Source organism: Bradyrhizobium sp. AS23.2, assembly GCF_001908185.1.
In the GTDB taxonomy this organism is placed as follows: domain Bacteria; phylum Pseudomonadota; class Alphaproteobacteria; order Rhizobiales; family Xanthobacteraceae; genus Bradyrhizobium.
The window spans coordinates 1-57,671 of record NZ_LGHM01000033.1; the positions used below are offsets into that span (position 1 = coordinate 1).

Below are 57,671 nucleotides of genomic sequence, written 5' to 3' on the forward strand. Positions count from 1 at the left end.
CAGTCAACGACGCGTTGTTTGGGATGCTGACGCGGGAGGAATTCAAAGTGTTGTCCCAGCTGCTGTCTCGACTTGCTTCGAATGCCGACAGCGCATTGAAGCTCGCCGAACATGTCAAGGCGACGCTCAAGCCTCAGCCGGATCAGCGGGTTTCCCCAACCAATTTGCCGGAATCCCGCAAAAGGCGACGTACGACGCTTCGCAATACTCGGGAACGCCAGGGACGCGGAAGCTGAGGAGCGCGCCAGTTTCGCACCAGAAACGACCACACGCGAATTCAGCGCATCGCTCTCCAGAAGGGGCGTGCGGACCACATGGTCCTTTATGCGGCGATACGCCTTCTCAATATCGGCGAGCGAAAGGGCTAGCTGGTCTTGGCCTGCAACGATCACGTTGGTACCTCGCAGAAAAATTGGTCCGGCGTACGCGAGCAACGCCGGACCAAGTCTGAGGGAGGAGCCCTTCGTGAGGGGCTCTCGCCGAGCTACCGCTCGGGAGCTTTGAACGATGAGCCTTACCGCCGGTCGGCAGCACCTCGCTCGATCCACGTCGATCGATTGCGACGCTCTCGTATTCCAGGAAGTGTCAGCTGATGTTGGTCAGCTTCTTCGACCAAGAACCTTCTTCCGCCAGGGGCGAACGGACTGGATATGCGCTTGCACGCGCTCGTAGCCGATATGCTCGTTGAACGCTGCCTGATCTTTGTAGATTTCGAAGAAGAAGAACTCGAACGGATCGTCGTTGGTCTGAGCAACGTTGAAAAGAATACGTGTGGTGGGACGAATCCAGCGGACTGAGCCGGATAACGGCTATTGCCGACAGCCGGGCTGCGTTCGAGAAAAAGAAGCACGAATGGGTGCCGTTTACCGAGCTGACGGTGAAGCTTTTCGCGATTCCTCTGCGGTGCCGTGAACTTGAAAAGAGCCGCGATACTCAACGCGGTGGGGTTTGGACCAACCCCTATCACGTCACTCAAATCGGCATTGCTTTCGCCGGCTATTGTTTCGAGGCGTTGACCATCATAGCCCTTGTCGAGAAGTGCATGGGCAGCTTGGCCACGATGGGGTCCGCCACCCTTCCCGAACCAGAGATGACCGCCAATTTCGTCGAGGCGATGGCCGATCGGCACCCGAAAACGCACACAAGGACGGATACCCAGTCCTTCCAGTTCCTGATTTTTGGCTTCTGGCCCGAGACCAAGTCGCCATGGCTGGCCGAGCTGTCTTACTGGAAGGGGGACCAAGACGAAAAAGGCATTTCACGCCTCCTTCGGAGGTGAAGGCGAGCTGTTCGCGATCGGGGATGGCGACATCTGCCATGAAATCGAGGGCAACCGCATCTTGCGTCGTATCCGCCGTCGTGCCGCCGCTCTGACAGAGGGCGTCGGCTCGGACGCCAAATTCGAACACGACCGGGAGCAAGGGCGAATGAAGGTCGCCGAAAAGAAGGCGATCGAAGACATGGTACTCGAGAAGATCAATTCTGTGCACGCCAAGACTGTCGGCGGATCCATCCAAAAACTCGAACTTCACATGGATGGCGATTCTGCCGTTTCGTCATACACAGACGATCGCAATCTCGATTTCGCCGGCAGCCTTCCGCAGCTCAACCGTAGCGGCTTGGGATACATGCCCATAGGCGAACAAATGGGTCGAGGTCAATCAGATCGGTGACGTGAACACCATGGTCGGAAACCAGTCGAATTATACAGGTCACCCATAAGTCCGCTGATGTAGCGGATCCCACTTTCGACGTGGTCGGGGCGGAGTGCTCGAAATCCTGAATTCGCTATGCGAGAGAAGGCCGCAGCCAGCGGCCATGCCTAGATCAGTGACTGAGACATGCAGGTGCTTGTCACTCCGGTAGCCCCGCTTGACGCAAGCCGTTTTCGAACAGGGCGATATGCTCCGGTCGCTGGATCGGGATCCAGCCTTGGAGGCTGGAGATACGAAACGTGGAATCCAGCTTGCGGATATGGTCGACCGCTTTCCCCGCCCGCTCCGTTCGACCAGCGAGCGCATGACTGGCGGCGAAGATGGCCACCAGAAGCAAAAAAACCGGCAATTGTCTGAAAGATTGCTCGGCCCATAATGTGGCGATGTCGAAGCGCTCAGCAAACAAATGCGACAGCGCCATGCCCGCGTGGATCCGGAACATCTCCGGGTCCAAAGGACTGAGTCGCATCGCGCGCAGCAAAAATTCGATCCCGGCGTCGGGGTCGCCGCTCTCCGTTTTGAGAAAGCCGCCCAAGAACCAGGCCGCCGCCAGGTTCGGGTTGAGAACGAGCGCTTTGTCGATGAGCGCGATGCCGCCGTCCAAGTCGCCGGCGAGATGGGCAAGCGCAGTTGCACTTCTTGTCAGCGCAACGGCGTCGTCCTTACCCAATTCCACCGCAAGGCGCGCCAATCGAACGCCTTCCGCGAATTCCTGCTCCCGATCGGTCATCCAGCCGTTTATCTTCCGCCAGACATGGCACCAGGCGCCCATCGCATGCGCAGAGGCAAACTCAGGGTCGAGCTGCATGGCCTTGTAGAACAGCGGCAGAGCTAGGTCGATCGCTTCGCGCGTTCCCCGATGCAAATGCGGCATCGCGCGCAGGTAGTTATCGTAGGCACTGAGGCTACCAGTCGGCTTCCGCTTTGCGCGCTCGATCTCGGCCCGCTCGAGCTGAGAGGCGATCGCCCCGACGATGCTGTTCGCGATCTGATCCTGAAGCTCGAAGATATCGTCTAACCTTCCTTCGAATCTATCGGCCCAAAGGTGGGTGCCGGCCAACGCATCGACGAGCTGTCCCGTGATCCGGATCCGGCTCTCGGACTGGCGAACACTGCCCTCGCCGACATACCGTACCCCGAGCTCGCGTCCCACCTGCTTCTCGTCCACCGACTTGCCCTTGTAGGTGAAACTGGAGTTGCGGGCGATCACGAACAGCCAGCGAATATGCGATAACGCGGTGATGATGTCCTCGACGACACCGTCGGCAAAATAATCCTGTTCGACGTTGCCACTCAGATTCCGGAAGGGCAGCACCGCGATCGACGGTGAATCCGGTAAGGTCAGAACGAGTTTTCCGATCGCGGTACTTTCGTTCGTGACCGAGCCGTCCGCGGTCGATTCTGCCTCAACGATCTTGCCGACGAACCGGATGCCTTTGCTGAAGACCGTCCGGATCAGGCGCTGCTCCCTCCCAGTGTCGCCAATCGCGTTTCGAGCCGCGTTGATGTGGCTCGTCAGCGTGGATTCGGACACGATCCGCCCCTCCCACACGGCCTGCAGGAGATCATCTCTTGTCACAACCTGTTCGCGGTTCCGAACCAGGAAAAGCAACAAATCGAACACCTTAGGTCCGACAGGGATCAGTGCGGAGCCGCGCCTCAGTTCGCGCCGGTCAGCGTCGAGGCAATAATCTTCGAACAGAAATGACACTTCCATCCCCCGTTGGACAAGAAGCCAAGGAAGATTCAACCGCAATTCAAGCCGGCTGCAAGGCTTTTCCGCTCAAAACATCGCACTCTCCACCCGCAGCGGCCAAGACAAGGCCGTTGAAGGCCTCGAAAACGAGAGAGAATTATGAAGATTGTCGTAATTGGCGGCACCGGCCTCATCGGGACCAAGCTTGTAGGAAAGCTCAGTCAGAGGGGCCACGAGGTGGTCCCAGCGGCTCCCCGTACGGGCGTCAACACGGTGACGGGCGAGGGCCTCGCCAAGGCCCTTTCGGGCGCCGATATTGTCATCGACGTCTCGAACTCGCCCTCCTTCGAGGACCGGGCGGTATTATCATTCTTCGAAACGTCGAGCCTCAATCTTCTTTCTGACGAGGCGGACGCCAAAGTGCGGCACCACATCGCATTATCCGTTGTCGGCGCGGACCGGCTTCCGGAAAACGGGTACTTCCGCGCCAAGATGGCGCAGGAAAACTTGATCAGGGCCTCGAAGATTCCCTACACAATCGTGCGGGCCACCCAGTTCTTCGAGTTTGTCGGCGGGATCGTCGACGGCTCTTCCGATGGACAAATCGTCCGGCTGTCGCCCGCCCTATTTCAACCGGTGGCTTCGGACGATGTCGCCACAGTGCTCGCCGATGTTGCGATCGGCGCTCCTTTCAATGGCGTCATCGAATTGGCCGGGCCGGAAAAGTTCAGCCTTGACGAATTCGCTCGAAGATACCTCGTCGCGATGGAGGATCATCGCAAGGTCGTCGCCGACGTCCACGCTCGTTATTTCGGTGCAGAGCTCGATGATAGATCTCTTACGCCGGGAAGCGGCCCTCGGCTCGGCGCCATGCACTTCGAGGACTGGCTGACCCGGCTCTGCGAGTAAGGAGCTTTGCTGGTACCGGTCGACATCACGTACGGCGGTTTGGTTTCGTACAGCGTCATGCTTCACCAATGCGAGGACAAATCCATGAGCAAGCTCATCTCGCACGATCGTCCGCAAGAAGATTCTCCGTCTGCGGTTGACGGCCACAAGAATACTTCATCCGTTGCCGAGCGGCCTCACGCCGATGTGGAAATGATGCGCGTGCTCAAGACGGCGCCGCTGCACATGGCTTCAGATCCATCGAACGGTGTGATCACCTTCTGGAAGCATGACCCCTTGCACGACGTGGTCAGGCCCATGGCCGACCACGTCGTCATGACTTTCCCCGGCGAGCCCGTTCGGTTCGAGCGCCGCGACGGCAAGGCCCACGCAAATGGAATGACGCGGCCCGGGACCGTGACGGTCATTCCGGCGGGCTCGACTTCACGGTGGGACATCTACCAGCCTTTGAGTGTCCTTCAGCTCTATATTCCGCAGACAACGCTCAATCGCGTCGCCGAGGAAGCCGGCACATCCCTTCCCGGCGATCTTGTGGAGCGAACTGCGCATCCCGACGCCATTACATCCCGATTGCTGATGAGCGCGGCCGACGTCCTGGAAGGCTGCGCGGCCCTGGATGGGCTGTTCAGGCACCAACTGACGGATCTTCTGGCGACGCGCCTGCTGGCGGCGCATTCCGGATCACCCGCAACGTTCCGGCCCATCATGGGTGGCTGCCGCCGAAGGTGCTGGGGCGCGCCATCGAACGTCTGCGTTCGGACAGTGATGCGGACGTATCGCTCGCTGCGCTAGCCGCCGATGCGGGCCTGTCGCGCTTCCACTTCTGCCGGGCCTTCAAGGAAAGCACAGGGCTCTCGCCTCACGCCTGGTTACGCCAGCACCAGCTCGAACAGGCCATGAAGATGCTGCGCGAGACGGATGACTCGATCGCGTTGATCGCAGCAGCGCTTGGGTATTCCTCGCAGACAGCCTTCGCTGCCGCGTTCAGAAAGATGACCGGCGAAAGTCCGAGCGATTGGCGGCGACGCATGCGGTGGACGTCTTAGTCGGCGACTCCGACTCTGTGAATGGCAGGTGCGAGGTTCGTCAAAATTGCCGCAAATGACACGACCATCGGCTCGCAGTGACGAGAAACGAGAATGATGCGACCGAAGTCCCGCTACCGATCCTCAAGGCATCCAACTCGAAAGGAAACGTGAGATGAAAACATTTCTCAGCATCGGAGCGGGCCCGGGAATCGGGTTCGCGACCGCAGAACGCTTTGCCAGAGAGGGTTTCCAAGTGATCTTGTCCGCTCGGACCGCCCCTAGGACTCGATATCTGGCTGAAAGGCTGTCGAAGAACGGGTACAACGCCGATGTACGCGAGGTGGACTCGGGTGATCCGAACAGTATCGCTGAACTCGTCGCGGATGTTCAGAAGCAGCACGGCGCAATCGACGTCCTGCACTACAATGCCGCGTCGATGCGGAAGGCGACCATCTCCGAGCAGCCGCGCGACAGTTTCAACGCCGATCTCGCCGTCAACATCGGCGGCGCGCTAGTCGCCGCCCAAGCGGTCGCTCCGACGATGGAAAGGCAAAACTCCGGTGCGGTCTTGTTGACCGGCGGCGGTTTCGCACTTGCTCCGAGCGCGGACTATCTCTCGGTCAGCATCGGCAAGGCCGGCATCCGCGCTCTGGCTCACGGACTGTTCGAGCCGTTTCGGGACAAGGGGATTCACGTCGCGACAGTGACCGTCTGCACCTTCGTTGTCCCGGACTCGAAGGAGGCCACATCGGTCGCCGACCAATTCTGGCATCTCTACAACCAGCCGAGGGACGCTTGGACTGTCGAGGTGAACTTTCCCTGAACGGGAAAAATGCGATTCCGCGCGATATGGCGGCTGCATCGGCAGCAATCGCTCGATAGGTACGGCAATCACTCTGGCGCAGTAGCAAGCGAGATCGAGTAGATCATCTCAGTGCCCACGATCATCGACGGGGACCGACAATGATCCGGAAAACCTTCGTCAGCCGCCTCGCAATCGCTACACGACGACGCGGTCTTGCCACAGCTACCATCTACGGCCTCTCGCTGGCTGTCCGCTTCACCTCGGCGGCGGGTGAGGAGGTGGAAATCCCGCCGCAGTTCGTTCAGAGGCCCCATCCCCTGGTTTCCATCATGACCGGGGATAACGCTTCGCTTCCCTACCAAGACTGGGCCCGGAGCCCGTCTCTACCGCACCTGCTTCGTCAGGGCTGGCGGGTGAACTCGTCACCACCAGGATGCATCGCGCCGTAGCTCCTCCGCACGATCCGGGCACGTGACCGAGACGACCAGCCTCCTCTGAGGACTTTTCACGCGGATCGGGCCGCGCTTCCTTCGGAAAAGCGCGGCCCGATCGTTTCCGTCGCCTCCAACGGCAAGGACCGGACTCACGTCCGAGAGCCCTCGCCGCACGAAGTTATTGTGCCGGCAGAACCGCGGGGGCGCCCTTGTCCTTGATCAAGACCACCAGGAATTTCGCCGGCTGGGTGGCGCTGGCGTTGCGGTCGACGACATGAACATCGGCAGGGCCTTCATAAAAGCTCTGTCCCGGCGTCAGCGTCACCTCCGGCCCGCCCTTCAACTGCATCACGACCGAGCCCTCCAGCACATAGACAAACGCATGAGCGTTGTGCCGGTGACTGGCGCTCGACCCGCCGGGCGCATGTTCTACCGTGATCATCACGGCTTCCTTGCCGGGGCTCTCCGGAAGATCCTTGGCCGTCAGCAATGTGACCTTGGGCCCCTCGGCCGTTGCCGTGCCGGACATGAGGCACAGAAAGGTCAACGCAGCGAGTGCAGTTTTCATGGTCGAGTCCTCCTCGTTACCGGGATCCGCCGATGCAGATTCACGCGGCCGCCCTCGAGCGGCGGAGCCATTCGTCGAGGCCGATGCGACCGAGGCGCGCCTCGCCTAGCGGCACCAGCGAGTGCTGTTCGACCCGCCCGCCCCAATAGCGGGCCTCGGGATCGCTCACGACCTCGCGCGGGTCGCCGATTGCCTTCAGATAGCGGGCGACGATGTCGGTCAACGGCGCGCGTTCGGGGCCGGCGATCTCGACGATGCCGTTCCGCGGCGCTGCCATCGCCGCATCGGCGACCATGGCGGCGACGTCGTCCGACGCGATCGGCTGGAACAAGATCGGCGCGAGTCTGACCTTGTTTCCGTCCTGGCTTGAATCGGCGATGCCGCCAAGGAATTCCATGAACTGGGTCGCGCGGACGATGGTGTACGGAACGCGGGAGGCCTGGATCAGTTTCTCCTGCGCGACCTTGGCGCGGAAGTAGCCGTTGTCGGTACGATCGATGGCGACGATCGACAATGCGACATGGTACCGAACACCCGCTGCGGCCTCCGCTGCGAGAAGGTTGCGGCCCGAGGTCTGGAAGAAGTCCAGCACCGCCTTGTCTTCGAACGAGGGCGAATTGGCGAGATCGATGACCATCTGCGTGCCCGCCATGACCTCCTTCAGCCCCTCGCCCGTCATCGTATTGACCCCGCTTTTGGGCGAGGCGGCAACCACCTCGTGGCCGGCCTGGCGAAGAATGGCGACTGTCTTGGAGCCGATCAGGCCGGTGCCCCCGATGACTACGATTCTCATGGTGATCCTCCGTTGTCCTTGCGCGTTGAACTTTTGGAATGCGTTGTAGCTCCTCATAGTCGCGCGATCAGCGCTGTTCGATTGATGCTGCGCCATGGAGCGTGACAAGGTCGCCTCTGTGCGCAATTGACGATACCATGCGCCCAGGCGGCATCAGAGCTCCGTGGATTGGTCAGCCAGACTGATCGATTTGTAAGCGGGGCTCAGCTTCCGAGTTGGTTCGGTAGTTTGAATTGGCTGATATCACCGCATCACGCCGATGATCGCGACCACGAAGAACACCAGCACGATGCCTTGGACAATGGCAAACGGCAGTTCGGCCGGCGGCACGCTTGGCGCCAGCGCATGCAATGTCGGTACCTTCAGGAAGGACTGGACCACCAGCACGAACACGTTGAGATAGAGCGAGACCAACGCGGTCAGCACGTAAATCCAGCGCCAGGCGCCGCCGAGATTCATGCCGTAACGCGCAAAGCAGGCGATCGCCAGCAGCACCAAAGACAGAATGCCGATCAGGATCCCCGGCGTGATTCCGTTGAACGGAAACATGAACCCGGTCACGCTGGTCAGCAGGGTGAGCGTCAGGAAGCTCGCGGTCAGGCCCGGCATCCGCCTGGAGCCGAACATGCCGAACATCACGATCAGGCCCGCCACGATTGCAGTCAGGCTGATGATCACATGGACCATCGTGAACGCGGCCAAGCTCATACCCAGCATCATGATCGCCTCCAGGGAAAGCTAATTCTTGGATGCCAGACTGCTACCAGATCCGAAGTGCAGCAGCCCCAGAGCGATTGTCACGATTGTAGAGCGATTGCTCTTAACGTGCGCGCCGTCGCCAATTGCACGGGGTTTCGTTCGTCAACCGCCTGAACGCCGCGGCGAAGGCTGACTGCGAGGCATAACCCAGCGCTGCTGCAATCGACACAACCGATTCGTCCGTTTCACGCAACATCTTCATTGCCCGCTCGAGCTGGTGTTGGCGGAGCCAGGCATGAGGTGAAAGCCCGGTGCTTTCCTTGAAGGCGCGGCAGAAGTGGAAGCGCGACAGGCCGGCATCGGAAGCCAGGGCGGCCAGGGAGACGTCTGCTTCGTTGGCTGAGCGCAAGCGTTGGATGGCGCGCCGTAAGCCCGTCGGTGACAGCCCACCCGCGGCCGGCTGAAAGATGGCTGACGAACTCACGTGTGCAGCCAGCAGACGTGTCGCCAGGAGATCGATGAGCTGCTGCCTGAACAAGGCATCCAGAGGCTCGCGACCGTCCAGGAAATCCGCCGCACTCATTAGCAGGCGGGATGTCATGGAGTCGGGATGTGCGGTCCGCTCAAGCAGATCGCCCGGTGCGACTTTGTCGGCATCTCCTGAAACGCGCAGCAGTGTTGCCCTCGGAAGATAGAGTTGAATCACCTTCATGGGCTCATGAATGTCCCACCGGGAGGTTGAGCCGGCAGGAATGACCGTCACCACACCGGGTCGCGCCGTTCCGACCGCAACTGATTTTCCAGTGCGCCGCTCCAGCCGCTGAAAGCCGGCCGGGTAAACCATGACGACGTGCTCGGCCATCGGCTCGATCACATCGTGGAGAGCTCCATGCTCCCAGTAGGTGATGGCACCACTCGGCGGGTCAGCGGCCATGCGCAGCGGTGTAGCCTTGAGAACGCGTGCCATCTCCACATCGGCAGGGCGCCGGTCAGCGATCGGAAACTCGTCTCGGCGAACCGGGACCGGCAGAGCCTCCGCGCGTTCACGCAACATCAGGTTACTCATAGGCGTGAGCCCGGCTGCGACCGCGCCGCTGAGGCTTTCGTGAATGCGAGCGTGTGTGACCCCGAGACAGGTTCGGCCCAGCAAATCTCTTTGTAGTTGAAGCCGCCCGCGAGCATTGGCTTCACCACCATGAAGTAGGGCGACATATCGAAGTCGCCGGGCACGTAAAGGGATGGGTGACGGATCTCGGCGATCTCACCTGGCACCGTCCGGTTGCGCGTGATCATCGGCAGAATCGGGTAACGCACGGCGTTAAATGCTTGCGCGATCAGCGACGAACAGATGATACGGCTGGCATCACCGGAGCCGAGCGCTTCCGTTCGGCGGTATCCGGGCCTCGTCACAGGCCAAGGTAATAGATAGCGCATCAGGTCGATGACGTTCTTGAAATCGTAGCCGAGTCCTATGCGATCCGAGGCGTAGCGGCAGACCTCTCGGCAGTCCGCTTCGCTCAGGTTCACCGGGCGGCAGATGCGCGTTTGACAATGCAGGTATTTAGACAGCGGCGCTGATACGACACCTTCGTCGATATTGGCTTCAATCAGGACGTGGGGCTCGTTGCCGGTTGTGTCGCCCGCCATCGGCCCGACGTACAACGCTGAATGCGACCAGGTCGAATGAGTGAGGCATTTGATGATGCCGGAGATGCGACCTTTGCCCTCGACCAGCAAAACGTCGCCCGGTTGAAGGGTGTCGCGTAAGGCGGCCAAATAGTCAGAAGCGAGCGGCTCACAGTCGCTGTCCGGCTTCTGCAGCCGGGCAACCAAACGTCCGACATGATCGAACATCCGGCCCATGACGCGTTCCTTCTTTTTTGGCGTTTTCCGCAGACAGGGGTACGCTGCTACGCCGCGTCATTCCTTTGAGCAGTGCTGAGAAATTCTGAGAATGCCTATGGGTCGAGGTGCGACGTGCCTGAGCAGCAGCGTCTGAAGCCGGTGTATGTCTGCCAGGGTTGGGAGATTGATCTCGCGCGACGGGAACTACGGTTGCGTGGCGCTCCGGTCTCCATAGGCAGCCGCGCCTTTGAGATCATTGCAGTTTTGGTTGAAGCCGCAGGCGACACAATCGACAAATACGACCTGATGGGCCGTGTCTGGCCGGGGGCCGTTGTCGAGGAAAATACCCTGCAGTTCCACATATCTGCGATCCGGAAGGCCTTCGGGCCGGACCGGGAGATGCTGAAGACTGCGTTTGGACACGGTTATCGTCTCCTTGGTAAATGGACGATCGAGGAAGAGAGCGCGCCGGCCCTTTCGAGTGCACTCGAACAGCATCGTACAGCCGGTCAACCGCTTCTCAGCGCGGCCGGCGAAGCCTTTTTGGCGCTGCCCGACAAGCCGTCCATCGCGGTATTGCCGTTCCAGAATATGAGCGGCGATCCAGACCAGGAATATTTCGCCGACGGCATCGTAGAGGACATCATCACCGCGCTGACACGCTTCAAGTCGCTGTTTGTCATCGCCCGCAACTCATCCTTCACTTACAAGGGCAAGCCGGTCGACATCAAGCAAGTCGGCCGCCAACTTGGCGTGCGCTACGTTCTGGAAGGGAGCGTGCGAAAGGCCGGCAACCGGGTTCGAATAACCGGGCAACTCATCGACGCGGCGACCAGTAACCATCTTTGGGCTGAAAAATTCGACGGGGGGATCGAAGATATATTTAGCTTGCAGGACCAGGTAACGGCGGCTGTCGTTGCATTCATTGCTCCCGCTGTCGAGCGGGCCGAGATCGAGCGAACTAAGCGAAAACCCACAGATCGACTGGACAGCTATGATCTATATCTGCGTGGAGTGGCGCTTCAGCGAAGGGGCTCTTTCGAAGAAGCTCGCGCGTGGCTCAGAAAAGCTATCGAAAAGGATCCTGAGAACGCCCGGGCCTATGCCAATCTGGCGCTGACGTACAACACCCAGCAGGCGGTCAGCGGAATGGCACTTTCTGCAGAGGAGCGCGATGAAGCAATCAGGCTTGCCAACTCTGCAGCAAATCTCGCGGCCGACGACGCTGTTCCGTTGGCACAAGCGGGACACGTCCTCACCTATATCGGGCGCAACTATGATCGCGGATCATCAATAACAACAGAGGCCGTGGCTCTCAACGCCAACCACGCCTTTGTCTGGCTTTCGCGCGGCTGGGTAGCGTTCATGAGCGACGACCCCGAAAGGGCGATAGAGAGCTTTGATCGGCTATCTAGACTGGATCCCCTCGATCCAAACCGCAGATGGGCATGGATCGGAAGAGCATTCGCGCTGTTTTGCCTGGAGCGCTATTTGGAAGGGTATGAGTGGGCAGCGAAGGCGGTTCAGCTCCACGCTGAAGCGCAGTCGCTCGGAGCTCTGATCATCAACAGCATTGGCGCGGGCCGGACCGATGACGCGCGTGACGCGGTGGCGCAGCTTTTGAAGCTCCATCCCGACTTTCGTGTATCTCACTCCGTTGAAGCATTCCGTACGCGTTCAGCCGCGACGCAGGATCGGATATTGAAAGCGCTTCAGGACGCCGGTCTACCGCCCTAGACGCCCGAGCGGTATCAAGGACGACTTCATCCTGTACACCTGTCGGACTCGAGAATCGACTGATGGCGTGGCGCAACCTGCGCAGGGCCCAGCGCGACAGGCCGACGCCGAAAGTTAACAGCAATCGCTCTACAAGTACGGCAATCGTTCTGGCGCAGCCGCCGCGCGGATCGGTTAGATCATCACAGTGCTCCACATCCAACCGGACGGAGGAAGAAGATGATCTCGAAGAGCATCGTCAGGCCCCGTGCAGCCGCAACGACTTATGCGGGGTGGTCCGCATTTGCCCGCAACACGGTCGAGACAGTCTCCGAATTTGCGGGCCTCGTTCAAAACCTGACTCTCGACATCCGCGACAGCTATCGGCCGGAGCTGCACTACATGCGCGGTCCCGGCCCGAAATGGCGCGCGAAACACCGGTCGATACTCCAAATGGCTGGGGCCGAGCCGAAATCGGATCGGCGGTGCAACGACAACAATCATGCTGGGACTTCGCCGTAACACGCCAAGCACCAGCCACGTGGATTTTGAAGACCACTGAAGACGAACAAGCTGGAGCTTGCACCTCTTCACTGGATTAAGCCCCCACTGACCAACCACGCGAGGAAAACGCCATGTCCAAGCTCGAAATGCTCACGCCCGACAACAGCGCCATCGCCCTCATCGACTATCAGCCCGCCATGTATCAAGGCGTGCAGTCGCACGACCGACTTGTCGTGTTCAACAATATCCAGGTCCTCGCCAGGGCCGCCAAGTTGTTCAAGATTCCGACTGTGCTAACGACGGTCGCCAAGGATTCGTTCTCCGGTCCCTTCATGCCTGAAGTGACCGAGCTTTTTCCGAAGCACAACATCATCGACCGCACCTCGATGAATTCCTGGCTCGACCCGAATTTCCGCAGGCAGTCGCCGCTACCGGCCGGAAGAAGTTCGTCATCGCGGGGCTGTGGACCGAGGCCTGCGTGATGTTTCCGACGCTGGACATGATGCGCGAAGGCTTCGAGATCTATATTGCGGCCGACGCCTGCGGCGATCTCTCGATCGAAGCGCACGATCGCGCGATGGACCGCGCCGTGCAGGCGGGCGCTATTCCGATCACGTCACTGCAATACGTCTTCGAGTTGCAGCAGGACTGGGCGCGCTCCGAGACCTATGAGGGCGTCATGGACATCCTGCGCGCGCATTCGCCCTACGGGATTCAGGTCCGCTTCTCGAAATGGGCGCTCGGCGAGCACGCGTCGGAGGCAGGCACGAAGGCCGCCTGACACGCGGGCGGTGCGGGCGGACTGAGCCCAGTTGAAACGGCATCGTGCGTCAAGCTGCGGGGTCGTGATCCTGCAGCCCACGGATGGAGAAGATCATGAAGGTCTATGTCATTTCGCTGGGAGCGGGCCTGCTGGTCGGGGTCATCTACAGCCTTCTCAGCGTGCGCTCGCCCGCGCCGCCCCTGGTTGCGCTGCTGGGCTTGCTTGGAATGCTGGCAGGCGAACAGATCGTGCCGGTCGCGAGGCAGCTCGCCTCCGGCGAAGGCGTTGCCGCCGCGTGGCGGCAGGCGAAATGCGCACCTCACATGTTCGGGCTGCTGCCCGGGCGGCATACCGAAGCGGCCAAGATCACCCCTGATGTCACGGAGAGGGCATCATGAACGCTCCCGACACGATCCTCCATCACGGTCTCTTCACCACGCTCGACCGCGCAACCCCGACAGCAAGCGCGGTCGCCATCAAGGACGGCGTTTTCACGGCCGTCGGTCACGATGCCGACATCATGAAACTGGCCGGATCCCCGACCAGAGTGATCGACCTGAAGGGACGGCGTGTGCTGCCGGGCCTGATCGACAACCACCTCCACATCATTCTTCAACATGGAGCTGCGATGGGACGGCGTGCGGTCACTTGCCGACGCGATGGCGATGCTGAAGAAACAGGTCGCCATCACACCTCCCCCGCAATGGGTTCGCGTCATCGGTGGCTTCACCGAACACCAGTTCGCCGAGAAGCGTTTGCCGACCATCGACGAGCTCAATGCGGCCGCGCCCGACACGCCGGTGTTCATCCTGCATCTTTACGATCGCGCCATTCTCAACGCCGCCGCACTCCGTGCAGTCGGCTACACCAAGGACACGCCGCAGCCGCCGGGCGGTGAGATCATGCGAGACGCGGGTGGCAATCCGACCGGGCTCCTGCTCGCGAAGCCGAATGCCAACATCCTCTATGCGACGCTCGCCAAGGGCCCGAAGCTTCCGTTCGACTATCAGGTAAATTCCACCCGCCACTTCATGCGCGAGTTGAACCGTCTGGGCGTGACCGGCGCGATCGACGCGGGCGGCGGTTTCCAGAACTATCCGGAGGACTATGCCGTCATCCAGAAGCTCTCCGACGAAGGGCTGCTGACGGTCCGGCTCGCCTACAACCTTTTCACCCAGAAGCCGGAGGGCGAGAAGGACGATTTCCTGAATTGGGCCGCGACCTCGAAATACATGCAGGGCACGGATTATTTTCGCCACAACGGCGCCGGCGAGATGCTGGTGTTCTCCGCGGCCGACTTCGAGGATTTTCGCGTGGCGCGGCCCGACATGCCGCCGGAGATGGAGGGTGAGCTCGAAGAGGTCGTCCGCGTTCTCGTTCAGAACAAGTGGCCGTGGCGGCTGCACGCGACCTATGACGAAACGATCTCGAGAGCGCTCGATGTTTTCGAGAAGGTCGATCGGGACATCCCGCTCGAAGGACTGCACTGGTTCTTCGACCATGCCGAAACCATCTCCGACCGATCGATCGACCGTATCGCCGCACTCGGCGGCGGAATCGCCGTGCAGCACCGCATGGCCTATCAGGGCGAATATTTTGTCGAGCGGTACGGGTATGGCGCGGCCGAAGCGACGCCTCCGGTGAAGAAGATCATCGACAAGGGCGTCAAGGTCTCGGCCGGCACCGATGCGACGCGCGTCGCCTCCTACAATCCCTGGGTTTCGCTGGCGTGGCTGGTGACGGGCCGAACCGTCGGCGGGCTTCGCATCACGCCGCAGCGCAATTGCCTCGATCGGGAGACGGCGCTGCGGATGTGGACGGAGAACGTCACCTGGTTCTCCAATGAGGAAGGCAGGAAGGGCCGCATCGCGGTCGGCAAGTTCGCCGATCTGATCGTGCCGGACCGCGATTACTTTTCCTGCGCCGAGGCCGAGATCGCCGATATCGCCAGCGAACTTACCGTCGTCGGCGGCAAGGTCGTCTACGGCTCCGGCAATTTCGCTGCGCTCGACAAATCGGCGCCGCCGCCGGCGATGCCGGACTGGTCGCCGGTGCGCAGCTTCGGCGGCTACCGCGCCTGGGCGGAAAAGGGCCCCGCGCGGGCGGCGCGGGTACAGGCCGCACAATTCTGCGGCTGTGCCACTAGCTGCGGCGTTCATGGCCATGACCACGCACGCGCCTGGTCGAGCCGGCTTCCGGTTGCCGATCTCAAGAGTTTCTGGGGCGCCCTCGGCTGTGCCTGCTGGGCGGTGCGAGATGCGCGCCAACGCCGATGCGCCGCGCTGGGTCGGAAGCATTTTGGCCTTGCCGTCGCTGTGGCCTCTCGCCCGGCTGGCGCTGGTGTCCGCCTACCTGGTCGGCGGTTTCACCAAGCTGTTCGACTTTGCCGGCGCGATCGGCGAGCAGGAGCACTTCGGACTGTACCCGGGCTGGCTTTGGGCGAGCCTTGCCATCCTTGTCGAACTCGGCGGATCGGCGCTGGTCGTAGCTGGCCGCCAGGTCTGGCTCGGCGCAGGCGGTCTTGGCGTCTTGACCGCCATCGCCATGCTGACCGCCAACAATTTCTGGGCGCTCGCGGGCCATGACCGCTTCATGGCGCTGAACGCCTTCTTCGAGCATCTCGGCCTGATCGCGGGACTCATCGTCGTCGCGCAGCGGAGTGACCATCGACCTGCATTACGCCTGCATTTGCAGCAATCGCTCTATAGCGACGGCAATCGCTCTGGCGCAACAGTCAGTGAAAGCCGGCAGCATCACGGCGACACTCAGCAATGAGCCTGTCGTCAAGGATCGAACATCTCGTCGGATTGTCCGCGCTTTCTCACGCAGAAAGCGTCACTCAGAACGAAGTCGAACGCAGGAGTTTTGAAGATGAATCAGGTGCCCCGCAACACTCAGACGAAGACAAAGGGCCTGGATGAGGCCTCGCACACCGGCACACCCAGGCTCGATGAGTTGGTTCCGTCGCGCTACGCGCTCAAGGTCGGCGACATCGACGTGCTGGTGTTCAGCGATGGGGTGCTGACGCCCCCCGGCCGAGTCGATGGCCACCAACGCCGACCCGGCAGCACGGGCGGCCTGGCTGGACACCATGTTCCTCTCACGGGACGCGTTCGATTGGGCTCTGAACGAAGTGGTGGTGCGCAGCGGCTGCCAGACCATACTCATCGACAGTGGGCTGGGGGCGGAGTACCCGGACTTCCCCCGCGCCGGGCAGTTGGGCCACCGACTGGCTGCCGCCGGCATCGATCTTGGGTCAGTGACAGACGTGGTGCTGACCCACATGCACTTCGATCATGTCGGCGGCCTTCTCGTCGATGGCGTGCAAGAGCAACTGCGCCCAGACCTGCGGATTCACGTAGCCGCTGCAGAAGTCAAATTCTGGGCGGCGCCTGATTTCTCGCGCACCGCCATGCCTCCGGAGCTCGCCGACCTGGCTAACCGGGCAGCCACTCGATTCCTGGACGAATACCGGAGCCATCTGCGACCGTTCGAAGAGGAGCACATGGTGGCGCCGGGAGTGGTCGTCAGTCGCACCGGTGGCCACACGCCCGGGCACAGCGTGGTCCGCCTCAAGTCCGGCGGTGACCAGTTGATGTTCGCCGCCGACGCCGTGTTTCCGGTCTCATTCGATCACCCCGACTGGCACAACGGCTTTGAACACGACCCCGAGGAGGCAGCCCGCGTCCGGGTCCGTCTCTTGCGCGAACTGGCGGCGACCGGCGCGCTGCTGGTGGCCACTCACATGCCATTCCCATCCATCGGCCGGGTCGCGGTTGCCGGCGACGCATTTCGTTGGGTACCGACGTGGTGGGACTACTGACCCCATGTCGGCTTAGGGCCGAGCATTGATCGACTTGCAACCTTTGCAAGCGCGGTCCGTGCCGGATTGAGCAGCAAGATCGAACGTCAGCATCGACCACAGGAGTTTTCGAAATGATCCAGATGATCCGCGATACTCAGCAGACAAACACGAGCCTGCACTACGACGCTCATCCCGCTCGAGACGAACTTGTCCCCTCGCGCTATGCGCTTAAGGTCGGCGAGATCGAGGTGCTGGTGGTCAGCGATGGCGTACTGACGCTGCCAGGCGCGATGTTGGCCCACAACGCCGAACCGGCCGTCCGGGCGGCCTGGCTGGAGGAGAATTTCCTGCCGCCGGACGCGTTCGATTGGGCTCTGAACGCGGTCGTGGTGAAGAGTGGCGGCCGCACCATCCTGGTCGACGCCGGGATGGGTGAGGAATTCCCGTTGCCCCGGGCCGGGCAGTTGCCCCACCGGCTGGAGGCCGCCGGCATAGATCTTTCGACCGTTACCGACGTGGTGCTGACTCATATGCACATGGACCACATCGGCGGGCTGCTCATTGACTGCGTGAAGGAGGTGCTGCGTCCGGACCTGAGGATCCACGTCGCGGCCGCCGAGGTCGAGTTCTGGAAGGCTCCGGATTTCTCCCGCGTCTCCATGCCGGAGGGATTTCCGGACGCGCTCCGGCAATCTGCCAAGCGGTTCTTGAAGGAGTACCGCAGCAAGTTTCGGACGTTCGAGGACGAGTGCGAGGTGGCGCCGGGGGTCAAGGTCTGTCGTACCGGCGGCCACACTCCAGGGCACAGCGTGGTCCGCGTCGCCTCCGGCGGCGAGCGGCTGACATTCGCCGGCGACCTCGTCTTCACGGTCGGCTTCGAACACCCCGAATGGCATAACGGCTTCGAGCACGACCCCGAGGAGGCTGCTCGCGCCCGCGTGCGTCTGTTGCGGGAGCTGGCGGCGAACCGGGAGCTGCTGGTGGCCACGCACATGCCGTTCCCCTCCGTCGGCCACGTGGCCGTCGACGGCGACGCCTTCCGCTTTGTCCCGGCCTTCTGGGATTACTGATGCCGTCGGGCCGCGTTTCGCAAAGTAGAGCGCGGCCCGCTCGCCCATGACATCCGCCGTTACGATTGGGCCATCGCCGACGGCGTGCCGAGAATACCATGTCGACACCTACCGGTGCTCTCGAGCAGCAAGCCAAGACCGGCCTGCGACCATCGAGTCAGCCTGACCGGCACGGCAATTTTGAAGAGGGTTGGACGGCACGATAGCCAAGAGTGAACGGACCTATCAGGAGGACACCATGGCGCATCTCAACAGGAAAAAGATGATCGGTCTCGTTCTGTGCCTCGGCGCCGTCGCGGTCGTGGCCGCTGGATGGGGCTATGCTTATTCGGGCGAGACGTCGACCGACAATGCTTACATTCGCGGCGACGTGACCTCGCTCGCTCCGAAGGTTTTGGGCTACGTCACCGCGGTGGAGGTACAGGACAATCAACCTGTCCAGGCGGGTGACGTGCTGTTCCGCATCGACGATCGCGACCATCGCGCGCGGCTCGCGCAGGCAGTCGCCAATATCGAGGCAGCGCAAGCCCGCCTCACGAATGTCGATGCGGAGACCCACCTTCAGCATGCCATGATCCGGCAAGCCGAAGCTCAAAGACTTGCGGGCGTTGCCGAGATGAATCTGGCCCGCAAGGCCTCCGACCGGCGCCGCGAACTGATCCGCACCAATGCAGTCAGCCAGGCCCAGGTCGATGAGAGCGACGCGGCGCTGTCAAAAGCCGAGGCGACCGTTGCCGCGGCGGCAGCGACAATCGAGGCTCAGAAGCAGCGCATCGCCGTCCTCGCCAGTCAGCGCGAAGCTGCCGTCGCGGCGGTGGCGCAGGCAGAGGCCGCACGCGACCTCGCCCAGATCGATCTCGACAACACGGTAGTGCATGCACCGGTCGAAGGCGTCATAGGCAATCGACAGGTTCGCGTCGGACGTCTTGTTGCACCCGGCACCGCCCTCCTCGATATCGTCCCGGTCAGGGATGTGTGGGTGGTGGCGAATTTCAAGGAAACTCAGGTCGAGCATATCCTGCCTGGCCAGCGCGCCCGCATTATCGTCGACGGTTACAGGCACACATCGCTTGACGGCGTGGTGGACAGCTTTGCGCCCGGCAGCGGCTCCGCCTTCAGCATGCTACCCACCGACAACGCGACAGGAAACTTCGTTCGCGTCGTGCAGCGCGTACCGGTAAAGATCCGCTTCGCCAACAATCCTTTGCCTGGCCGCCTCGTTCCGGGTCTGTCGGCGCGCGTCGACATCGATCGCCGGAGCGGCCCATGACCGCGCTGATCACCCTCAGCCCAACCCGCGATCGATCCGCGGCAGGAGCCTTGCTCGTCGCGGGCATCGTGCTGGCGACGCTCACGGACGCGCTGGCGAGCACGGTGCTGTCGCTCGGGCGCGGCTACATCATCGGCGACACCCATGCAACGCCTGATGAATTTGCCTGGCTCGACATCGGATATACCGCCATGAAGCTGATCGGCTTCCTGGCCGCATCCACGCTGATCCAGCGCGTCGATTCCCGTCTCCTGATCATCGCATCGACCCTGGCGATGGGCGCGGCGTGCGGCATGACACTCGTCACCACCCGGCTCGACCTGCTCATTGCGCTGCGCATCATGCAGGGCTCTTCCGGTGCCATCCTGCTCGTCGCCGGCCAGACCATGATTTTCCACGCCTATCCGCGACCCCAGCAGCCGATTCTGCAAGCCCTTTTTGCGATGGGATCCGTTGTCGCCCCCGCGACGATCGCGCCGGCCTTGCAAGGCTGGTTGATCGACAGCCGCTCCTGGACGTGGATCTTCTTCAGCGTCATTCCGCTGGCTCTCGCGGCGGCCGGGCTGCTGATGGTCGCTGATAGCCCGAAGGCCTCTCGGCCCGTCCGCCGCCCGGTCGACTGGATCGGCTTGTCGCTGATCTCGGTCTCTGCTTTCTGCTTCACCTACGTCCTCAACCAGGGCAGCCGATGGGACTGGTTCGGCGAACCCGGCATCCTGTGGTCGACCGTGATCGGCACCGCCGCGCTGCTGGTATTTCTCGGCCAGCAATTGCTGGCCGGGGGCGAGGGCCTGCTCGACTTCACCCTCTTCAAGTGTCAAGATTTCTGCTTCGCCTTCGTCGTCAGTTATGTCGCCGGCGCCGCACTGTTCGGCAGCGCGTTCCTGATCCCGTCCTTTGCGGTGTCCGTGCTCGCCTTCAGACCGACCGACGCCGGGCTGCTATTGCTGCCGAGCGGTGCGTCCTTCGTTGCCACGCTGCTGGCCGCAGCCTTCCTGATGCAGGTTCGTCGCGTTCCTCCGGCAGCCACGGTACCGCTCGGCATCCTGATGATCATGGTGGCGATGTGGATGCTGTCCGGCTCGACCCGGGAAAGCGGCGCGCATGACATGATGTCCGCCATCCTGCTGCGCGGCCTCGGTCTTGGCTTCCTGTTCCTGTCGATCAACCTGATCGCCTTTGGCGACCTTAACAGAAACAACCGCGCCGCCGGCATCGGTCTGTTCAATACCGGCCGGCTGCTTGGCGGCCTGATCGGCGTGGCCGGCCTCGAGACGCTGATCGAGCACAACATCGTCGGCAATTTGACGGTGCTCGGCGCCAACGTGACATCGAGTGCTCCTGCTGTCGGCGAGCGCCTGACCACGACGGCAGCGATGCTCGCGGCAAGAGGATTGGACACGATGGCCGGCCCGGCCGCGATCACCCTCCTCGACCGGGCCGTGATCGGTCAGTCCACCGTGATCGCCTTCGACACAGCGTTTAACGCGATCGCCCTGCTCTTTGTATTTGCTGCGCCCATGCTGGTCAGCGTCAAGATCGTGCTGCACCGCTATATGCATGCTGCGCAGCTTTCACATGCCCAGGACCCGCAGCTCGCCGCCATCGCAAACTCTGACGACGGCGACAGGACAGCGCACAATCTCGACACCTATCGGATACCCTTCCGGCATGAAGACGCCTTCGCCCTCGCTGATCGCAGCGTTGCTTGATCGCCCTGACATCGAGCACGCACGCACGATCGCGATCCCAGCTACATGGTTAACTAACTTTCCAGCAAGTTTTACCGCGCCCCCGATCTGACTGCCGGGATATCGTAGATCAGGCCGACCACGATGCGGCAGCTTCATACGCCGGCATCCATGTGAAGCCTCGATCATCACCTTGGGGTAGACGCCGGCGCCCGGCTTCCTCGCGCGGCTTGCGCCTGCGCTGATCCGCTTCGGATCGGAAACCATCGGGTCCCCCAACTGGCCCGGCGGACCCAAGCTATCCGCACGAAGGAATTCGAAACCGGCGCAGCCCCGTGAAAATTCAATAATAGTGCCTTTTCGGCAGGCGTTTTTATTGGTTCGCCACATCGGGTCTTAGGGGACGTACTATGCGCGTCGACATCGTCTAAAGCCACTCTAACCCGCTTCTTGTCGCGATCTATTCCAGTCACTTGCAGAAGCGTTAGGGGACGTACTATGCCCGGCGCCGCATACAGGAAGCGAAAGCCCACCAACTCGGTGGGCTTTCGTTCTCAAAGTCTGTGTCCATGCCAGGTACGTGAGGCGGACGGCTTATCCTAAGAGCCGAGCCAAAAAGCTCTACAAGCGGACAATACAAGTCGATCAGGACAGGGAAGCTGACGAAGACGCCGTTAAATTCGAGGCTTTCGTTGGAATGGCCCCAACCCGCTTTCTTGACCTTTTTGAAATGGTTCCGCGGAATACGGTTTTATCTTTCCTTTTTTGTTCTGACAGCTCTATTTGTCAAGGCGGAGCGAAGGACGGACCCGTAAAGATGGACGCACCGGCCGAAGGCCGACCCGAAACCGGCCTTTCCCACCGCAAGATCATCCACATCGACATGGACGCCTTTTACGCGTCGGTCGAGCAGCGGGACGATCCGGACTTGCGAGGCAAGCCCGTCGCGGTCGGCGGCTCGGCGGAACGCGGCGTGGTGGCAGCGGCGAGCTACGAGGCCCGCAAGTTCGGAGTCCGCTCGGCGATGGCGTCCGTCACCGCCAAGAGGCAGTGTCCGGACCTGATCTTCGTAAAACCGCGATTCGAAGTCTACAAAGCGATCAGCCGGCAAATCCGCGACATCTTCGCGGAGCACACGCCGATCATCGAACCGCTGTCGCTGGACGAGGCCTATCTCGACGTCACCGAAAACCTTCAGGGCATCCCCCTTGCCCGCGACGTCGCGCTGCGGATCCGCGAGAAGATCAAGGCCGAGACGGGCCTCACCGCTTCGGCCGGCATCAGCTACAACAAGTTTCTGGCGAAGCTCGCCTCGGATCACCGGAAGCCGAACGGTCAGTACGTCATCTCTCCGGAGATGGGCGCTGCGTTCGTGGAGTCGCTGCCGGTCGGCAAATTCCACGGCATCGGTCCGGCGACGAGCACGAAAATGAATGGCCTAGGCATCTTCACCGGAATGGACATCCGCAACCAGACGCTCGAGTTCATGAACGCCAACTTCGGCAAGTCCGGCACCTATTATTACTGGATCTCGCGCGGCGTCGACGATCGTCCCGTCCGCGCCAACCGCATCCGCAAGTCCATCGGCGCCGAGAACACGTTCTCGATGGACCTCACAACATTCGACGCGATGGCGGCCGAGCTCCGGCCGCTCGTCGACAAGGTCTGGCGTCACTGCGAGGGCACGGGGAATCGGGGGCGGACGGTGACGCTGAAGGTCAAGTTCTTCGACTTCGAGATCATCACCCGCAGCAGGTCCGTCGTGGCGCCGGTTCCGAGCCGGGACGATCTCGAAAGCCTCGCCGTCGGCCTGCTGCAGGCCGAGATGCCGATGCCTAAGTCCGTGCGGCTACTGGGGGTCTCGCTGTCATCGCTGCAGGCTAGTGATCTAGCCGAGCCTCAGCTGGATCTGCCGATCTGAGGCCATTATCCCTTGAAAAATGCTATCAAATATTTGACTTTGATAGCATCGCCGGCCGTCTCTGGAGGACGCCATCATGGCCGATGTTGTAACCTCTCCGAGGAGGCGCAACGCGCTCTGAAAGTCCGCGCGGCGCAGCACAATCGCAGCGCGGAAGCGGAAATGCGCCATTCTGGAGGCCGCCGTGCGTCCCGAGGGCCGGCGGCGGCTCGGCACCGCCCTTTCGGAGATGAGCCGGAAGATCGGCCTCAACAATGCCGATGTCGAGGCACTTGAACATGGCCGCGACACGCGTCCCGCTGAGCCGATGCGCTTCGAATGATCTTGCTCGATACCAATGTGGTCTCCGAGGCGATAAAGCCCGAACCGCATCCATCGGTCCGTGACTGGCTCGACGCCCAGGCGGCCTAAACGGCACCCGAAAGTTTCTCCTGACTGGACGTGCGGCGGCGCGGCCTATCCGACTTCAAGATCGTGGATGATCGGTTTCAGTCCGTCGAGCGTGACTTCGAGGCTCGCAACCGTGATCGGCAGCTTGAAGCATCGGCGCCCGGCACTGCCGGGATTCACGTAGAGCAAGCCGTCGACGTTAGCGATCTTCGGAACGTGGGAGTGGCCGGAAACAATGACGTCGATGCCCTCAGCTACGGCATCGACCTGCAGGGTGTTGAGGTCGTGCAGAACGTAGAACAGTCGTCCAGCGAGCCGCACGAACTCGGTTTCGGCAAATTCGGTGGCCCACTCGCCCGTATTCACGTTTCCTCTGATCGCCGTGACGGGGGCAATCCTCCGCAGCGCGGTGATGATCTCGGGATCGCTGATGTCGCCGCCGTGAATGATTTGGTCGACATAGGCCAGCACGCGCAGCACCTCCGGCCGAAGCAGGCCGTGCGTATCCGAGATGATGCCGATCGTGAAGGTCATCGAAGCGTCCGGTCGAAGCACCCTATCGCGCGTTGAGCCGCAGCGGTCGATCGAGGAGATTCGCACCGCCGGTGCCCCCGGACGTCAACCGCCTATGCCGACTTCCGCCGTTGACCCGTCGCGGGCTTCTTCGCCGCCGCTTCCTTCGCCGGCTTCTTGCCTTGGATCGGCATCAACATCTCTTTCTGGCCCGCCGCAGCCTTGCGCGGCTTCTTGGCGGGCTTGCCCGCCTTCGCCGGCGCGACCTCCCGACCGACGCTCTGCCGCAGCGCCTCCATCAGATCGACCACGTTTTCGCCTTTGGGCCGCTCCTTCGGACGGATGGTCTTGCCGGCACGCTTCTGGTTGATCAGGTCGACCAGCGCGCTCTCATAGTGGTCCTCGAACGGCAAGCATCCCGATTGTGTCCGGAGCATCTGTGCAATGCAAATCTCGGCAAATCCTGGCGAAGGCTTATCCCTGTGCATTGACCACATTCCCTGAGAGCCGCCTAAGAAAAAGCTATCTCGCTGATGTCGATCGTCAGTCTCCTTGGCGACACCCTGATGGAAGAGATTGCTGCCGGCGCCCCAGGCCTCCAGCGCCGCGAGCTGGCGCACGTCGAGACCAACGTGCCGACATCGCTATCGCATCAGTTCGCGGTTTCCGTCACACTGACGAGCCTCGTGTTTTGGTTCATGCTGGGCGGGGTGACGAATGTCGCGTTTGCGCATTTCGACCGGGGTACCTTGGGAGCGTCGCCGCATTCAATCCCGTGTCGTCGCAAGGCGAGAATCTAAAAGGCGGTCTGACACCTCCCAAGAGTCAGCTTGTGGCCTGAACAACCGAAGCTCGACGTCCGCTGCTATATCCGGTCCAGATTGCAAAAGTCCCCTCCGGCGTCGGGACCAATTTTATCTAAGAGCCGCTGGCGCGCTTGGCGCAGGTCGGCGGCTCCAACGCGCGAGGTCAGACCATGACCCAAAAGATCCCGTGAACTCGATGATGGTGTGAAGGTGGCGTCCTGCAAGCGCAGGTAGTGCCCTGAGCGAGTATACGCTATTGCTGAGTTTGGTTCTCGGCGGCATACTAGCTGGCGGTTAACATTAGCTCTCTGTGGCCGAAGCCGCTGGGGAGACGCCATGGACAGGCTCGTCGCCCAAATTCGTAGCCATGGGATCGCTTGCGACCGACCGCTGCGTGCAACGCAAGACGCCAAGCGATCAAGCCCTGATCATCAGATTTGGGTTCTGAAATGCGAGAACGCGACCTACAGGATCGCTAGATATCCCGACCTGGCAGCCAAATAGAGCAATTGCGGTAGCGCCGTCTGCCAAGCGCCGCGCGACCGGCTAGCCAATCATCAAGTGCGGCGGCACTTGAATCGACCGAAACCGTCTATCGAGCTTGGAGCGATAGAACAGCCAAGAGCAAAGTCATCAGCTATCCGATCATGATCCAAGCGGAGGTGGACATGGACGTGGCCCCTGATAAGGAAGCTCTACCTAGGTCCGAGGCGTCAATTGCCGGACAGGCGCCGCATAAGCGTCCCGTAACACGCGCTCCTTCCATTGTCGTCGGTATCGTTGCCGCAGTCGTGGTCGCGCTTTCCCTCTTCTATCTCCTGCGGCCGGAACCACTGCTCGTGCAGGGTGAGGCCGACGCGACGCGGTTCGACATCGCCGCGCGCGTCGACGGACGGGTCAAGGAAATACCCGTTCAACGTGGCCAGAACGTTGCCGCGGGCGCCGTGCTCGTACGGATCGACAATCCCGAGACAGTGGCCAAACTGGAGCAAACTAAGGCGGCGAAGGCCGTTGCGGACACCCAACTCGCCAACATCCTCGTCGGGACGCGGGTCGAGACCGTCGCAGCGCGAAAGGCTGAGATGGAGCGCGCAGAGGCCGCGCTGGTGCTGGCGCAGAAGACCTTCGACCGCACGCGCACGCTGACCGAGCAGGGCAATGCGCCGCAAGCCCGCCTCGACCAGGTGACCGACGCGCTGCACGAAGGCGAACGCGCGCTCGATCAGGCCAAATCGGCTTATGAACAGGCGGTCAACGGCTACACGAAGGAAGAGCGGGCAGTCGCCAAGGCAAACGTCGAGAAGGCCAATGCCGACATCCAGGGCGTTCAGTCGATCATCGATCAGCTCGTCGTCTACGCCCCCGTCGCTTCGCAGATCTATCAGCGCAATGCGGAGCCGGGCGAATACGTCTCGCCAGGCGTCCCGCTCGTGACGCTGATCGATCTTAACGACGTCTGGATCCACTTCGATCTTCGCGAGGACCTGGTCAAGAACCTGAAGGTCGGCGACCGCTTCGACGTCCACATTCCCGCTCTCAATGACCACCTCGTGCCGGTCGAGGTCAAGCTGATCGCGACCAAGGGCGAATATGCGAGCTGGCGGGCCACGCGCGCTTCGGGCGATTTCGACCTGCGCACGTTCTCGATCCGCGCCTATCCCGTGCAGCCGGTGCCTGAGCTGCGGCCGGGGATGAGCGCCTATCTCGACTGGCGGTCGCGGCCATGAGGCCGGCCCCGAAGCCCGGATTTTGGCTGGTCGTGCGGCGCGAGTGCCGCTGGCTGGTTCACGATCGCGTAGCGCTGCTCCTGATCTTCGGCGTGCCTCTGTTCGCGTTTGTCGTGCTCACGACGGTATTCAGTCAGCCGGTCATCCGCGGGCTCGGCGTGACGGTCGTCGACGAGGACAAGTCCGACGCCTCGCGCACCCTGATGGAATATGTCGCGGCCTCTCCAAGCCTGAAAATTGTCGACCGCTCCGGCACCCTGTCCACGGCCGTGCAGGACATACGCTCCGGCAAGTCGATCTCAGCCATCTATATCCCGCCGGATTTCGAGCGCGACCTGAAGGCGCAGCGCCGCCCGCAGATCGTCGGATTCTATAACCAGCAGTTTTTGACCCCCTCCGGCATCGCATCCTCGGGTCTGAGCGATGCGCTGTCCGCCGCGGCGACTGTCGCCGCTCCCGCCAGTCGCGCTGCGCCCGCGCCTGCATCCTTGGGAATGCTCAAGGCTGAGACCATGGCGCTCGTCAATCCGCAGAAGAATTATGCGCAGTTTCTGCTGCGCGCGCTGTTGCCGACCATCATCCATGTGGTGATCACGCTTGCCGCCGGCTATTCCGTCGGCTCCGAGTTCCGCCGCCGCGACGCCCGCGTCTGGCTCGCAAGTGCCGGCGGCGATCCGGTGATCGCGCTGGCCGGCAAGCTCGCACCACTGTTCTGCATCTTCTTTCTGATCATGCTGGCGGAGCCGCTGTTCCTTGAGGGCGTGCTGCAGATTTCCTTCAAGGGTGACTTGCCGTTGATGATTGCAGCGGGATCCCTGCTGATCATTGCATATCTGTCGCTCGGCGCCCTGCTGCAGCTCCTGGTCGGCGATCTTGCAACGGGACTAGGACTTGCGGGCCTCATCGCCTCTCCTGCGTTCGGCTACGCCGGCGTCGGCTTCCCCACCATCGGGATGAATGCCTTTGCGCAGACCTGGAGCGCGATCCTGCCGCTGCGCTGGTACATGGCCGTCTTGCTGGGACAGGCCGCGCGGGGATTGCCGGTCTCGGATTCCGCCGTTCCCTTCGCGGTGCTCGCGGGCCTGACGATGCTCTTTGCCGGCCTCGCATTGCTGCGCATGTCGAGCGTCACACACAAGGGCTGGTTTGCGTCGGCGCGACCTGCCGAGCCACCCGAAATGGAGGAAGTACCGCGCGGCATCGGCGGCGCCTTCAAGGCGGAGTGGCGGCGCGTGCTCGGAACGCGGAGCGCGTTCGCTCTTCTGTTCCTGGCTCCCCTGGTCTACGGCATTTACTATCCGCAACCCTATCTGAATCAGATCCTTCGCAAGCTTCCCATCGCGGTGGTCGACAATGATCTCAGCGATCTCAGCCGGCAGATCGTCGAGACGCTGGATGCGAGTGGCGCCTTGAGCGTGGTGGTTCGCGCCCGGACGCTTGCCGAGGCGCGCACCGCAATCGACCGCGGGCAGGCTTTTGCCGCCGTCGAAATCCCGCCCGGCACCGAGCGCGATGTGCTCAAAGGCATCACCGCGCACATCCCGATCTATGCGGATGCAACCTACCTGTTCATATTCCGATCGAGCGCGAGTGGGGTCGCCACCGCCATCGGAGCGTTGACTTCCGAGCTGATGTCACGAGGCGCGCGTTCGGATGGGAGCCTGGTGAAGGCGAAGCTGGCGAGTTCGAGCCCGGCCGACGTTCTGCTGCAGCCGATCTACAACCCGGTGGGCGGCTATGCGAGCTACGTCGTTCCGGCGGCGTTCGTCCTGATCCTGCAGCAAACCCTGCTGATCGGCGCGGCAATGTTGACCGGCACCGCGCTGGCGGCGGGAGGCGGCGCGTTTGCCGGCGTGCTCGGCCGCGGCGTCGCTCATCTGACCATCTATTTTCCGGCGCTCGCGCTCTATGTGATCGTGCTGCCGCGCATCTATGGCTTTTCGACGCTCGGCTATCTTCCGCAAACCCTCGCGCTCGCGAGCGTCTTCCTGCTGGCGACGAGCTTCATGGGACAGGCTGTCGGGGCCTGGTTCACGCGGCCGGAGAACGCAACTATCCTGCTGCTGGCAACGAGCCTGCCGCAGTTCTTCATGGCCGGCTTTGCGTGGCCGCGCGAAGCGATCCCCGACGTCGCCCTCGCGTTCGGCCGACTGTTCCCCGCCGACTCCGCGATCGACGGTCTCGTGCGCATCAACCAGCTCGGCGCCGGCATCTGGGAGGTCGCGCATGACTGGCTCGCACTGTGGTGTCTGGCCTTCGGCTATTTCGCGCTTGCCGTGATCTCGGCATTTGCCGTCAAAAGAGGAAAGCGACATGAGTAAAGCCAGGCGGGCTGCGTTGGTTGCGATCCCGCTCCTGCTCATCGCTGGCGCGCTGATCTACTCCGCGCGCCAGAGTCGATCGCCGGGTGCGATCGTTGGTGTGGTGCGGGCGACCGAAGTCAGGGTCGAGCCTGAGGTGAACGGCCAACTCATGTCGATTGCGGTCGACAAAGGCGCGCACGTACACGCGGGCGACGTCTTGGCGCAGCTGTCCGCGATGGAATTGACGGCACAGGTAGACCAGGCGCGCGCCGCACTCGCCTCGGCGATAGCGAACCGCAACAACGTCTACGCCGGAGTTCGCCGAGAACAGACCGAGACTTTGAAAGCTGCGATCGCCAAGGCCAGCGCCCGCCTCAACTACGTTCAGGCTCAGCTCACAAGGACCAGTACGCTGGCCCGCCAGAGCTTTGAGCCCCAGCAGGCGCTGGACCAAGCCGAAAATGATGTCGCAAGCGCACGCGCCGACGTGGCCGAGGCCCAGGCGAATTATGATGCGGCCGTGGCGGGCCCGACCCGGGAGGAACGCGCAATCGCCGACGCGCAGGTGCAGGCCACGGCGGCCGCAGTCTCCGTGCTCGAGCGCCGCCTCGACAAGATGATCCTGCGGGCGCCGGTCGACGGCGTGGTCAGCGTCATCGCTGCAGAGGTGGGAGAGAACGTTCGCTCAGGCCAACCGATCCTGATGGTCGAGGCGGCAGGAAAGCAATGGCTCGCTTTCAATGTGCGCGAAGACCATCTCGATCGGCTCGCGATAGGAGATGCCGTGGACGTGATGTGGAACGGAACCGAGGGTGCAATCAAATCCGTCGTCACAGAGTTGCGGCCGCTCGGAGCCTTTGCCACTTGGCAGGCCGAGCGGGTTATTGGTGATCATGATCGCAACACGCTCCGCCTGCGCCTGGACCCACAAAGAGAACTAACGGGCCTTGAGCCGGGTATGACTGTTTGGATCGAGCGTTCACAACAATCGCTCTGACGTTCTCTCCCATAAAGGTCAATACGCGAAAGCGCAGAGAAAGGGGATGCTTCGCGCCCAAACAGCTTCAGCGCTACCATCGAGCGTAGTTTATAAATTCACTAGCCTTGCTGACCAATCGGCGACGCTCTCACAAAGCCGCGCCGTATGGTATTGTCGAGCGCGAAGCGGCGAGCTTCATCACGCTTCTCACCCTGGGCAGCAGCGCTCGAAACAGGGGTGGCCCGGTGCGCTCATTATGATTGCTACGAGCAACACGGAAGCCAAGCGCCGCTAACGACAACGGAGGATTTAACATGAAGATCGTCGTAATCGGCGGCACAGGGCTGATCGGCTCGAAAACCGTCGCCATTCTGCGCCAGGGCGGCCACGATGTCCTCGCAGCCTCGCCCAGCAGCGGCGTCAACACTATTACCGGCGAAGGCCTCAAGGAGGCGATGACGGGCACGCAAGTGGTGATCGACCTCGCCAATTCGCCCTCATTCGAAGACAAGGCGGTGCTGGAATTCTTCGAGACGTCCGGCCGCAACCTGCTCGCGGCGGAGGCCGCAGCGGGCGTCCGGCACCATGTCGCACTATCGATCGTCGCAATCGACCGGACAGACAATGGCTATTTCCGCGCCAAGGTTGCCCAGGAAAACTGATCGAGGCCTCCGGCGTCCCATACACCATCGTCCGCTCGACCCAGTTCATGGAATTCCTCCGTGGCATCGCCGATTCTAGTGCGGATGGAAACATGGTCAGGCTTCCGCCCATCCTGTTCCAGCCCATCGCGTCGGATGACGTTGCTGCCAACGTTGCCGATGCGGCGCTCGTGCCGCCGCGCAATGGCATCGTCGAGATCGCCGGCCCGGAACGAGCACCGTTCAACGAAATCGTCGCCCGCTATCTGAAGGCAGTCGGTGACCCGCGTGAGGTCGTGACCGACCCTGAGGCCCGCTACTGGGGCGGCCGGGTCGAGGAGCACGCGCTCGTGCCGTTGGGTGAGGCGCGCCTCGGCCGCATCGGTTTGGACGAATGGCTCCGCCGTTCCCAGGTAGCAGCCTGATCCCGCGTTGGAGCTACGCCCAGGGATGTCACCCACTGCCACGAGCGGGTGCGGGCAATGAATGAAGGAGGCGACCATGACGATCAAGCTCGTTGCGTTGGTTCTGCTGGGCCTCGTGAGCAGTACGGCGGTGGCTCAGGAGCCTAAGGTCACGCCACTCATGTCCAAGGATCTTCCGGAGAGCCCCGGCAGGGAAGCTCTGATGATCACAGTCGAGCATGCGCCCGGCGGGCCGAGCGCTATCCACCGACACAATGCACATGCGTTTGTTTACGTGCTGGAGGGCTCCGTCGTGATGCAGCTGATGGGTGGACAACAGGTGACACTGACACCAGGACAGTCCTTCTATGAAGGACCTGACGATGTTCATGTCGTCGACAGGAACGCGAGCAGCACCCAGCCGGCAAAATTCCTGGTCCTCTTGATCAAGGACAAGGACGCCCCGCCGCTCGTGCTCGCACAGTGACCGTTACACCTACACGGGACTGACGACAGCCGCCGGAGGCTCAAGTGCACAAGGACTTGAGCTCTGGCGGCGGGGCACCCTTCTCCTCGAGCATCCCCAGCGCGAGCGCGGCCTCCACCCGCACGCTCGGATCCTTATCAGCTCCTAGCTGTCGGATGGGAAGGAGGGCTTGCTCGATTCCCGGGAATGCTGGACCGAGGCGACCGAGGTGCCAAGCCGCCAGGCTGCGAACGAAGTCGACTTCATTGCCCAACTCCGCGATGAGGACGGTGACCGCCTCTCCACCCGACGGCGCCACCCGGGCTAGGGCCGCCGCCGCCCAGACGCGCACGAACCCAACCGGGTCCCGGACGGCCGCGCCGAGGTCGGACATCGCCTCGGCTGCCGCGGGGCCAATCTCGCCCAAGGCATATGCGCCGAGGCGGCGCCGGAGCGGATCGCTGCTCGAAAGCTCCTTCACCCAGTCTGCGATCGAAGTCCCTAGGTAAGCGACCTGTGCGCTCATGGTTCGACCTCGCTCAAGACGCCGCGCCGAGGCGGCGGTCCAGGTTGAACGCGGCGCTTATCAACCCGATGTGAGTGAATGCCTGCGGGAAGTTGCCCAGCGCTTCGCCACGTGGACCAGTCTCCTCGGCGTACAGGCCGAGGTGGTTGGCGTAGGTCAACATCTTCTCGAAGATGAAACGGGCCTCCCTGGCGCGGCCCGCCCGGGCCAGGGCTTCCACCAGCCAGAACGTACACATATTGAACGTCCCCTCGCTCCCGGCCAGGCCGTCGCCGGCTCCTCTGCCGATCTCGTAGCGGTGCACCAGACTGTCGGAGACAAGCTCCGCCATGGTCCGATCCAGCGTCCCACGCATGCGGGGATCGGTGGGCGACAGGAAGAACACGAGCGGCATAATCAGGTTGGACGCATCCACCGCGTCAGTGGCGAAGTGCTGCACGAAGGTCTGCCGCTTCGTGTTCCAGCCGCGCGTCATGATGGCCTCATAGATGCGGTCTCGCTCCGCGGCCAGGCGGGTGCGGTCCAGCGGCAGGCTTCGCTTCTGCGCAAGGCGGACCGCTCGGTCCAGCGCCACCCAGCACTGCACCTTGGAGTAGACGAACTGCTGTCGTCCACCGCGCACCTCCCAGATGCCATCGTCGGCTCGATCCCAGTTCTTCGCCACCCAGTCCAGCATCTTGCGCAGGTGGCACCAAAAGTCATAGGCGATCGGCGTCCCGTACTTGTCGTACAGGTAAACGGCGTCCAACAACTCGCCATAGATGTCCAGCTGCAGCTGATCAACAGCGGCGTTGCCGACCCGCACCGGACGCGACCCGCGGTAGCCATCTAGATGGCCGAGGACCTCCTCGGGCAGATCGTGTCCGCCGTCGATGCGATACATCGTCTGCAACGGGTCGCCCCGGGCGCCCTCGATGGCCCGTTGCTCCAACCAGGCCATGAACTGCTCTGCCTCCGACGTCAGCCCCAGGCGCAGGAAGGCGTAATTGGTGAAAGCGGCGTCGCGCACCCAAGTATAGCGATAGTCCCAGTTGCGCACCCCGCCGATCTCTTCCGGCAGCCCGCAGGTCGGCGCCGCCACGATCGCGCCGGTCGGCGCGAACGTCAGCAGCTTCAACACCAGCGCCGAGCGGTGAACCATCTCGCGCCAGCGACCTGAATAGTTGCACTTCCGCAGCCACTGCCGCCAAAAAGCTAGGGTCTGCGTCAGGGCCTCCGTGCCGACCAGCCGCGCCTCGAGCAGCACGCCGTCATGAACACTGGCGTGGTCCTCCACCTGGCGGAGGATGCACGTGGTCGTCTCGCCAGGATTGAGGACGAACTCGGCAGCGACGCCGTCGCCCTGCCGACCAAGCGGGAAGCGGCTGACGAGCGAAACCTTCATGCCTTGCGCCTCGAAGATCGCTCCCCGGCCCTCCAGGACAACCCGATGGGGCCTGCGGGCGAAATCGAAAGCCGGCCGGCAGTCGAGGCGGAAGCGGACCGACCCGCGCACCGCTCGCACGACCCGGACGATCTGGTGGATCTTCCTGAGCTCGCTGGGGCCTTGGACCGGCATAAAGTCGACCACCTCACCGACGCCCTGGTCGCTAAGAAAGCGTGTCACCAGGACGTTGCTGTCAGGCATGTACATCTGCTTGTGCTGCGCCTCGTAGAGACTGGCGATCCGGAATGAGCCCCCTTTCTGGTCGTCGAGCATCGCCGCAAAGACGCTCGGCGAGTCAAAGCGCGGCAGACAACACCAGTCGATGGACCCGTCGATGCCAACCAGGGCAACCGTGTGCAGGTCGCCGATGACGCCGTAGGACTCGATCGGCTTGTAGCCCATGATCTCGTCTCCTCCGCTCGCTCGGCGCTGATCGAGCCCCATGATGCGCGTATCGTCAATCCCCTCGGGCGAACGTGCCCCACTCGCAGCGCCTAGCGAATAGGTCAGCGCTTCAGACGCGCATCCCATCGGGTAGCGAAACTGTCATATTGCTGTGCGGATGGCTCGTTGCTTCTCCCAAGAAGTCGCGCTACCAATAGGCAAGACGCTCGGACCTTGACGGCATTGAGGACAGAGGTTTCTTAGTCCGACGCGTCCCGGGTTCAGTTCTTTCCGCCGCACCCGCCGGCAGGGACGAAGCTGAAGGGGGCGAGATCATGGGCGCCATCCTTCCGATCATTTGCCTTGCAAGGCACGGCGAGACGGCGTGGAGCCTCTCAGGTCAGCATACCGGTCTCACGGATTTACCTCTCACTGAACGCGGCGAACGGAACGCGCAGAGTTTGGGCCGGCGGTTGCAGGGCTTCGCTTTCACCAAAGTGTTCACCAGTCCGCTGGAGCGCGCCGCCCGAACCTGCGAGTTAGCCGGGTTTGGAGGTGAAGCAGAAACCGACCCCAATCTGTTGGAATGGAACTATGGCCAGTACGAGGGGCATCGCACAAAAGAGATCCACCAACTACGCCCGGGCTGGCAATTGTTTCGCGACGGTTGTCCTGGAGGAGAAACAGCGGATCAGGTCGGTGCTCGGGCAGATCGCATCGTGGGTCGGATTCGCTCCGTCCGCGGGAACGTTTTGTTGTTTTCGAGCGGGCATTTTCTCCGGGTCTTGGCGGCACGCTGGTTGGGGCTCGATGCACAGGCCGGAAGCTTCTTCACGCTCGATACCGCGAGCCTGAGCATACTCGGCTACGAACACGGTCAGTCGGAACCAGCAATCCGACTCTGGAACGATGCCCGGCACGTCGAAGATCGGTTAGCGCACCACGAGTCAGAGGCGCCAATCGGAGGGGTGCAGCCTTAATCAGTCGCCATGCGGCTTCAACCGCACGATGAGCATTGCGCGGAGCCGGAGGGGTAAGGTCGATGAACCAAATCGTCTTTCTGGTCGATGTGGATAATACGCTTCTCGACAACGACCGCATCCAGGCCGACATCAAGACCTACCTTGAGCGGCAGTACGGTGCCCCATCTCGCGATCGGTATTGGGCAATTCTCGAGGAGTTGTTCGAAGAGCTGGGATATCGAGACTATCTCGGTGCGCTGCAGCGCTACCGTGTCGAACACCCGCAGGACATGCACCTATTGTCCATGTCGTCATTCCTGGTCGACTACCCGTTCGCCAATCGTTTGTATCCGGGATCTCTGGATGTGCTCGAACGACTGCGTCGGTGGGGCCCAACCATCCTTCTCACCGATGGCGACGTCGTCTTTCAACCCCGCAAGGTTGAGCGCTCCGGTCTTTCGGAGGCAGTCAACTCACACGTGCTGATCTACATCCACAAGGAGCTCGCGCTCGATGACGTCGAGGCCCGCTATCCGGCGCTGCACTACGTCCTGGTGGATGACAAGCCGCGTATCCTTGCCGCAGTCAAGCAGGCTTGGGGCACACGCGTCACCACCGTCCTTCCCCGGCAAGGACAATATGCGCATGACGCGAACGCCCTCGCCTCCTTCCCCATACCCGACGTGACTGTGGACCGAATCGGAGACCTGCTCGACTGCGATCTCGGTCACTTGCTTGGGGCTGCCCCACGACTCGAAGCTGTGCGGAGATGAAGCGATGAAGGCGACGCAAAAGCTCCACGAACTCGGACAGAGCGTTTGGCTCGACAACATCACCCGTGACCTGCTGACAAGCGGCACCTTGAAGCGCTACATCGCCGACTTCTCGCTGACAGGACTCACGTCGAACCCGACAATCTTCGACCATGCGATCAAGAACAGCTCTCACTATGACTCAGCGATCCGCAGCAAGCTTTCGGAGGGAAAGTCGGGCGAGCCCCTATTCTTCGAACTAGCACTCGAAGATCTTTCCCAGGCAGCAGACCTGTTTCGCCCGATTTGGGACCGCACGAATGGTGTAGACGGGTGGGTCTCACTCGAGGTCTCGCCACTTCTCGCCCATGACACCGCCAGCACAATCGCTGCGGCCAAGGAGCTGCATGCACAGGCGAACCGCCCTAACCTCTTCATCAAGATACCCGGGACCCAAGAAGGGCTGCCCGCCATCGAAGAATCGGTTTTCGCCGGTGTGCCCGTGAATGTGACACTGTTGTTCAGCCGGGAGCACTATCTGGCGGCTTCCGAGGCATATCTGCGGGGCATCGAGCGGCGCATTGCAGCCGGCCTCAATCCGAACATCGGGTCCGTTGCGTCGGTGTTCGTCAGCCGGTGGGATGCCGCCATAGCGAACGACGTGCCCGCGCAATTGCGCAATCAGCTCGGTATTGCGATCGCGAAACGAACCTACAAGGCAGCCTGCGAGTTGCTCTCTTCAGCGCGTTCGCGGCGCATCTACAACAAGGGTGGGCGGCCACAGCGCCTGTTGTGGGCGAGCACAGGAACCAAGGATCCAGCAGCGTCCGACGTTCTATACGTCAAAGCGCTGGCCGCGCCGCTCACGGTGAACACCATGCCGGAAGGCACGGTGAAGGCGCTCGCCGATCACGGCGAGATTGGAGAGATGTTGCCGTCCGATGGGGGCGATTCCGAAGAGGTCCTCTCGCAATTCGCGAAGGGGGGCGTCGATATCGAAGCGCTGGCAGCGACGTTGCAGGACGAGGGGGCCAAGTCGTTTGTCAACTCCTGGAATGAGTTGATGAGCGTCATCTCCGCCAAAACTGAGGTGCTCAAAAAGGCGAGCTAGGCCCCAATGAGAAGATCTTCCATGAATATCCTGGTCATCGACGTGGGCGGCACCCACGTCAAGATCCTTGCCTCCGGCGAAAAAGTGAAACGAGAAATTGACTCCGGGCCGACCATGACCGCGCGGCAGATGATCTCGCAAGTCAAAGAGCTGGCCAATGGCTGGAAATATGACCTCGTCTCGATCGGCTATCCGGGCCCGGTTGTGCATGATCGCCCCATGGCCGAACCTCACAATCTGGGAAAAGGATGGATGGGCTTCAATTTCGCTGCGGCATTCAAATTGCCGACGAAAGTCATCAACGATGCGGCGATGCAGGCGCTCGGCAGCTACCAGGGCGGCAAAATGCTGTTCCTCGGGCTCGGGACGGGACTCGGTTCGGCAATGATCGTCGATGGCATCGTGCAGCCGATGGAGCTTGCCCACCTGCCCTACAAGAAGCGGACCTACGAGGACTATGTCGGCGCCCGCGCGCTGGAGGAATTTGGTGGGAAAGCGTGGCGAAAGCACATCGAAGACATCGTTGAAATTCTGGTTGCGGCACTCCAACCGGAGGACGTCGTGCTGGGCGGCGGCAACGCCAGAAAGCTGAAGAAACTGCCGCCACTGTGCCGGCTCGGCGACAATGCCAACGCATTCAAGGGTGGATTCCGGCTGTGGGAGGGGCCGCCGCAGGCAAAGAGCAGTTGCTTGCACAAACAGACTGCCCAAGCCGCCACGGCGCACTAACGGGAGCGATAAATGGCAACGGCAACGATTACCGAGCTTCCTGCCTGGAAGGCCTTGTCCGATCATTATCAGAAGATCGACCGATTGCACCTGCGTGAGCTCTTTGCTCAAGACCCGCGACGCGGCGAGCGCTTGACCGTGGAAGCAGCCGGACTCTACCTCGACTACTCGAAGAACCGAATTACCGATGAAACGATAGCCCTGCTCTTGCAACTGGCCGAACAGGCTGGGCTCCACGCGCGGATCGATGCGATGTTCGGAGGCGAGAAGATTAACGTCTCCGAAAACCGGGCCGTCCTGCATGTCGCACTTCGCGCACCGAAGGAGCAATCGATCCTGGTTGATGGCGAGGACGTTGTGCCCGGGGTTCATAGGGTACTCGACCGTATGACCACTTTCTCCAATCGCGTACGGAGCGGTGCGTGGCGCGGCCATACCGGCAAGCCAATCCGCAACATCGTCAACATCGGCATCGGCGGCTCCGATCTGGGGCCGGTGATGGCCTACGAGGCGCTCAAGCATTACAGCGACCGCGCGATGACGTTCCGGTTCGTCTCCAACGTGGACGGTACCGATTTCGCAGAGGCGATCCGCGATCTCGATCCGGCGGGCACGTTGTTCATTGTCTCGTCCAAGACGTTCACAACCCTGGAAACCATGACCAACGCCAGGAGCGCGCGCACCTGGTCGCTCTCGGGACTTGGAGGCGACGAAGCCTCAGTCGCGAAGCATTTCGTCGCGGTATCGACAAACGCCAAGGAGGTGACGAGCTTCGGCATCGACGCCGCCAACATGTTCGGCTTCTGGGACTGGGTTGGAGGCCGATACTCCATGGATTCCGCGATCGGACTTTCGACGATGCTTGCCATCGGGCCGGACAACTTTCGCATCATGCTCGCCGGCTTTCATGAAATTGACGAACATTTCCGCACCGCACCTTTCGAGCGCAACATGCCGGTATTGATGGGGCTCCTCGCCATCTGGCACAACAATTTCTTTGGCGCGCAGACCGTAGCGGTGCTGCCCTACGAGCAATACCTGAAACGCTTCCCGGCGTATCTCCAGCAATTGACGATGGAGAGCAACGGCAAGCACGTCACGCTCGAGGGCGATGCTCTCGGCTACGACACGGGACCGGTTTATTGGGGTGAGCCCGGGACCAACGGTCAACATTCGTTCTACCAACTCATTCACCAGGGCACCCGCCTCATTCCCTGCGACTTCATTGCCTTTCACAAGACTCTCAACCGACTTGGTGAGCAGCACGACATGCTGCTCGCGAACGTCTTCGCGCAAGGCGAAGCACTCGCATTCGGCAAGACCGCTGACGAAGTGAGGGCGGAAGGATCGCCCGATTGGCTCGTTCCACATCGCGTCTTCGAGGGAAACCGGCCGTCCAATACGATCCTGCTGGAACAGCTGACACCCGCGACACTCGGCAAACTCGTCGCACTCTACGAGCACAGCGTCTTCACTCAGGGCGTGATTTGGCACATCGATTCATTCGATCAATGGGGCGTCGAACTCGGCAAGGTGCTGGCGCAACGCATCATCCCAGAACTCACCAACGAAGCCGAGTCGAAGTTCTGCCACGACAGCTCGACCAACGCCTTGATCCGTCGACATCGCACGTTCCGGGAGCAGCCGCGCTAGACACCCATTTCGATACGCGGCTACCAGCGCATGGAGAGCAAATAACGCCGCAGCAACGAAAACAGGAGCCACTCATGCAACTCGGAATGATCGGCCTCGGCCGAATGGGCGCCAACATGGTGCGACGTCTCGTCCGGCATGGTCACCAATGTGTCGTCTTCGACATGTCGCCAGCTGCCATTGCAGAGTTGGTGAAAGATGATGCCACGGGAAGCTCTTCGATGGCTGATTTCGTGGAGAAGCTCCAGAAACCGCGCGCGATCTGGTTGATGGTTCCTGCGGCAGTCGTGGATAACTCGATCGGCGATCTGCTGCCGCTCCTCGATGCCGGCGACACTTTGATCGACGGCGGCAACTCCTACTACATTGATGACATCAGGCGCTCCAAGGAATTGGCGCAGAAGGGCATCAATTATGTAGATGTGGGCACCAGCGGCGGCGTATGGGGTCTTGAGCGCGGCTACTGCATGATGATCGGCGGTCCTGACAAGGCCGTGCAGCGGCTGGACCCGGTTTTCAAGGCACTCGCCCCGGGTCTCGGCGAAATCCCGCGCACGCCAGGACGAGAGCACGCTGCTGCAGGCACCTCAGAGCATGGCTATCTCCACTGCGGCCAGAACGGCGCCGGTCATTTCGTCAAGATGGTCCACAACGGTATCGAGTATGGGCTGATGGCCGCTTACGCCGAGGGGCTTGGTATCCTGCGCGCAGCGAACATTGGCAAGCAGGCGCACGCGGTGGATGCCGAAACAACGCCACTTCGTATTCCCGAGCACTACCAGTATGACCTGAACCTGTCCGACATCACCGAGGTTTGGCGGCGCGGCAGTGTGGTAGCCTCGTGGCTTCTCGATTTGACGGCAACAGCGCTGCTGGAAGATCCGGCCCTCGCCAAATTCGCGGGGCGCGTATCCGATTCCGGCGAAGGACGCTGGACCATTGCTGCAGCGATCGATGAGGCTGTGCCCGCCCCGGTGCTGACGACTGCACTCTACGAGCGCTTCAGCTCCCGCGGTCAGGCCGATTTCCAGAACAAACTCCTTTCGGCGATGCGCTACGAGTTCGGTGGTCACTTGGAAAAGGCGGCCAATGAGAGATCCAAATAGTCATGAGCGAATTTAGATCCGACGCACTGGTGTTTTTCGGCGCAACCGGCGATCTCGCCTACAAGAAGATCTTTCCGTCCTTGCAAGCTATGCTGAAGAGGGGCCACCTCGATGTGCCCGTCATTGGCGTCGCAAAGGCCGGCTGGACACTCGACCAACTCCAGGCCCGAGTACGAGATAGCCTGGAAAAGCACGGGGGCCTCGACGCCGGTGCGTTTGACAAGCTAGCTGGTCTTTTGCGTTACGTAGACGGCGACTATGCCGATCGGGCCACGTTTGACGCCCTTCGCAAGCAGCTCGGCTCCGCACACCATCCAGCCCACTATCTCGCCATCCCCCCGGCGCTATTCGAGACAGTCGTTGGAGGGCTCGCGAGCGCCCGGTGCACCGATGGCGCCCGCGTCATTGTCGAAAAGCCATTCGGCCACGATCTGGCGTCCGCGCGTGCCCTGAATGGGATCCTGCTCGACAAATTCGACGAAGACCACATCTTCCGCATCGACCACTATCTCGGAAAGCGGCCTGTGAACAACATGGTTTTCTTCCGCTTCGCGAATGCGTTCCTGGAGTCGTTCTGGAATCGCAAGTTCGTCGGAAGCATGCAGATCACCATGGCCGAGCAGTTCGGCGTCCAAGGTCGGGGTGCATTCTATGATCAAACCGGCACCATTCGTGACGTGATCCAAAATCACCTGTTTCAGGTGCTGGCCAATCTGGCGATGGAGCCGCCCGCCCGCTCCGACAGCGAATCGCTGCGCGACGAGAAGGTCAAGGTTCTGAAATCAATTCCACCAATCGCCGAGAATGAATTGCTGCGCGGGCAGTTTCTTGGATACCGGAAGGAACCTGGCGTCGCGCCGGACTCGCAGGTGGAAACTTTCGCCGCGCTGCGATTGGAGATCGATTCCTGGCGCTGGCAGGGTGTGCCGATTTACATCCGAGCCGGGAAATGCCTACCAGTCACCTGCACAGAGGTTATCGTACGCCTGCGTGAGGCACCACGGATCTTTCCACATTGTATACCAACGCCGAACCATCTACGGTTTCGCATCAGCCCGGATGTGACTATCGCGGTCGGAACCACGGTGATGGATATCAACGACAGGCAGGTCGGCGAACCGGTGGAGTTGTTGGCAAGCCACCACGCGGGCGCGCACGAGATGGATGCCTACGAGCGCGTGCTTGGAGATGCCATGAACGGCGACCGAACCCTGTTTGCACGACAGGACTACGTCGAGGAGGCGTGGCGGATCGTCGATCCGGTATTGAAGAAAATGACACCGGTCTACGAATACGCGGCGGGTAGCTGGGGGCCCTGCGAAGTGGATGGGAGTGTGGTGCCGCCGGGTGGCTGGCAGAATCCGTAAGACCGCACTGAACGAGAGGTGAGGCATGCAGATCGAAGTGCTTGCTGATCCGAAAGAGGTCGCGGAACGGGCGGCAGCCGAATCTCGGCGACTGTGGATGAGCGAGCCCGTCGCCCAAGGCCGCAGCTTCCCACTCGGGGCCACGCTTTGCGACGGCGGCACTAATTTCAGCGTGTTCTCCAAGCACAGTACCGCTGTCGAATTGTGCCTGTTCGACTGTATGGATAGCGCGGAGCCCGCGCGCGTGATCGCGCTCGATCCCCGCATCCATCGTACTTATCACTATTGGCATGTGTTTGTTCCCGGCATAGCGCATGGCCAGCTCTATGCGTTCCGCGTGCATGGTCCGTACGACCCAGCCAACGGTCTGCGCTTCGATGCCGGCAAGACGCTGGTTGATCCCTATGGAAAATGCATTGCGCGACCGCAAGGCTACCGCCGCCAGGCGGCCCGTCAGCCCGGAGACAATGCCGTCACCGCGTTCAAGAGTGTCGTGGTCGACCTGGACGCATATGACTGGGAGGGCGATGAGCGCCCGCGTCGGCCGTTCGAACGCACCATTATCTACGAGATGCATGTTGGACGATTCACGCGCCATCCCAACTCGAACGTCACCGCTGCCGAACGGGGCACTTACACCGGCTTGATCCGCAAGATTCCCTACTTGCAGGACCTCGGTATCACCGCGGTTGAACTGCTGCCGGTGTTCGCATTCGACGAACAGGACGCGCCGGCCGGATTGGTCAACGATTGGGGCTACCAGCCCGTCTCGTTCTTCGCGCCGCATCCCGGCTATAGTTCGCGCCAGACTCCGACCGAAGTTCTCGATGACTTTCGCGACATGGTCAAGGCACTGCATCGTGCCGGGATCGAGGTCATCCTCGATGTCGTCTTCAATCATACCACTGAGGGTGGCGCAGACGGCCCGACCATCTGCTTTCGCGGGCTCGCAAACGCGACCTACTACATTCTCGGCGAGGACAAGGCGACTTATGCCGACTACACCGGCTGCGGCAATACGCTCAACGCCAACGAGCCCGTTGTCCGCCGGATGATCACGGACAGCCTGCGTCATTGGGTGCGCGACATGCACGTCGACGGCTTCCGGTTCGACCTCGCCGCGATCCTGTCGCGCGACGAGCACGGCCGGCCAATGCTTTCGCCTCCGCTCATCTGGGACATCGAGACCGATCCCGTTCTCGCCAACGTCAAGTTGATTGCAGAGGCGTGGGATGCGGGTGGCCTCTACGAGGTCGGCAGTTTTGTTGGCGATGCATGGAAGGAGTGGAATGGAAAATTTCGCGATGACGTTCGCTCGTTCCTCAAAAGCGACAACGGCATGGTGCGCACGCTGGCCTGTCGGCTCACCGGCAGTCCGGATGTCTACGCCTGGCAGGGCCGGGAGCCGGAGCAAAGCATCAACTTCGTAACCTGCCACGACGGCTTCACCTTGAATGATCTGGTCTCTTACAACACCAAGCATAACGCCGCTAACGGCGAGCAGAACCGCGACGGCTCCGACAACAACTTCAGCTGGAATTGCGGCGTCGAGGGGCCGAGCGAGGATCCTGAAGTTGAGCGGCTGCGCACCCGCCAAGTGAAGAACTTTCTCGCACTGCTGCTGCTCTCGGTCGGCACGCCGATGTTGCTGGCCGGCGACGAGGTGCGCGGTTCCCAGCGCGGCAACAACAATGCCTACTGCCGAAACGACGAATTGTTGTCCTTCGACTGGACCCTGCCAGAAGCGTACGCCGAGATTCATCGCTTTACAAAACAGCTCATCGCGTTTCGTCTCGGCCGGTCTCTGCCGGCCGACCGTTTCGACATGACGTTGCAGGACCTTCTGCGCAAACAGCCGATCCAATGGCATGGAGTCCGATTGAACGCCCCCCGATTGGAGCGATACGTCTCACTCAATCGCGGCAACCTGGATATTGCTGTCGGATCGTCACATTTTACTTCATGTCATCATCAACGCCTATTGGGAGCTCCTCGAATTCGAACTGCCGCTGCTCGACGACGCCTACGGACCGTGGCGGCGATGCATCGACACATCCCTAGCGCCCCCCTGAGGACGTGTGTGCGCCCAACGATGGTCCGGTCGTCGCACTGCCGATGTATCGCGCTCAGCCACGTTCGGTTGTGATCTTGTTCACCCAAACACGTGCCAATGTCGCGGCCCGATGATGCCCGGAGGAAGTCAACCATGACCAACGCCGAACTCGACCAACTCGCGATAAACACCATCCGCACGCTGTCGATCGATGCAGTCCAGGCCGCGAGCTCCGGTCACCCCGGCACGCCGATGGCGCTTGCACCACTTGTATATACGCTCTGGAACCGGGTCATGCGGTTCGATCCGCAGGATCCGATCTGGCCCGGCCGCGACCGCTTCGTGCTATCGAACGGACACGCGTCAATGCTGCTATGGTCCATCCTCTATCTTACCCGGACGCAGGCCGTGAATGCCGAGTACGAGACGTTAGGCAAGCCTGCCGTCACGCTCGAGGATATCAGGCATTTTCGTCAGCTCGGAAGTCACGCGCCGGGCCATCCCGAATACCACCTGGTGTCCGGCGTCGAAACAACAACCGGCCCGCTCGGACAAGGCATTGCGACTAGCGTCGGTATGGCAATCGCGCAACGCTGGCTCGCGGCACGATACAATAAGCCGGATCTTGGCATCTTCGACTACCATATTTATGCGGTTTGCGGAGATGGCTGCTTGATGGAGGGCGTCGGCTCTGAAGCAGCGTCGCTCGCCGGCCACCTTGGCCTCGATAATCTGTGCTGGATCTACGACAACAATCACATCACAATAGAGGGCAGCACGCGGCTGGCGTTCACTGAAGATGTCGCCGTTCGTTTCGCCGGCTACGGCTGGAACATCCTTAGGGTCGGTGATGCCAACGATATCGCCGGCATTGAACAGGCGTTGACAACGTTTCGCGAGACGAACGGCCGTCCGACGCTGGTGATACTCGACAGCCATATCGGATACGGCTCACCACACCGCCACGATACGGCCGCCGCGCATGGCGAGCCGCTCGGCGTTGAAGAAATCAAGCTCACCAAGCGAGCCTATGGTTGGCCGGAAGACTCAAATTTCTTGGTGCCCGACCACGTTCTCGAACACTTCGCCTCCGGCGTCGGCGTGCGAGGCGCCACCGCCCGCCGCAAATGGCAAGAGCTGTTCGTTGACTACCGCTCGAAATATCCCGAGCTAGCGACCGAAATCGACCAGATGCAACAGCGCGGGCTCCCGGCGGGCTGGGACCGCAACCTGCCGTCATTCCCGGCAGATCCGAAGGGCCTGGCGGGTCGCGAGGCGTCGGGAAAGGTTTTGAACGTTCTTGCGCAGAACATTCCGTGGTTAGTTGGCGGTTCCGCCGACCTGGGTCCGTCGACCAAGACCCTGCTGACCTTCGAAGGTGCGGGCGATGTTCAGGCCGCCACACCGGGCGGCAAGAACTTGCATTTCGGCATCCGCGAACACGCGATGGCTGCAATCTTGAACGGTCTGGCGCTGTCGAAACTGCGGCCGTTCGGTGCGAGCTTCCTGATTTTCAGCGACTACGCGCGGCCCGCGATACGCCTAGCTGCGCTGATGGAGCTACCGGTGCTCTTTGTTTTTACCCATGATGCCATGGGCGATGGCGAGGACGGCCCAACGCATCAACCGGTCGAGCATCTCGCCTCAATGCGGGCGATGCCCGGTCTGACGCTGTTTCGGCCGGGTGATGCCAACGAAGTCGTCGAAGCCTACCGCTACATCATGCAGCTTCGTCATCGGCCAGCTCTGTTGGCGCTGTCTCGCCAACCGTTGCCGACCCTCGATCGCAGCAAGTATGCACCGGCCTCCGGGGTCGCGCGAGGCGCCTACGTGCTTGCCGACCCCGCTGAGGGCAAGCCTGACATGATCTTGATTGCTACCGGTAGCGAGTTGCATCTCGCGGCCGAGGCTCATGAGAGACTTGGCCTGGAGGGCATCCGCTCGCGGGTGGTCTCGATGCCTTCCTGGGATGTCTTCGAGTGCGAGACGCAGGAATACCGCGATGCCGTCTTGCCACCTGAGATCACTGCCCGCGTCGCGATCGAGCAGGCGTCCACGTTCGGCTGGGAGCGGTACGTTGGGAAGGCTGGTCGTGTCCTTGGCATGCACACGTTCGGCGCCTCCGCTCCACTGAAGGCCTTGCAGCAGGAGTTCGGATTTACCGTCAATCATAGCATCGCCATGGTCAAGGCGATGTTGCAGCCCTCGAAAGCCGCATAGCATGGACGATACCAAGCAGGGCGTTCCGCCACGCTCGGCTGAGCATGCAAGACTTGCAGACTCCTCGCCCGATACTCCCGGCGACTGGAAAGCGATCGGGCCTTACATCAGTGAGCGCGCCTGGGGCACGGTGCGAGACGACTACAGTTCAGATGGACAACCCTGGCAGTACTTCCCATACGAACACGCACGCTCTCGCGCCTATCGGTGGAACGAGGACGGTCTTGGCGGCCTTTGCGATCGAGCGCAGCACCTGTGTTTAGCTCTGGCCTTTTGGAACGGAAAGGACCCCTTTCTGAAGGAGCGTATCTTCGGTCTCAGTGGTCCAGAAGGAAACCACGGCGAAGACGCTAAGGAGTACTGGTGGTACGTCGACGCGACACCGACCAGCTCGTGGCTGCGCTGGCGTTACCACTATCCCCACGCTGAGTTTCCATACGCGTTGCTTCGACGGGAGAACGCAAGGCGCAACAAAGACGAGCCCGAATTTGAACTCGTGGACACCGGTATTTTCGAAGGGGATCGTTACTGGCAGATCACGGCGGATTACGCCAAAGCATCACCTCATGACATATGCATGCGCATCAGCGTTCACAACGCGGGACCCGATGCGGCCGAGCTTCACGTGCTTCCGACGCTGTGGTTTCGCAACCGCTGGTCATGGGAGGCTGGTATCGCGCGGCCGACCATCCGGGCGACTGCTGAAACCGGCAATGTCTGTGCGATAGCTGAAGAAGAAGAACTGGGTCGCTGGCACCTCACCGCCGGGCCGGACCCGACCGGCAGGCCGCCGACGCTGCTGTTCTGCGAAAACGAAACCAACGCCCGGTACCTTTTTGGGGTCACCGCTGAGCAGACGCCCTTTCCAAAAGACGGCATCAACGACAACGTTGTCCACGGTGCGGCGACGGTGAACCCGGCGAGTCAGGGCACAAAAATGGCCTGCTGGTATCGCTTCAAAGTCGCCGGCGGCGAAACGGTCGATCTCAGGCTTCGCCTAGCACATGATCGATGCCGCCCGACTGCCGACCTCGGGGCAGAATTCGAGCAGATCCACGTCGACCGGCGGCGCGAAGCCGACGAATACTATGCAGCGCTTACGCCCGACGCCACAAGTGAGGACGAGGCGGCAGTCATGCGGCAAGCATTCGCCGGAATTCTGTGGAGCCAGCAGTTCTATCATTACGATGTGGCGCGCTGGCTCGACGGCGATATCATACGTCCGCCCGAGGCACGCGCGTCCGGTCGCAATGCGGGCTGGCGTCATCTCAACAACCACGACATCATCGCCATGCCCGACAAATGGGAATACCCGTGGTATGCCTCATGGGATCTCGCTTTCCATTGCGTCGCGCTAGCGCACATCGACCCGTCAGCAGCGAAGCATCAGCTGCTGCTGCTGGCGCGCGAGTGGTACATGCACCCGAACGGCCAGTTGCCGGCTTATGAATGGAATTTCGGAGACGTGAATCCGCCGGTTCAAGCCTGGGCCACGCTCGCGGTGTTCCGGATCGATGGCGGGACCGATTTCGATTTTCTCGCTCGCGTTTTCCAAAAGCTCCTGATCAACTTCACCTGGTGGGTAAATCGAGAAGACGCATGTGGTGACAACGTGTTCGAGGGCGGCTTTCTCGGGCTCGACAATATCGGCCCGTTCGACCGCTCACAGATGCTCCCCGACGGCGATGTGCTGGAGCAGTCCGATGGCACCGCATGGATGGCTAAGTTCTGTCTGAACATGCTGGAGATGGCTCTACGACTTGCAAACCATCAGCCAAGCTACGAAGACCTCGCGGTAAAGTTCTTCGAGCATTTTGCTCTGATCGCCGCCGCGATGGGCAGGCTCTGGGACGACCAAGATGGTTTTTTCTACGATCGGCTTCGCAAGCGCGACGGTTCGACATTCACGGTGCGCGCGCGTTCCATGGTGGGACTGCTGCCAATCTTTGCGGCCGTACAACTCGATGCGGCGCTGTGGGAACGACTACCGATGTTCCGCAAGCGCGCTCGATGGTACATCGACAACAAGCCGGGTCTTGCAGAATTCCTGCACATGCCCCGGAGCAATGATGGCCCTGGGCTGATCTCGCTGGTAGGCAAGCCGCGTATGAAACGGATTCTCGCATGTATGCTCGACGAGTCGGAATTCCTGTCGCCTTACGGGCTACGATCGTTGTCCCGCTACCACCGAGAACATCCGCTCATCGTCAACATGGACGGACATTTCGCTCGTCTTGACTATGAGCCGGGCGAATCGCGGACCGGGCTGTTCGGAGGCAATTCCAACTGGCGCGGACCGATCTGGTTTCCGCTCAACTTTCTCGCGATCGAGTCGTTAAAAAATCTGTACACCAACTTTGGCGAAGACTTCACCGTCGAATTGCCGACAGGATCAGGCAGGCAAGCGACTCTCGAGCAAGTCGCCGAAGAGCTCGAGCGCCGACTACTCGCGTTGTTCCTCCGGAACGGAGAGGGTCAGCGACCCGCGCTGGGACTACGTCCACGCTTTCAGCGCGGCGGGACGTGGTGCGATTTACTGCTGTTCCACGAGTATTTCCACGGCGATACCGGCAAGGGCCTTGGCGCCTCGCATCAAACCGGCTGGACGGCTCTCGCTGGCGCCCTGGTCGCTAATCGGCGTTTGCGTGTGAATGCCGATCAAAAATGACCGCCATCGGCTTTGTCGGGGCCCCTTCAGGCCATTAATTTCATTGGATTGGCATGATGGGACTCCATGCCGATAATCGTCGAGACTTCACGCCGAAACACACCCTGCCTTTGAACAGCAACCGACTGCGGCATGAGCTACCGGGAGCATATCGTTCAAGAGAGAACTCCAGGGGGCCCGGTCTGCTGGTCAGCTTCATTCACGCTTGGTGAGGCGCCACGCTCATTTGGACCGCGTAAACCAAGAAAGTACATCAATTAACAGCTTGCGCTGAACGTGCGGTACCGCCGGAGGGACGCGCTACCCGGCCCTGTGCTCCTTCAAAATCCCAATGATCTGCTCTTCCGAAAAGCGGCTACGTTTCATCCTCTGGTCCTCGTCTTGGGCCAGAGCGAACTTCAAACTGGATTAAGCCCGCGGGGCAAGGTCAAGGCGGCTGGTCTATTTTGGCGATGCGCAGGTCGGCAGTATAGGCCTGCGCGCCGCCGGCAACACGATCCAGAGCGATCCATGGCAGTGGCGACGTGCCTTCTATCCCGGATCACGTCCCGGCGAGTGCACCTCGGGCACCGCTGCGAGCTTCGAGAGCGCAACAAGCCGAAATCGAGGTGCTCGCCCTGGCCAAGAAGTTCACGCCGAACAGTTTCCATTTCAGGCAAACCCGAGCTCTCGGCTGACGGCCCCCGGCTGCATCATTGGTCTTGTGATCCGTGACTCAATCATCCTGCTGAGTTGGTCCGCTTTGCGCCACAAGCGGCTCGAATTACCCAGGGAGCAGCGCATTAGCTCCAACTGTACTAAGTCGATTGGCGAGTATCCTGACTTCCTAATGCCGAGCAAAATCGCCGGGTTGAGCTATCCAAGCATCCTTCGGCTTCCAGCGGTGTGTTCGTCCACAACGTTGGCATCTCAATGGGACTTCAACGTCGGGCAAAGTCTCAAACACGACGATCTCCGTATTGGGCTCGGTTAGCACGACCTGATCTGTGACAGGGCAGCGGATCAAAATATCCGGCATTCTTAAAATCCCTTTCGTGCTGCAACTAACCGTATGTTAAAGAATTGTGACAGCGTGCAGCGTGAGGCGAGGATATGAGAAAGAGCGACGTGATTTGTTCCGAGTGCGGCGCTGGTTTTCGTCGGCTCGAGCTACGGTCACAGCCGGGGGGAAAAAGGCGAGTACCGCTGTCCCGCTTGCAATAGCTCACTCGAGGTTTTCGACGGTAGCAAGCTGATTGCCTATCGTCTTACGATCGAACCATCGGTTAGAGCTATGCGCGACTGACATCTCTCAATTGAGCAATTGAGCTGCTTTTTGAAATGCCACGTGCCCTCCCATGCAGGATGCACAAAGCTCGATCGGATATTCATGTCGGCTCAAGCCGGTGAGGCCTATCGTTTGCACACCGCGCCAGCAGGTGCGGTTCTTTTCACGAGCCTTAACGCTTATTCTGCCGGTCTCTTTCCGAAATTGCGCGATCGAGAGTGCATTTCGATGCACCTCCCCAAGCCGCCACGGGCCTACTTACACGGCCAAGTGTTCATCAGCACCTCACGCCTGCTTCAACAATGCGGAATCGATCGGCATCTTGCGGAGCCGCTTGCCCGTCGCCGCATAGACGGCGTTGGCGATGGCAGGGACGATCGCGGAGGTCCCCGTCTCGCCCATTCCGCCCGGCGGCTCCATGCTCCTGACGACATGGACCTCGATCGCCGGCGCTTCGTTCATGCGCAGCATTTGGTAGGTGTCGAAGTTACCCTGTTCGACGCGGCCGTTCTTGAGCGTGATCTCGCCATAGAGTGTCGCAGTGACGCCAAAATTGATCCCACTCTGGATCTGGGCTTCGACGGTGTTGGGATTGACGACAGTGCCGCAATCCATCGCACAGACTACGCGACGAACGCGGACCGCCCCCTCCTTCGACACTTCAACCTCAGCGACCTGCGCCATGTAGCTGCCGAACACAAATTGCAGCGAGACGCCGCGGCCGCTTCCCTTGGGCAGATCCCGTCCCCAGCCAGCCTTCTCCGCGGCGAGATCGAGCACCGCCTTCGCGCGCGGCGACTTGTCCAGCAGCATGCGGCGATAGGCCACCGCATCCTGTTTCGCGGCCACAGCTAGTTCGTCGATAAAGCTTTCGGTCACGAACACATTGTGCGACGGACCGACGCTGCGCCAGAACCCGGTTGTAATGCCTGGCGGCTCCACGCGTGCATATTCGACGTGGAAGTTCGGGAGGTCGTAGACCAGATCAATCGCGCCTTCCGTCGAGTCGGGATCGAGACCGTTCGCAAAGCCCGGCGGCAGCCACCGCGCAATCACGGAGGAGCCCGCAAAGCGGTGGTTCCAGGCGATTGGCTTGCCCTGCTCGTCGAGCCCGGCGGAGATACGGTCGAACCAGTAGGGACGGTACGCATCGTGCTGGACGTCCTCCTCGCGGGTCCACACGACCTTTACCGGGCCATCGACCTGCTTGGCGATCTCGACGGCGCGGACCGCACCGTCGGCCTCCAGCCGCCGGCCAAAGCCGCCGCCGATCAGGTGATTGTGGACGATGACCTTCTCTGGCGGCAGGCCTGCGGCCTTCGCGGCCATCGCCTGGACACGCGCAACGGCCTGGCTGCCGATCCAGATCTCGCATTCGTCCTTGCGAAAATGAACCGTGCAATTCATCGGCTCCATCGTGGCGTGCGCCAGGAACGGCGCCTGATAAATCGCCTCGACCTTGGTGGCTGCGCCCGCCATGGCCTTGTCGGCGTCACCGATGCTCTGCGCCACCGCGCCCGGCTTCGTCGTGGCACCTTCGAGCTCGCGCGCAATGTCAGAGGTCGAGAGGCTGGCATGTGGACCGTCATCCCACTCGATCTTGAGCGCCCCCAGACCTTTCTTTGCGGCGCCCATATGATCAGCTACAACCGCAACAGCGTCGTCAAGCTGGACGATCTGACGGACGCCGTTGATGGCCTTGGCCGCAGTATCATCCACGCGCTTCACCCGCCCGCCAAACACAGGCGATTGGGCAAGCGTTGCGATTTTCACTCCAAGCGGCCGAACGTCGATGCCATAGACCGCGGTACCGTTGATCTTGGCGGGCGTATCGAGCCGCTTCGCCGGTGTACCGATCAGCTTGAAATCCGCCGGATTCTTCAGCGTCACAGCCTCGGGCACCTGCATACGCGCCGCATCGGGCGCAAGCGCGCCGTAACCGAGGCTGCGTCCCGACGCCTGATGACGCACTTCACCGTTTTCTGCCCGGCAGGAGCTTGGATCGACGTTCCAGCGCTTTGCCGCCGCCGCGATAAGCATTGCCCTCGCGGTCGCGCCAGCCTTGCGAAGGGGCTGCCAGGCGCCTCTTATCGCATTCGAATTGCCGGTCGCCTGCACACCGAGCAGCGGGTTCATGTAAACCTTTTCATTTGGCGGGGCATGTTCCAAGCGGATCTGGTTCAGACCGACTTCGAGCTCCTCGGCGATCAACATCGGGATCGAGGTGTAGGTGCCCTGCCCCATCTCGACATAGGGCATCGTTAGGACAATCTGGCCGTCGCCGCCGATCCGGATGAAAGCATTCGGCTCGAAACTCTCGGCACTCGCCGCCTCGCTCTCAGGACTCGGAAACGGCAGGCTCAGGCTGAGCAGGAAGCCGCCGCTCGCCGCTAGGCTCGCGCGCAGAAAGCCGCGCCGCGACGGGTCACGTTGCGACATATTGGATACAAAGTTCCCGAGCGTCATGATCAGCCTCCCGATTGTGCGGCTTGCTTAATCGCTTCGCGGATACGAACATAGGTACCGCAGCGGCAAATATTGCCCGACATCGCATCATCGATATCGGACTCAGTCGGGTGCGGATTGCTCGCAAGCAATGCGGCCGCCGACATGATCTGGCCGGATTGACAATAGCCGCATTGCGGTACTTCCAAGTCCAGCCATGCAGTCTGGATTTTCTGGCCGGCCGGCGTCTTGCCAACCGCCTCGATGGTGGTGACCTTCGAGTCGCCGATGCTGTCGATCGACGTGATACACGAACGGACGGCGTCGCCATTGATATGCACGGTGCACGCGCCGCACAGCGCCATACCGCACCCGAATTTCGTGCCGGTCATACCGAGCACATCGCGCAACACCCAGAGAAGAGGCGTGTCTCCGTCGACGTCGATGGAATGGCGACCTTCGTTGATCGTGATCTCGAAAGCCATCGTAACCTCCTTTGGAAGACTGTTCTGATTCAACTGAGAGGCGGTGCTCGGAGCTCAGCTCATTCCATCTGCTGCGCGATCGGCGTGGCCAGCCACAAGTCTACTCGCCGCTTCGTGCATTGATCGCGGAAACCCATCGCTCAGGCACCGCGCCAGAATACTCCCTTGCTCAGCACAATGAAACTCTCTCTGGCGCTTCTCGAGAATGGACTTGCGCCCACAACTCGACTATCGCCGGTCACCGCTGGGTTGCAGCTACCAGGTTTCTCCAAATGGCCGCAGTTCGACGTTGAATGACCACGCACTGGGATCCTGGTGAACGATGTGCCAGATCTCGTCCGCGATCGCTCGCGGCTTGATGAAGAAGTCGTCGGGCCGGTCAGGCCAGCGCTTCCTCGTCCATTCCAGGTCGATCACCGCGTCAACCACAACGTAGGCAACGTGCACGCCTTGCGGCCCAAGTTCACGTGCCATCGCCTCGGCCAGGATCCGCTGTGCCGCTTTGGTCGGCGCAAAGCCTGCAAAGCCAGGCTTGCCGCGTAATGCCGACGTATTGCCGGTGGCCACGATGGCCCCCTTGCCCGCGCTTACCATCGCCGATACAAAGCGCCTCGCCAGGTACAACAGACCCATGGTGTTGACCTGGAAGTTGCGGTTGAGAATTGATGGATCGATCTCCCGGAACGTGCCGAATGCACCGCCAACGGCGTTGTGGATGACGACGCTGGGCCCGCCGAGATCTCGTTCCACGGCGGACGCGACCGTTTCGACCTGAGCAGGATCCGACACATCGCAGCGATATCCTTTTGCATTCGGCAGCTGTTTCTCGAGCGCCAGGAGACGCTCCTCGTTCCTTGCGAGAAGGGCGACGCGGTAGCCGCCCTCGACAAATCTTCTTGCGAGCGCTGAACCCGTACCGGGGCCAACGCCGGATATCAGACAAACACGCGCGGTCATGCGATCAAACCTCCTCGTTGGAGCCGACAGAGGTCACGTCAGCCCGCCGCCTTTGATAGCAATTTATCGACAAATGGCTTGAGGTCCGGCCCGAAGTGCTCGTGATCGACCAGCCGGGCGAAGTGGGCGAACACCAGCGGGTACTCGTCCTGGACGCCCGGATACAGGATCCTGTCCAGCCCACGCTCCTTCAACTGCTCCGCCCGTGCATGCTCGTTCATGAACAACGCAAGCTCGGCCGCAAAGCAGATGTCTGCCAACGTGATGCCATTTCCCACCAGCGTCTCCCGTCGCGACGACAACGCCTGCTCGAGTCCAGAGGCGTAGATCGCGAACGCCTCTTTGGCGCGGCCGTGAATCGTCACATCCACCGTGCCGCCGGACAGCGCGAGCAGATAGATCTGCGCATCCCTGGCGAAGACGAGGCTGACGTCCAGAAAGCTGTCGATCCTGGAGGCCTCGTAGGCATCATGCCCGTAAAGCGGGTATGTCGCTTCGCCCAGGCGGGCCACCGCCCGCATGATACTGTTCGACTCGAAGATGCCGATTGTTCCGTCGGGGCCGAAGGCCGCGGGCACATTGCCGAACGGTTGCGCTTCAAGGAAGGCGTCGGTCTTGAAGAGCTGCGCACCGGTCAATCCCACCCGCCCGGTGCGTGCAAGGGATGAAAGCGATTGAAGTTCGTGTTCGGCCAGGGGACGCGCATCGTAGTCCCACAGCCAGTCCCTCAACTCCTTGGCCGATGCTCCTCTGATCTCGACATCCACCGCGCAGAACCGGGCTGCGATCGTCGCTTTCCAGACACGCGGGTTCGGAAGATAGGAGAATATTCGCAAGTCAGCCATCGTGGATCGCTCCTGATGAACCTTGTGCCCAGAGGCGGACGCCGTGTCCGCTTTCTGTTGTCAAAGCGCCGGACAGCCTATTCCGAGCTCCCGTCGAGAACTTCACCGAACTGCTCCCAACCCGTGCCCGTCCATCGCTGAAGCTGCAGCTGCGTCCAGATCATGTTGTTGCCGGCGCTGGTGTTGATCCGAACGCCGGGCAACGCCGTCGGCAGCAAGAGGTTCTTCAGCGACTTGGCCTGCTTGATGATGTTTTCACGCGAAAGGTCGTCGCCGCATTGCTTGAGGATCTGCTCCAGCACCATGCCCTGCTGGTATCCAGTCAGATAGCTGGTATTGGTGATATCGGAGCCGGCCAGGTATCGCTCGAAGAAGGCGCGATAGACCATGACTCCCTCGTCATTCGCCCATTTCTGATCGCTTGGATCCTTGTTCGGGGTACCGACAATCACGCCGACCGAGTTCTCCAATCCCGCCGGCTTCAGCGTGCCCGCGATCGATGACGAGGGGAAGTTGATGAAGATCATTGGTTTCCACCCGCTCTCCGCCGCACGACGGATGGCCTGCGCGGCAAATTTCGGCGTACCTGCGATGAACAGCGCCTGCGCGCCTGAGCTCTTGAGCGTGACCACCTGCGAGTCGACCGTCGGTTCCGTCACCTCGTAACTGGCGGTCACCACGCGCTTGTCGAAATCAGCGCCCAGCACGGTCTTGAAAGCGTTCACGTAGTCACGACCAAGATCATCGTTCTGGAACAGAATTGCGTATTTCGCCGCGGGCAAGGCGCGCAGCAGATATTTTGCGTAGATCTTCCCCTCGGTGTCATAGCTGACGAGCCCGGTAGTCGTCAGCGGATAGTCCTTGACGCTCGTGAATTTGCTCGCGCCAGTCACGATCGCGATCGTCGGCACACGTTTCGCAGCGAGGTATTTTGCCACGGCGGAGTTGCCGGCCGTGCCGAGCTGGCCGAACATGAAAGCGATTTCGTCGCTCTCCACCAGCCTGCGTGCGTGCTCGAATGCCTTCGGCGGGCTATAAGCATCATCGAGCATAACATATTCGATCTTGCGTCCGTTGATTCCGCCGCGATCGTTGATCGATTGCACATAGGCGCGGACGCCCTGCCCGGTCTGGCCAATCGAGGACGCCGGTCCGCTCAGCGGAAATATGCCGCCGATCTTGATTTGCGTCGCCGTGACGCCGGGCGTGTCGCCCGCCCGGCACGGGACTGACATTGCGATCAAGACTGTGCAGACCAGCCGGATGCCCCTAAACATCGCGCATTCCTCCATTGTTTGCGCGCCCTGCGTCCAGCAGGGAGCGATGCTTTATTCTCAGACCAGGTCAGGTGGCCGACTTGAGTATTTTGATGATGTCGCCGGGCTCGCGGATCGGCTGCGGATTTGCCCGCGTAAAGATTGAAAGCATTGCGTTCTTACCGATCAGTTCGAAGCGGTCCTCGGCAACGCCGACCTCGGCGAGCGTCCGGGGAAGGCCGAGCTCCGCGACAAATTCGGCGAAAGCCTCGTCGGCGTCACGCCCTGGCGCGCCGAGCGCCGCGGCGACCGCCTTTTGGGCAGCCTCCGTGGCGGGACGGTTGTAACGCAGTACGCTCGGCATCATCACGGCGGTGCAGAAATAATGCGGCACGTCACAGGTGCCCCCGAGCACATGCCCGATGGCGTGGCTCGCGCCCATCGGCACTCTCGCCTGCAACCCGAAGGCCGACAGCCACGAGCCCAACTGACAGTTCAGTCGTGCCGCTTCGTCGTTCGGGTTGCTCCTGGTGCGTCGAAGACCATCATTCAGATATCGCAGTCCCTGTTGACACACGGCATCGACGAGCACATTGGGACGACTGGAGCAGATCGCCTCGATCCCATGATCCATGGCCCGTGTGCCAGAGCCGAGCCAGAGTTTCTCCGGCGTATATTTGGTCATAGCGGGATCGAGGATGATGCTGCGCGGCATCATCATGGGATGGTTGAATATCTGCTTCAGCTTGCGGCGGGTATCGGTGACCAGCGCGCCGGAATTGTATTCGCCACCGGACAGCGTGCTCGGGATGGCGATCATTCGCACCTTGGGGGTGCGGAACTGACCAAAGCGGCGCTCCGGCGTGGTCTCGAAGCCGTCAAGCCCGTCCTGCTCGAAAATCTCGTGCTCCATGCACATCAGCACGATCTTGGCCGCGTCGACCACTGAGCCCCCGCCGATGGCAACGACCAGGTCGGCCTTCACCTCCTTCGCCCGCCTGGCAATCTGCACCACCGCTTCGCGCGTCGTATGCTGTGGGACCCCGTCGAAAGTCTCCGCGTGGCGCTCGCCCAGCGCCTTGCGGATCTTTTCGATCTCATCCGTTTTGCTGTTCAGGGTGCGGCTGACGATCAGGTAGACGCGCTTTGCGCCAAGCCGCTCCGCTTCCTCACGCAGCGCCTCGGCCGCAGGCTTGCCGTAGATCACCGATTCCATCGTCGGATATTGATAACTGCCCGCGACAAGCACGCTTTCACTCCCTTCGATGTTGTAGTTCGACATTGCCGCAGTGGGCGCCGAACCCGTCACGCGACGACGCGCGCCGGTGTGTCGTCGATGCTCCCGTCAAGGAAGCCGGTCAGGCGCTGGCGTATGATCTGCTCGGCCTCCGTCATGACACGGTCGATCAGCTCCTTCACCGTCGGGATGTCGTTGATCAGGCCGACCACCATCCCGCAGCTCCAGGCGCCCGCGTCCATTTCGCCGTTCACCATGACCTTGGGGTAGACCCCGGCTACCTGCTCGTGGATGTCATCGATCTTCAGGCTTGCGCCCTTCTCTCGTTCGACCTCGAGCAACTGGTCGACGCCCTTGTTCTTGAGCACGCGCTCGGTGTTCCGGAGCGCTCGCATGACCAGAACGGTGTCGAGCTCGGTTGCCTTGACCAACGCCTGCTTGACGTTATCGTGGACCGGCGCTTCCTTGGTGGCGACGAAGCGGGTGCCCATGTTCATGCCGGCCGCGCCCATCGACAGCGCCGCGACGAGGCTCCGCGCGTCCGCCATGCCGCCCGAAGCCACGAACGGGATCTTCAATTCATCCGCCGCGCGCGGGAGCAGGATCATGTTCGGGATGTCATCCTCGCCGGGATGACCGCCGCACTCGAACCCGTCAACGCTCACCGCATCGCAGCCGATCTTCTCGGCCTTGAGCGAATGCCGCACCGAGGTGCATTTGTGGATCACCTTGATCCCCGCGGCCTTCAGCGCCGGCATGTA

Annotated in this window: 44 protein-coding genes and 8 pseudogenes (1 of these 52 running past the window's edge); 33 read left to right on the top strand and 19 right to left on the bottom strand. The window is 61.4% G+C overall.

Annotated elements, in window-relative coordinates:
* Both AC630_RS45255 and AC630_RS48215 read right to left on the bottom strand, forming a co-directional pair.
* On the bottom strand, nt 1-392 hold a 392-nt coding region (locus AC630_RS45255; RefSeq protein ID WP_208866966.1), incomplete at its 3' end, for a hypothetical protein.
* Nucleotides 393-599: 207 nt separating this feature from the next.
* Nucleotides 600-785, bottom strand: coding sequence for an antibiotic biosynthesis monooxygenase (locus AC630_RS48215; RefSeq protein ID WP_502691502.1), 186 nt, complete (start codon nt 783-785; stop codon nt 600-602).
* On the opposite strand from AC630_RS48215, the gene AC630_RS06820 reads away from it, so the two are divergent.
* Both AC630_RS06820 and AC630_RS06825 read left to right on the top strand, forming a co-directional pair.
* On the top strand, nt 770-1,279 hold the full coding sequence (locus AC630_RS06820; protein WP_074117746.1) for a hypothetical protein: 510 nt from the start codon (nt 770-772) through the stop codon (nt 1,277-1,279). The genes AC630_RS48215 and AC630_RS06820 overlap by 16 nt on opposite strands.
* A gap of 61 nt (nt 1,280-1,340) precedes the next feature.
* Nucleotides 1,341-1,673, top strand: coding sequence for a hypothetical protein (locus AC630_RS06825; RefSeq protein WP_143197871.1), 333 nt, complete (start codon nt 1,341-1,343; stop codon nt 1,671-1,673).
* Nucleotides 1,674-1,854: 181 nt separating this feature from the next.
* Here the strand turns inward: AC630_RS06825 and AC630_RS06830 are convergent, their stop codons facing one another.
* Nucleotides 1,855-3,426 (bottom strand): winged helix-turn-helix domain-containing tetratricopeptide repeat protein, encoded by a 1,572-nt coding sequence (locus tag AC630_RS06830; RefSeq protein WP_074117818.1) that lies wholly within the window; start codon nt 3,424-3,426, stop codon nt 1,855-1,857.
* A gap of 144 nt (nt 3,427-3,570) precedes the next feature.
* Here AC630_RS06830 and AC630_RS06835 point away from each other — a divergent pair, with 144 nt between their 5' ends.
* The 3 genes and pseudogenes from AC630_RS06835 (at nt 3,571) to AC630_RS06845 (ending at nt 6,171) form a co-directional block, all read left to right on the top strand.
* Nucleotides 3,571-4,320, top strand: a complete 750-nt coding sequence (locus tag AC630_RS06835; protein WP_074117748.1) for an SDR family oxidoreductase — start codon at nt 3,571-3,573, stop codon at nt 4,318-4,320.
* A gap of 84 nt (nt 4,321-4,404) precedes the next feature.
* Nucleotides 4,405-5,366, top strand: a pseudogene (locus tag AC630_RS06840) (helix-turn-helix domain-containing protein).
* A 154-nt stretch (nt 5,367-5,520) separates the two neighbouring features.
* A complete protein-coding gene (locus AC630_RS06845; RefSeq protein WP_074117749.1) occupies nt 5,521-6,171 on the top strand; it encodes an SDR family oxidoreductase in 651 nt (216 codons plus the stop codon).
* Between the two features lie 594 nt (nt 6,172-6,765).
* Here the strand turns inward: AC630_RS06845 and AC630_RS06855 are convergent.
* From AC630_RS06855 to AC630_RS06875, 5 genes are all read right to left on the bottom strand, one after another.
* A complete protein-coding gene (locus AC630_RS06855; RefSeq protein WP_074117751.1) occupies nt 6,766-7,155 on the bottom strand; it encodes a cupin domain-containing protein in 390 nt (129 codons plus the stop codon).
* A gap of 40 nt (nt 7,156-7,195) precedes the next feature.
* Nucleotides 7,196-7,948 carry an SDR family oxidoreductase gene (locus tag AC630_RS06860; RefSeq protein ID WP_074117819.1) on the bottom strand — a complete coding sequence of 251 codons (753 nt, stop codon included), beginning with the start codon at nt 7,946-7,948 and terminating at the stop codon, nt 7,196-7,198.
* 243 nt (nt 7,949-8,191) lie between these two features.
* Nucleotides 8,192-8,668: a hypothetical protein gene (locus AC630_RS06865; protein WP_074117752.1), complete on the bottom strand. Its 477-nt coding sequence runs from the start codon at nt 8,666-8,668 to the stop codon at nt 8,192-8,194.
* 100 nt (nt 8,669-8,768) lie between these two features.
* The gene (locus AC630_RS06870) at nt 8,769-9,701 is read right to left on the bottom strand and encodes a helix-turn-helix transcriptional regulator (protein WP_245330290.1); all 933 of its coding nucleotides are present in this window, start codon (nt 9,699-9,701) and stop codon (nt 8,769-8,771) included.
* Nucleotides 9,702-9,709: 8 nt separating this feature from the next.
* Entirely contained in the window at nt 9,710-10,510 is an 801-nt protein-coding gene (locus AC630_RS06875) for a YiiX/YebB-like N1pC/P60 family cysteine hydrolase (protein WP_074117754.1), read from the bottom strand.
* Nucleotides 10,511-10,624: 114 nt separating this feature from the next.
* On the opposite strand from AC630_RS06875, the gene AC630_RS06880 reads away from it, so the two are divergent.
* The 12 genes and pseudogenes from AC630_RS06880 to AC630_RS46760 all read left to right on the top strand — a co-directional run.
* On the top strand, nt 10,625-12,229 hold the full coding sequence (locus tag AC630_RS06880; protein ID WP_208866967.1) for a winged helix-turn-helix domain-containing tetratricopeptide repeat protein: 1,605 nt from the start codon (nt 10,625-10,627) through the stop codon (nt 12,227-12,229).
* A 614-nt stretch (nt 12,230-12,843) separates the two neighbouring features.
* Nucleotides 12,844-13,493, top strand: a pseudogene (locus AC630_RS06890) (hydrolase).
* Between the two features lie 95 nt (nt 13,494-13,588).
* The gene (locus AC630_RS06895) at nt 13,589-13,873 is read left to right on the top strand and encodes a XapX domain-containing protein (protein ID WP_074117821.1); all 285 of its coding nucleotides are present in this window, start codon (nt 13,589-13,591) and stop codon (nt 13,871-13,873) included.
* A pseudogene (locus AC630_RS06900) lies at nt 13,870-15,727 on the top strand (amidohydrolase); the annotation flags it as partial. The gene AC630_RS06895 and the pseudogene AC630_RS06900, both read left to right, overlap by 4 nt.
* A 4-nt stretch (nt 15,728-15,731) precedes the next feature.
* Nucleotides 15,732-16,250: a DoxX family protein gene (locus tag AC630_RS06905; protein ID WP_083636136.1), complete on the top strand. Its 519-nt coding sequence runs from the start codon at nt 15,732-15,734 to the stop codon at nt 16,248-16,250.
* Between the two features lie 96 nt (nt 16,251-16,346).
* A pseudogene (locus tag AC630_RS06910) lies at nt 16,347-17,298 on the top strand (MBL fold metallo-hydrolase).
* Between the two features lie 113 nt (nt 17,299-17,411).
* Nucleotides 17,412-18,350 carry an MBL fold metallo-hydrolase gene (locus tag AC630_RS06915; protein WP_074117756.1) on the top strand — a complete coding sequence of 313 codons (939 nt, stop codon included), beginning with the start codon at nt 17,412-17,414 and terminating at the stop codon, nt 18,348-18,350.
* Between the two features lie 238 nt (nt 18,351-18,588).
* On the top strand, nt 18,589-19,620 hold the full coding sequence (locus AC630_RS06920; protein WP_074117822.1) for an HlyD family secretion protein: 1,032 nt from the start codon (nt 18,589-18,591) through the stop codon (nt 19,618-19,620).
* Nucleotides 19,617-21,332 (top strand): MFS transporter, encoded by a 1,716-nt coding sequence (locus AC630_RS06925; protein WP_083636137.1) that lies wholly within the window; start codon nt 19,617-19,619, stop codon nt 21,330-21,332. Before AC630_RS06920 ends, AC630_RS06925 begins: the two co-directional genes overlap by 4 nt.
* Nucleotides 21,333-22,128: 796 nt before the next feature.
* Nucleotides 22,129-23,232 carry a DNA polymerase IV gene (gene dinB / locus AC630_RS06930; protein WP_074117757.1) on the top strand — a complete coding sequence of 368 codons (1,104 nt, stop codon included), beginning with the start codon at nt 22,129-22,131 and terminating at the stop codon, nt 23,230-23,232.
* 42 nt (nt 23,233-23,274) lie between these two features.
* Nucleotides 23,275-23,554, top strand: a pseudogene (locus AC630_RS06935) (FitA-like ribbon-helix-helix domain-containing protein).
* Nucleotides 23,551-23,640: pseudogene (locus tag AC630_RS46760) on the top strand (VapC toxin family PIN domain ribonuclease); the annotation flags it as partial. The pseudogenes AC630_RS06935 and AC630_RS46760, both read left to right, overlap by 4 nt.
* Nucleotides 23,641-23,688: 48 nt before the next feature.
* On the opposite strand, the gene AC630_RS06945 reads toward AC630_RS46760, so the two are convergent.
* Nucleotides 23,689-24,156 (bottom strand): metallophosphoesterase family protein, encoded by a 468-nt coding sequence (locus tag AC630_RS06945; RefSeq protein WP_074117758.1) that lies wholly within the window; start codon nt 24,154-24,156, stop codon nt 23,689-23,691.
* A 92-nt stretch (nt 24,157-24,248) separates the two neighbouring features.
* Nucleotides 24,249-24,542: pseudogene (locus AC630_RS06950) on the bottom strand (non-homologous end joining protein Ku); the annotation flags it as partial.
* Nucleotides 24,543-24,668: 126 nt separating this feature from the next.
* Here AC630_RS06950 and AC630_RS06955 point away from each other — a divergent pair.
* The 6 genes and pseudogenes from AC630_RS06955 to AC630_RS06980 all read left to right on the top strand — a co-directional run bounded on the left by AC630_RS06955 (nt 24,669) and on the right by AC630_RS06980 (nt 31,482).
* The gene (locus AC630_RS06955) at nt 24,669-24,935 is read left to right on the top strand and encodes a CbtA family protein (RefSeq protein ID WP_074117759.1); all 267 of its coding nucleotides are present in this window, start codon (nt 24,669-24,671) and stop codon (nt 24,933-24,935) included.
* 674 nt (nt 24,936-25,609) lie between these two features.
* Complete coding sequence (locus AC630_RS06960) at nt 25,610-26,668, top strand: HlyD family secretion protein (RefSeq protein WP_083636138.1); 1,059 nt, start codon at nt 25,610-25,612, stop codon at nt 26,666-26,668.
* Complete coding sequence (locus AC630_RS06965; RefSeq protein ID WP_074117760.1) at nt 26,665-28,989, top strand: ABC transporter permease; 2,325 nt, start codon at nt 26,665-26,667, stop codon at nt 28,987-28,989. Before AC630_RS06960 ends, AC630_RS06965 begins: the two co-directional genes overlap by 4 nt.
* Nucleotides 28,982-29,968, top strand: a complete 987-nt coding sequence (locus tag AC630_RS06970; protein ID WP_074117761.1) for an HlyD family secretion protein — start codon at nt 28,982-28,984, stop codon at nt 29,966-29,968. Before AC630_RS06965 ends, AC630_RS06970 begins: the two co-directional genes overlap by 8 nt.
* 296 nt (nt 29,969-30,264) lie before the next feature.
* Nucleotides 30,265-31,016 (top strand): annotated as a pseudogene (locus AC630_RS06975) (SDR family oxidoreductase).
* Between the two features lie 76 nt (nt 31,017-31,092).
* Nucleotides 31,093-31,482, top strand: a complete 390-nt coding sequence (locus AC630_RS06980) for a cupin domain-containing protein (RefSeq protein ID WP_074117824.1) — start codon at nt 31,093-31,095, stop codon at nt 31,480-31,482.
* A gap of 40 nt (nt 31,483-31,522) precedes the next feature.
* On the opposite strand, the gene AC630_RS06985 is transcribed toward AC630_RS06980, so the two are convergent.
* Together AC630_RS06985 and AC630_RS06990 are read right to left on the bottom strand one after the other, a co-directional pair.
* A complete protein-coding gene (locus AC630_RS06985) occupies nt 31,523-31,987 on the bottom strand; it encodes a HEAT repeat domain-containing protein (RefSeq protein ID WP_074117762.1) in 465 nt (154 codons plus the stop codon).
* Nucleotides 31,988-32,000: 13 nt separating this feature from the next.
* On the bottom strand, nt 32,001-33,815 hold the full coding sequence (locus tag AC630_RS06990) for a glycoside hydrolase family 15 protein (protein WP_074117825.1): 1,815 nt from the start codon (nt 33,813-33,815) through the stop codon (nt 32,001-32,003).
* Nucleotides 33,816-34,132: 317 nt separating this feature from the next.
* Between AC630_RS06990 and AC630_RS06995 the strand changes: the two genes are divergently transcribed.
* The 10 genes from AC630_RS06995 (at nt 34,133) to AC630_RS07040 (ending at nt 48,418) form a co-directional block, all read left to right on the top strand.
* Complete coding sequence (locus AC630_RS06995) at nt 34,133-34,777, top strand: histidine phosphatase family protein (protein ID WP_074117763.1); 645 nt, start codon at nt 34,133-34,135, stop codon at nt 34,775-34,777.
* A 62-nt stretch (nt 34,778-34,839) separates the two neighbouring features.
* Nucleotides 34,840-35,532 carry an HAD family hydrolase gene (locus AC630_RS07000; protein WP_074117764.1) on the top strand — a complete coding sequence of 231 codons (693 nt, stop codon included), beginning with the start codon at nt 34,840-34,842 and terminating at the stop codon, nt 35,530-35,532.
* A gap of 4 nt (nt 35,533-35,536) precedes the next feature.
* A complete protein-coding gene (tal, locus tag AC630_RS07005; RefSeq protein ID WP_074117826.1) occupies nt 35,537-36,622 on the top strand; it encodes a transaldolase in 1,086 nt (361 codons plus the stop codon).
* Nucleotides 36,623-36,643: 21 nt separating this feature from the next.
* Nucleotides 36,644-37,351, top strand: a complete 708-nt coding sequence (locus AC630_RS07010; protein WP_074117765.1) for an ROK family protein — start codon at nt 36,644-36,646, stop codon at nt 37,349-37,351.
* 12 nt (nt 37,352-37,363) lie between these two features.
* Nucleotides 37,364-39,004: a glucose-6-phosphate isomerase gene (gene pgi / locus AC630_RS07015; RefSeq protein ID WP_074117766.1), complete on the top strand. Its 1,641-nt coding sequence runs from the start codon at nt 37,364-37,366 to the stop codon at nt 39,002-39,004.
* 74 nt (nt 39,005-39,078) lie between these two features.
* The gene (gene gnd / locus AC630_RS07020) at nt 39,079-40,110 is read left to right on the top strand and encodes a phosphogluconate dehydrogenase (NAD(+)-dependent, decarboxylating) (protein WP_074117767.1); all 1,032 of its coding nucleotides are present in this window, start codon (nt 39,079-39,081) and stop codon (nt 40,108-40,110) included.
* Between the two features lie 2 nt (nt 40,111-40,112).
* Complete coding sequence (gene zwf, locus AC630_RS07025; RefSeq protein WP_074117768.1) at nt 40,113-41,477, top strand: glucose-6-phosphate dehydrogenase; 1,365 nt, start codon at nt 40,113-40,115, stop codon at nt 41,475-41,477.
* Nucleotides 41,478-41,502: 25 nt separating this feature from the next.
* Nucleotides 41,503-43,623: a glycogen debranching protein GlgX gene (gene glgX, locus AC630_RS07030; RefSeq protein WP_208866968.1), complete on the top strand. Its 2,121-nt coding sequence runs from the start codon at nt 41,503-41,505 to the stop codon at nt 43,621-43,623.
* A gap of 60 nt (nt 43,624-43,683) precedes the next feature.
* Nucleotides 43,684-45,750, top strand: coding sequence for a transketolase (gene tkt, locus AC630_RS07035; protein WP_074117827.1), 2,067 nt, complete (start codon nt 43,684-43,686; stop codon nt 45,748-45,750).
* Nucleotide 45,751: 1 nt separating this feature from the next.
* Nucleotides 45,752-48,418, top strand: a complete 2,667-nt coding sequence (locus AC630_RS07040; RefSeq protein ID WP_074117769.1) for an MGH1-like glycoside hydrolase domain-containing protein — start codon at nt 45,752-45,754, stop codon at nt 48,416-48,418.
* A 1,552-nt stretch (nt 48,419-49,970) separates the two neighbouring features.
* Here AC630_RS07040 and AC630_RS07055 read toward each other — a convergent pair.
* The 7 genes from AC630_RS07055 to AC630_RS07085 all read right to left on the bottom strand — a co-directional run.
* Nucleotides 49,971-52,151, bottom strand: a complete 2,181-nt coding sequence (locus AC630_RS07055; protein WP_074117770.1) for a xanthine dehydrogenase family protein molybdopterin-binding subunit — start codon at nt 52,149-52,151, stop codon at nt 49,971-49,973.
* A 2-nt stretch (nt 52,152-52,153) separates the two neighbouring features.
* Nucleotides 52,154-52,615, bottom strand: coding sequence for a (2Fe-2S)-binding protein (locus AC630_RS07060; RefSeq protein WP_074117771.1), 462 nt, complete (start codon nt 52,613-52,615; stop codon nt 52,154-52,156).
* Between the two features lie 255 nt (nt 52,616-52,870).
* On the bottom strand, nt 52,871-53,572 hold the full coding sequence (locus tag AC630_RS07065; protein WP_074117772.1) for an SDR family NAD(P)-dependent oxidoreductase: 702 nt from the start codon (nt 53,570-53,572) through the stop codon (nt 52,871-52,873).
* A gap of 38 nt (nt 53,573-53,610) precedes the next feature.
* Nucleotides 53,611-54,417, bottom strand: coding sequence for a glutathione S-transferase family protein (locus AC630_RS07070; protein ID WP_074117773.1), 807 nt, complete (start codon nt 54,415-54,417; stop codon nt 53,611-53,613).
* Nucleotides 54,418-54,494: 77 nt separating this feature from the next.
* Nucleotides 54,495-55,694 (bottom strand): ABC transporter substrate-binding protein, encoded by a 1,200-nt coding sequence (locus tag AC630_RS07075; protein WP_074117828.1) that lies wholly within the window; start codon nt 55,692-55,694, stop codon nt 54,495-54,497.
* A gap of 67 nt (nt 55,695-55,761) precedes the next feature.
* On the bottom strand, nt 55,762-56,922 hold the full coding sequence (locus AC630_RS07080) for an iron-containing alcohol dehydrogenase (RefSeq protein ID WP_074117829.1): 1,161 nt from the start codon (nt 56,920-56,922) through the stop codon (nt 55,762-55,764).
* A 56-nt stretch (nt 56,923-56,978) separates the two neighbouring features.
* Nucleotides 56,979-57,671, bottom strand: partial view of an NAD(P)H-dependent flavin oxidoreductase gene (locus tag AC630_RS07085; RefSeq protein ID WP_074117774.1) — the 3' portion only. The gene runs 318 nt beyond the window's last position; 693 of the gene's 1,011 nt are visible here — the last part of the coding sequence; the start codon falls outside the window, past its right edge; it ends in the stop codon at nt 56,979-56,981.

Coding starts and splice junctions, on each gene's coding strand:
- AC630_RS06835 (WP_074117748.1), top strand. CDS start 3,571: ATGAAGATTGTCGTAATTGGCGGCACCGGCCTCATCGGGACCAAGCTT.
- zwf (WP_074117768.1), top strand. CDS start 40,113: ATGAGCGAATTTAGATCCGACGCACTGGTGTTTTTCGGCGCAACCGGC.
- AC630_RS07060 (WP_074117771.1), bottom strand. CDS start 52,615: ATGGCTTTCGAGATCACGATCAACGAAGGTCGCCATTCCATCGACGTC.
- AC630_RS07055 (WP_074117770.1), bottom strand. CDS start 52,151: ATGACGCTCGGGAACTTTGTATCCAATATGTCGCAACGTGACCCGTCG.
- AC630_RS07070 (WP_074117773.1), bottom strand. CDS start 54,417: ATGGCTGACTTGCGAATATTCTCCTATCTTCCGAACCCGCGTGTCTGG.
- AC630_RS07000 (WP_074117764.1), top strand. CDS start 34,840: ATGAACCAAATCGTCTTTCTGGTCGATGTGGATAATACGCTTCTCGAC.
- pgi (WP_074117766.1), top strand. CDS start 37,364: ATGGCAACGGCAACGATTACCGAGCTTCCTGCCTGGAAGGCCTTGTCC.
- tal (WP_074117826.1), top strand. CDS start 35,537: ATGAAGGCGACGCAAAAGCTCCACGAACTCGGACAGAGCGTTTGGCTC.
- AC630_RS06960 (WP_083636138.1), top strand. CDS start 25,610: ATGGACGTGGCCCCTGATAAGGAAGCTCTACCTAGGTCCGAGGCGTCA.
- AC630_RS06990 (WP_074117825.1), bottom strand. CDS start 33,815: ATGGGCTACAAGCCGATCGAGTCCTACGGCGTCATCGGCGACCTGCAC.
- tkt (WP_074117827.1), top strand. CDS start 43,684: ATGACCAACGCCGAACTCGACCAACTCGCGATAAACACCATCCGCACG.
- AC630_RS06905 (WP_083636136.1), top strand. CDS start 15,732: ATGCGCGCCAACGCCGATGCGCCGCGCTGGGTCGGAAGCATTTTGGCC.
- dinB (WP_074117757.1), top strand. CDS start 22,129: ATGGACGCACCGGCCGAAGGCCGACCCGAAACCGGCCTTTCCCACCGC.
- AC630_RS07075 (WP_074117828.1), bottom strand. CDS start 55,694: ATGTTTAGGGGCATCCGGCTGGTCTGCACAGTCTTGATCGCAATGTCA.
- AC630_RS06995 (WP_074117763.1), top strand. CDS start 34,133: ATGGGCGCCATCCTTCCGATCATTTGCCTTGCAAGGCACGGCGAGACG.
- AC630_RS06920 (WP_074117822.1), top strand. CDS start 18,589: ATGGCGCATCTCAACAGGAAAAAGATGATCGGTCTCGTTCTGTGCCTC.
- AC630_RS07040 (WP_074117769.1), top strand. CDS start 45,752: ATGGACGATACCAAGCAGGGCGTTCCGCCACGCTCGGCTGAGCATGCA.
- AC630_RS06870 (WP_245330290.1), bottom strand. CDS start 9,701: ATGTTGCGTGAACGCGCGGAGGCTCTGCCGGTCCCGGTTCGCCGAGAC.
- AC630_RS06985 (WP_074117762.1), bottom strand. CDS start 31,987: ATGAGCGCACAGGTCGCTTACCTAGGGACTTCGATCGCAGACTGGGTG.
- AC630_RS06895 (WP_074117821.1), top strand. CDS start 13,589: ATGAAGGTCTATGTCATTTCGCTGGGAGCGGGCCTGCTGGTCGGGGTC.
- AC630_RS06845 (WP_074117749.1), top strand. CDS start 5,521: ATGAAAACATTTCTCAGCATCGGAGCGGGCCCGGGAATCGGGTTCGCG.
- AC630_RS06860 (WP_074117819.1), bottom strand. CDS start 7,948: ATGAGAATCGTAGTCATCGGGGGCACCGGCCTGATCGGCTCCAAGACA.
- AC630_RS06865 (WP_074117752.1), bottom strand. CDS start 8,668: ATGATGCTGGGTATGAGCTTGGCCGCGTTCACGATGGTCCATGTGATC.
- AC630_RS06915 (WP_074117756.1), top strand. CDS start 17,412: ATGATCCAGATGATCCGCGATACTCAGCAGACAAACACGAGCCTGCAC.
- glgX (WP_208866968.1), top strand. CDS start 41,503: ATGCAGATCGAAGTGCTTGCTGATCCGAAAGAGGTCGCGGAACGGGCG.
- AC630_RS06955 (WP_074117759.1), top strand. CDS start 24,669: ATGTCGATCGTCAGTCTCCTTGGCGACACCCTGATGGAAGAGATTGCT.
- AC630_RS06925 (WP_083636137.1), top strand. CDS start 19,617: ATGACCGCGCTGATCACCCTCAGCCCAACCCGCGATCGATCCGCGGCA.
- AC630_RS06855 (WP_074117751.1), bottom strand. CDS start 7,155: ATGAAAACTGCACTCGCTGCGTTGACCTTTCTGTGCCTCATGTCCGGC.
- AC630_RS06945 (WP_074117758.1), bottom strand. CDS start 24,156: ATGACCTTCACGATCGGCATCATCTCGGATACGCACGGCCTGCTTCGG.
- AC630_RS07010 (WP_074117765.1), top strand. CDS start 36,644: ATGAATATCCTGGTCATCGACGTGGGCGGCACCCACGTCAAGATCCTT.
- AC630_RS07065 (WP_074117772.1), bottom strand. CDS start 53,572: ATGACCGCGCGTGTTTGTCTGATATCCGGCGTTGGCCCCGGTACGGGT.
- gnd (WP_074117767.1), top strand. CDS start 39,079: ATGCAACTCGGAATGATCGGCCTCGGCCGAATGGGCGCCAACATGGTG.
- AC630_RS06965 (WP_074117760.1), top strand. CDS start 26,665: ATGAGGCCGGCCCCGAAGCCCGGATTTTGGCTGGTCGTGCGGCGCGAG.
- AC630_RS06875 (WP_074117754.1), bottom strand. CDS start 10,510: ATGGGCCGGATGTTCGATCATGTCGGACGTTTGGTTGCCCGGCTGCAG.
- AC630_RS06980 (WP_074117824.1), top strand. CDS start 31,093: ATGACGATCAAGCTCGTTGCGTTGGTTCTGCTGGGCCTCGTGAGCAGT.
- AC630_RS06970 (WP_074117761.1), top strand. CDS start 28,982: ATGAGTAAAGCCAGGCGGGCTGCGTTGGTTGCGATCCCGCTCCTGCTC.